The sequence below is a fragment of the Okeania sp. KiyG1 genome, assembly GCF_014132355.1.
Taxonomy (GTDB): domain Bacteria; phylum Cyanobacteriota; class Cyanobacteriia; order Cyanobacteriales; family Microcoleaceae; genus Okeania.
In genome coordinates, this window is record NZ_BLZO01000133.1 from 1 (window position 1) to 57,671 (window position 57,671).

The 57,671-nt window shown below is 35.6% G+C and carries 37 protein-coding genes and 2 pseudogenes (1 of these 39 running past the window's edge); 18 read left to right on the top strand and 21 right to left on the bottom strand.

The genetic code is table 11. The features are described 5' to 3' along the window. Positions 1-1,033 (bottom strand): FkbM family methyltransferase (locus SAGCYANO_RS31585; RefSeq protein WP_202223694.1); only part of this gene is annotated, 1,033 nt, incomplete at its 3' end. An 879-nt stretch (positions 1,034-1,912) separates the two neighbouring features. Here SAGCYANO_RS31585 and SAGCYANO_RS31590 point away from each other — a divergent pair. From SAGCYANO_RS31590 to SAGCYANO_RS31600, 3 genes are all read left to right on the top strand, one after another. Then, positions 1,913-2,932 (top strand): tetratricopeptide repeat protein, encoded by a 1,020-nt coding sequence (locus SAGCYANO_RS31590; protein ID WP_202223695.1) that lies wholly within the window; start codon positions 1,913-1,915, stop codon positions 2,930-2,932. 179 nt (positions 2,933-3,111) lie between these two features. Next, on the top strand, positions 3,112-3,270 hold the full coding sequence (locus tag SAGCYANO_RS31595; RefSeq protein ID WP_202223696.1) for a hypothetical protein: 159 nt from the start codon (positions 3,112-3,114) through the stop codon (positions 3,268-3,270). Then, positions 3,258-3,458, top strand: a complete 201-nt coding sequence (locus tag SAGCYANO_RS31600; RefSeq protein WP_202223697.1) for a hypothetical protein — start codon at positions 3,258-3,260, stop codon at positions 3,456-3,458. Before SAGCYANO_RS31595 ends, SAGCYANO_RS31600 begins: the two co-directional genes overlap by 13 nt. A 65-nt stretch (positions 3,459-3,523) precedes the next feature. Here the strand turns inward: SAGCYANO_RS31600 and SAGCYANO_RS31605 are convergent, their stop codons facing one another. Then, complete coding sequence (locus SAGCYANO_RS31605) at positions 3,524-4,660, bottom strand: glycosyltransferase (RefSeq protein ID WP_202223698.1); 1,137 nt, start codon at positions 4,658-4,660, stop codon at positions 3,524-3,526. 1,044 nt (positions 4,661-5,704) lie between these two features. Between SAGCYANO_RS31605 and SAGCYANO_RS50825 the strand changes: the two genes are divergently transcribed. The 3 genes from SAGCYANO_RS50825 to SAGCYANO_RS31620 all read left to right on the top strand — a co-directional run bounded on the left by SAGCYANO_RS50825 (position 5,705) and on the right by SAGCYANO_RS31620 (position 11,019). Next, complete coding sequence (locus SAGCYANO_RS50825; protein ID WP_375340029.1) at positions 5,705-5,881, top strand: transposase; 177 nt, start codon at positions 5,705-5,707, stop codon at positions 5,879-5,881. A gap of 1,126 nt (positions 5,882-7,007) precedes the next feature. Further along, positions 7,008-9,053 (top strand): tetratricopeptide repeat protein, encoded by a 2,046-nt coding sequence (locus SAGCYANO_RS31615; RefSeq protein ID WP_202223700.1) that lies wholly within the window; start codon positions 7,008-7,010, stop codon positions 9,051-9,053. Between the two features lie 1,714 nt (positions 9,054-10,767). Then, the gene (locus SAGCYANO_RS31620) at positions 10,768-11,019 is read left to right on the top strand and encodes a hypothetical protein (protein ID WP_202223701.1); all 252 of its coding nucleotides are present in this window, start codon (positions 10,768-10,770) and stop codon (positions 11,017-11,019) included. Between the two features lie 1,063 nt (positions 11,020-12,082). Here SAGCYANO_RS31620 and SAGCYANO_RS31625 read toward each other — a convergent pair. Beyond that, positions 12,083-13,051 carry an acetamidase/formamidase family protein gene (locus tag SAGCYANO_RS31625; protein WP_202223702.1) on the bottom strand — a complete coding sequence of 323 codons (969 nt, stop codon included), beginning with the start codon at positions 13,049-13,051 and terminating at the stop codon, positions 12,083-12,085. Between the two features lie 82 nt (positions 13,052-13,133). On the opposite strand from SAGCYANO_RS31625, the gene SAGCYANO_RS31630 reads away from it, so the two are divergent. Next, complete coding sequence (locus tag SAGCYANO_RS31630; RefSeq protein ID WP_202223703.1) at positions 13,134-13,994, top strand: AAA family ATPase; 861 nt, start codon at positions 13,134-13,136, stop codon at positions 13,992-13,994. A 2,071-nt stretch (positions 13,995-16,065) separates the two neighbouring features. Continuing rightward, positions 16,066-17,208: a homocitrate synthase gene (lysS, locus tag SAGCYANO_RS31635; RefSeq protein WP_202223704.1), complete on the top strand. Its 1,143-nt coding sequence runs from the start codon at positions 16,066-16,068 to the stop codon at positions 17,206-17,208. A gap of 628 nt (positions 17,209-17,836) precedes the next feature. Here the strand turns inward: lysS and SAGCYANO_RS31645 are convergent. From SAGCYANO_RS31645 to fmt, 5 genes are all read right to left on the bottom strand, one after another. Further along, entirely contained in the window at positions 17,837-18,577 is a 741-nt protein-coding gene (locus SAGCYANO_RS31645; protein ID WP_202223706.1) for a sulfite exporter TauE/SafE family protein, read from the bottom strand. A 942-nt stretch (positions 18,578-19,519) separates the two neighbouring features. After that, complete coding sequence (locus SAGCYANO_RS31650) at positions 19,520-19,990, bottom strand: cupin domain-containing protein (RefSeq protein ID WP_202223707.1); 471 nt, start codon at positions 19,988-19,990, stop codon at positions 19,520-19,522. 452 nt (positions 19,991-20,442) lie between these two features. Then, on the bottom strand, positions 20,443-21,513 hold the full coding sequence (locus tag SAGCYANO_RS31655; protein WP_202223708.1) for a mechanosensitive ion channel domain-containing protein: 1,071 nt from the start codon (positions 21,511-21,513) through the stop codon (positions 20,443-20,445). Then, positions 21,501-22,097: a mechanosensitive ion channel family protein gene (locus tag SAGCYANO_RS31660; protein WP_202223709.1), complete on the bottom strand. Its 597-nt coding sequence runs from the start codon at positions 22,095-22,097 to the stop codon at positions 21,501-21,503. Before SAGCYANO_RS31660 ends, SAGCYANO_RS31655 begins: the two co-directional genes overlap by 13 nt. Before the next feature lie 1,302 nt (positions 22,098-23,399). Continuing rightward, positions 23,400-24,398, bottom strand: a complete 999-nt coding sequence (gene fmt, locus SAGCYANO_RS31670) for a methionyl-tRNA formyltransferase (RefSeq protein WP_202223711.1) — start codon at positions 24,396-24,398, stop codon at positions 23,400-23,402. Between the two features lie 505 nt (positions 24,399-24,903). On the opposite strand from fmt, the gene recF reads away from it, so the two are divergent. Further along, entirely contained in the window at positions 24,904-26,076 is a 1,173-nt protein-coding gene (recF, locus tag SAGCYANO_RS31675) for a DNA replication/repair protein RecF (RefSeq protein ID WP_202223712.1), read from the top strand. 1,356 nt (positions 26,077-27,432) lie between these two features. Further along, the gene (locus tag SAGCYANO_RS31680; RefSeq protein WP_202223713.1) at positions 27,433-32,529 is read left to right on the top strand and encodes a response regulator; all 5,097 of its coding nucleotides are present in this window, start codon (positions 27,433-27,435) and stop codon (positions 32,527-32,529) included. Positions 32,530-32,807: 278 nt separating this feature from the next. Here SAGCYANO_RS31680 and SAGCYANO_RS31685 read toward each other — a convergent pair whose 3' ends face one another. Together SAGCYANO_RS31685 and cobA are read right to left on the bottom strand one after the other, a co-directional pair. Further along, entirely contained in the window at positions 32,808-33,413 is a 606-nt protein-coding gene (locus tag SAGCYANO_RS31685) for a molybdenum cofactor guanylyltransferase (RefSeq protein ID WP_202223714.1), read from the bottom strand. A gap of 800 nt (positions 33,414-34,213) precedes the next feature. Continuing rightward, on the bottom strand, positions 34,214-34,990 hold the full coding sequence (cobA, locus tag SAGCYANO_RS31690) for a uroporphyrinogen-III C-methyltransferase (protein WP_202223715.1): 777 nt from the start codon (positions 34,988-34,990) through the stop codon (positions 34,214-34,216). Positions 34,991-36,371: 1,381 nt separating this feature from the next. Here cobA and SAGCYANO_RS31695 point away from each other — a divergent pair. Next, positions 36,372-36,614 (top strand): hypothetical protein, encoded by a 243-nt coding sequence (locus SAGCYANO_RS31695; RefSeq protein WP_202223716.1) that lies wholly within the window; start codon positions 36,372-36,374, stop codon positions 36,612-36,614. A 184-nt stretch (positions 36,615-36,798) separates the two neighbouring features. Here SAGCYANO_RS31695 and SAGCYANO_RS31700 read toward each other — a convergent pair whose 3' ends face one another. The 7 genes and pseudogenes from SAGCYANO_RS31700 to SAGCYANO_RS31730 all read right to left on the bottom strand — a co-directional run bounded on the left by SAGCYANO_RS31700 (position 36,799) and on the right by SAGCYANO_RS31730 (position 45,702). Continuing rightward, positions 36,799-36,942: a hypothetical protein gene (locus tag SAGCYANO_RS31700; RefSeq protein ID WP_202223717.1), complete on the bottom strand. Its 144-nt coding sequence runs from the start codon at positions 36,940-36,942 to the stop codon at positions 36,799-36,801. Between the two features lie 17 nt (positions 36,943-36,959). After that, positions 36,960-37,187, bottom strand: a complete 228-nt coding sequence (locus tag SAGCYANO_RS31705) for a hypothetical protein (RefSeq protein WP_202223718.1) — start codon at positions 37,185-37,187, stop codon at positions 36,960-36,962. A gap of 1,281 nt (positions 37,188-38,468) precedes the next feature. Then, positions 38,469-40,298, bottom strand: a complete 1,830-nt coding sequence (gene feoB, locus SAGCYANO_RS31710) for a ferrous iron transport protein B (RefSeq protein WP_202223719.1) — start codon at positions 40,296-40,298, stop codon at positions 38,469-38,471. A 675-nt stretch (positions 40,299-40,973) separates the two neighbouring features. Beyond that, positions 40,974-41,989: pseudogene (locus tag SAGCYANO_RS31715) on the bottom strand (IS701 family transposase). 265 nt (positions 41,990-42,254) lie between these two features. Continuing rightward, entirely contained in the window at positions 42,255-43,181 is a 927-nt protein-coding gene (locus tag SAGCYANO_RS31720; protein ID WP_202223720.1) for a FeoA family protein, read from the bottom strand. Between the two features lie 323 nt (positions 43,182-43,504). After that, entirely contained in the window at positions 43,505-43,927 is a 423-nt protein-coding gene (locus SAGCYANO_RS31725) for a FeoA family protein (RefSeq protein WP_237396892.1), read from the bottom strand. 330 nt (positions 43,928-44,257) lie between these two features. Next, positions 44,258-45,702 (bottom strand): annotated as a pseudogene (locus SAGCYANO_RS31730) (alanine/glycine:cation symporter family protein). A gap of 418 nt (positions 45,703-46,120) precedes the next feature. On the opposite strand from SAGCYANO_RS31730, the gene SAGCYANO_RS31735 reads away from it, so the two are divergent. Then, on the top strand, positions 46,121-46,672 hold the full coding sequence (locus SAGCYANO_RS31735) for a hypothetical protein (protein WP_202223722.1): 552 nt from the start codon (positions 46,121-46,123) through the stop codon (positions 46,670-46,672). A 16-nt stretch (positions 46,673-46,688) separates the two neighbouring features. Beyond that, on the top strand, positions 46,689-47,291 hold the full coding sequence (locus SAGCYANO_RS31740; protein WP_202223723.1) for a hypothetical protein: 603 nt from the start codon (positions 46,689-46,691) through the stop codon (positions 47,289-47,291). 128 nt (positions 47,292-47,419) lie between these two features. Here the strand turns inward: SAGCYANO_RS31740 and SAGCYANO_RS31745 are convergent, their stop codons facing one another. Then, positions 47,420-49,051, bottom strand: a complete 1,632-nt coding sequence (locus tag SAGCYANO_RS31745; RefSeq protein ID WP_202223732.1) for a DUF3352 domain-containing protein — start codon at positions 49,049-49,051, stop codon at positions 47,420-47,422. Positions 49,052-49,755: 704 nt separating this feature from the next. On the opposite strand from SAGCYANO_RS31745, the gene SAGCYANO_RS31750 reads away from it, so the two are divergent. The 3 genes from SAGCYANO_RS31750 to SAGCYANO_RS48260 all read left to right on the top strand — a co-directional run bounded on the left by SAGCYANO_RS31750 (position 49,756) and on the right by SAGCYANO_RS48260 (position 51,554). After that, on the top strand, positions 49,756-49,989 hold the full coding sequence (locus tag SAGCYANO_RS31750; RefSeq protein ID WP_375340028.1) for a zinc ribbon domain-containing protein: 234 nt from the start codon (positions 49,756-49,758) through the stop codon (positions 49,987-49,989). Positions 49,990-50,007: 18 nt separating this feature from the next. Next, complete coding sequence (locus SAGCYANO_RS31755; RefSeq protein WP_202223733.1) at positions 50,008-50,931, top strand: TIGR01777 family oxidoreductase; 924 nt, start codon at positions 50,008-50,010, stop codon at positions 50,929-50,931. Between the two features lie 500 nt (positions 50,932-51,431). After that, positions 51,432-51,554 carry a hypothetical protein gene (locus SAGCYANO_RS48260; protein ID WP_255502447.1) on the top strand — a complete coding sequence of 41 codons (123 nt, stop codon included), beginning with the start codon at positions 51,432-51,434 and terminating at the stop codon, positions 51,552-51,554. A 183-nt stretch (positions 51,555-51,737) separates the two neighbouring features. On the opposite strand, the gene SAGCYANO_RS31760 is transcribed toward SAGCYANO_RS48260, so the two are convergent. From SAGCYANO_RS31760 to SAGCYANO_RS31770, 3 genes are all read right to left on the bottom strand, one after another. After that, positions 51,738-51,956, bottom strand: coding sequence for a hypothetical protein (locus tag SAGCYANO_RS31760; RefSeq protein ID WP_202223724.1), 219 nt, complete (start codon positions 51,954-51,956; stop codon positions 51,738-51,740). Positions 51,957-53,103: 1,147 nt separating this feature from the next. Then, positions 53,104-53,526: a M48 family metallopeptidase gene (locus SAGCYANO_RS31765; RefSeq protein WP_202223725.1), complete on the bottom strand. Its 423-nt coding sequence runs from the start codon at positions 53,524-53,526 to the stop codon at positions 53,104-53,106. Between the two features lie 304 nt (positions 53,527-53,830). Beyond that, complete coding sequence (locus SAGCYANO_RS31770; RefSeq protein WP_202223726.1) at positions 53,831-54,187, bottom strand: iron-sulfur cluster assembly accessory protein; 357 nt, start codon at positions 54,185-54,187, stop codon at positions 53,831-53,833. Positions 54,188-54,638: 451 nt separating this feature from the next. Between SAGCYANO_RS31770 and SAGCYANO_RS31775 the strand changes: the two genes are divergently transcribed. Together SAGCYANO_RS31775 and zds are read left to right on the top strand one after the other, a co-directional pair. Next, the gene (locus SAGCYANO_RS31775) at positions 54,639-56,276 is read left to right on the top strand and encodes a DUF6930 domain-containing protein (RefSeq protein ID WP_202223727.1); all 1,638 of its coding nucleotides are present in this window, start codon (positions 54,639-54,641) and stop codon (positions 56,274-56,276) included. Between the two features lie 1,013 nt (positions 56,277-57,289). After that, positions 57,290-57,671, top strand: partial view of a 9,9'-di-cis-zeta-carotene desaturase gene (gene zds, locus SAGCYANO_RS31780; protein WP_202223728.1) — the 5' end (the start) only. The gene runs 1,088 nt beyond the window's last position; only the first 382 of its 1,470 coding nucleotides appear in the window; its start codon is at positions 57,290-57,292; its stop codon lies off the right edge, out of view.

Here is a 57,671-nt window from a genome sequence, read left to right on the forward strand (position 1 = left end):
CTGAATGTGATTGTAAATGTAAACCAATAATAGTTTTGCCACGAGAGTGTAATTTTTCCCAAGCAACTTTTACTTTTTCCTCTATCTCTAGTGCAGGTTGAAACAAAGAACAAAAATATTCTTTAAAGGGCGCATAATAGCGAGTGTGATATAAAAATTCTCCATGAATATCTACATTTTTCAAAATTTCTGTATTACCGAGAATAAATTCATTATTATTCTCTGAAACTTCAGGTAAATCTTCAGAAATCTCTAGGTCTTGATGCCCAAATAATTCTTGCCCTATCCATTTTGGAGTCTCTACTAATAAGGAATTTTCTTGAGCATATATTTTCAAGAAACTATACTGAAAAATTTGATTACCAAATCCACCATTTTTGCCAAGAGTAGACATACTAATTACTTGTTTTCTCACATAAAAAGCATCTCCCCAAGAAGGGTGAAAAGGTGTTGCCTCCGCTATTTTACCAAAACCATTATCTGCTAAAAACTCATCAATTTTTTCTGCCAAAGCACAACCTTCATAGAGTTCTTCATAATTAACCTTAGTGTAAACTGCATCTATATATGTAAGTAAATTAGTTGCGCCTTGTAATGCCAAAAGTTCTGCCCCTTGAATATCTAGATTGAGAATATTAAAATCTCCTGGTGTTAGTCCTAATTCTGGTAGCAAAGTATCAAGAGTTTTTGACTCAACAGTTAGTTGATGTGTTTCTTTAATATTTGGATAAATATTTCGATAAAATTTCAAAGGCAAAATGGAACTACTCTTTCCCATAGAATTAACATATAATTTGACTTTTCCATTTTGATTACTAATGGCATAATTAACAGCTTGCACATCAACAGATTCTTCAGCAATATTTATTTTTAGCCTTTCAAATACTGTGGGGTTAGCTTCTATGAACAGAATTTTTGAGATATTTAACGCTTGATAAGTTTTAATATCTTTACCCTCATAAGCACCTACATGAATAATGCCTCTAGGAAAAATTTGGTTTTGAGAACAAAGGTTCTTTAAATCTAATTTCATGACTACTAATACTTAAATAATTTCAGTTCAGGAAAAAATAAATAGGTTCCTCTGCCACTATTGAAGAAAGCAGAAGGCAGAAAGCAGAAGGCAAAAAACAGAAGGAAAAATTGTATGCAGATAGTCTTCGACAAGCCACTTCGTGTCTACAAATTTCAAACAATTTTAAGCACTATGTAGATGGTGGGGTATTATACCATTTATCAAAAACTTTTCTACGTTTTCTTGAGTAGGGGAGTAGGGGAGTAGGGGAGTGGGGGAGAAGTAAACATAAGAACAATTAATATTAAATTAACTCAAATTAGCAAAAAGTGATTTAAATTGTTTTAATTACTTAATAACTGAAGAGCTGCACAAGTACAGCATTACTTTTGGGAATTGGTATTAAGCTCGCAAAAGAAAAGATAAAATCAATCTTTAACCAAAAATAGAACTATTTCCTAACTAAAGCAGTAAAACAGAGGTCTTTTCAGTTATCAGTTATCAGTTATCAGTTATCAGTTATCAGTACATCTGCAATAAGCAGGCTTGAAATCAGGAATATTCTCTTTTTTTATCCCCTGAAAAAGAGAAGCTTTAGACCACAAAATTTCGGTAAAATTAAGCCAATTTTTTGAGTTTATATTCTTTAGACATAGCATTTTCATTTGAGATGTAAAACAAGAATTAGTTATTTACTATAGCACTACAAAAATTGGGCGCGGACATTTTTCAATCCTAAAACCCTTTTACAGTTCCCTATTCCCTATTCCCTATTCCCTATTCCCTATTCCCTAGCGCTATATTGTCTGATATTTGTTTGATAAATAATCTTTGAATTTGCAACATACTTTAGCTTAATATAGTCAAGTTATAAAAAAACTTATACTTAACTTAACTGTGAATATAGTAGAAAAACACCAAAAAGCCACAGAATATTTGGCCCAAGGTAAAATTGATAGAGCGATCGCTCTGTGTCATCAAATTATAGAGGTAAAACCAGATTTTATTCCAGCTTATCAGACTGTGGGAAATGCTTTAGAAACTCAAGGTAATTTCAAAGCAGCAATTAATTGGTGTATTAAGGCATTACAAATTCAGCCAAATTTAGCTGAATTATACAAAATGATTGGTAATTTATACTCTCAACAAAAGCAATGGGATGAGGCGATCGCCAGTTACCAAAAAGCTATAAAATTACAACCAAATTTAACAGAAGTGTATGAACATTTGGGGGATATTTTTCAGCAGCGTTATCGGACTAATTTAAAAGCAGCATTGACTCATTATCGTCAAGCAATAGATTACTATCCTCAGAATGAAAGTAATTACCATAAATTCTTAGAGATTCAACCCTATCATCCAGAAATATGCCGTCGTTTAGCTAATATCTTATTTGAAAGAGATAAATTAGGCTCTGCAATTATTTTTTATCAAATTGCTCTAATAACTGAACCAGAAAATTCCGAAATTCATTTTAATTTAGGCAAAATATTGACAAAGCAAGGCGATATTGAGCAAGCAATTTATGAATATCAATTTGCCTTAGAAGTAGAGAAAAATAATCCAGAAATTTATCTAAACTTAGGAATAGTTCTCGCAAGAAAAGAAAGATGGTCAGAAGCGATCGCCTCTTACCGTCGTACTATTGAAATTAATCCTAACTCAGATTTAGCTTACAACTATTTAGGAGAAGCTTTAACAAAAGTAGGGGAATTAGAAGAAGCAATTTATGTTTTTGAGCAAGCAATAAATCTCAATTCCACCTCACCTTTATTTCATAAAAATTTAGGAGATGCTTTAGCAAGACAGGGAAAAATAGATGAAGCAAGTGTCGCTTATAGTCGTTTTATTGAATTAGAAGGAAGAAGTAAGAAGGAAGAAGGAAGAGGGGAAAATACTGCTTTGTCTGAATTTTAAGCTGAAGAAGAAAGAAAGAAGAAGAAAGAGGGAAAAATATTGCTTTGTCTGCATTTTACTTTTTATTGAATTAGAAGGAAGAAGGAAGAAGGAAGAAGGAAGAGGGAAGAGGGGAAAATACTGCTTTATCTGAATTTTAAGCTGAAGAAGAAAGAAAGAAGAAGAAAGAGGGAAAAATATTGCTTTGTCTGAATTTTAAGCTGAAGAAGAAAGAAGGAAGAAGAAAGAAGGAAGAAGGAAAAGGGAAGAGGGAAGAGGGGAAAATACTGCTTTATCTGAATTTTAAGCTGAAGAAGAAAGAAAGAAGAAGAAAGAGGGAAAAATATTGCTTTGTCTGAATTTTAAGCTGAAGAAGAAAGAAGGAAGAAGAAAGAAGGAAGAAGGAAAAGGGAAAAATATTACTTTGTCTGAATTTTACTTTGTCATAGCAAGAATATTTACAACTCTATATTTTTGGTTAACTAATTCTAGCAAGATGTATGAAATTTCAAAGGATACAATTTTTCTCAGCGTGACAATAAATTGACCCCACTCCCCTACTCCCCTACTCCCCTACTCCCCTACTCCCTACTCCCCTACTCCCCCACTACCCTATTTCCTATTTTCTTGATAATATTTTTGTGCAGTTTGCATCCAAGCTTTAATCTGAGATTCTAGCCATTTTTTTTCATCATTTAACTGATTAATTTTCATTTCTAAAACCGAATTTTTTTTCTCAATATTTTTAACCCAGTCCCTATATTCATCCACTTCAAATTTTAGGCGAGAATTTGCTTGTAAAATTTTTTGTATTCTAGTCCCTAACTCCTGCACGGAAATACTTAATTTTCCCGACTTGCTCCGCCAATTTTCCAGCAACTCGCATAACTTAAATGCCTCATCAAAATTTCCCTTTTCCAGATGATGATAAATTCGATAAAAACTCACCCATTTAACAGTTCGAGATAACACTTCACTTTCCCAATCATTTAATTCTGGGTCTGATAAATTTAAACTATCAATTAAATCGCTAGAAATTTGTAAATGTTCTTTCACCTGATAAAAATCATCAAAACTATGAGTTTTATTTCCTTCATGCCATCGATAATATCCCAAGATTTCTTTGACAAAATATAAATCAGCAACCAAAGCAATTCTCAACCATAATTCTAAATCCGCAGCATAAGCATAATTCTCGTTAAATTTCCCGCCAACTTTCTCTAAAACTTGTCTTCTCATTAATACAAACGGGCAACAAATAGGATTAGCTTCTCCCAAAATATTCGTCACCCATTCCTTGCCATTTACTAACTTATCCTTAGGATAATTTGCCCAATTCCAATTGAGATGATTATTATTAGCGTCAACCACCATAACAGATGAAGTAACTAAACCTATATTTTGGTATTTATCCAAAATTTTTACCTTTTGCTCTAAATTTTTTGGCAACATCACATCATCCTGAGCAAAGATAGTAATATATTCACCATCAGCATTTTCTAAACACTGATTCCAATTAGTAAAAAGTCCTAAGTTTTTGGAATTTTTCAAGTATCTAATTCTATTATCTTTCTGGAGATAATTTTTAATAATTTCTGGAGTATTATCGTTGGAACAATCATCAGAAATAATTAACTCAAAATCTGTAAATGTCTGTTGAAGGATACTATCTATTGCTTGAGTCAGAAATTCTCCAGAATTATAAGTAGGTAAACAAACGGTAACTTGAGGACAATGATTTATAAGCATTTAATCTAATATTAATTTTGAAGTAATACTAATACCGTTTCACGGAAGTCAAAAGTAAAAAATCAAAAGTCAAAACTAAGATTTTATAGAGCTACAAAACTTTGATGGTACAGTAATTTTAGGAAATTATTTAACATTTAAAGTTTGAAACTATTTGTGACATTTTTAAAGTGAATTGGCATAAGTTCGGTTTATATAACTCTACGCGCTAGGGAATAAGGAATAGGGAACAGGAAATAGTGAAATGTACAAGGTTTTTTCTTGCAGAAACGCTATTTCAAGCCTCTGCTTTAATAGGAGGTACTAATAACTGATAACTGAAATGACAGTGGAGTATTAAACCCACTACAGAAAAGATAATAAAAGTGATTGAAAAACCTTATTTTGATGTCTGTCAAACTCAAAATCAAGCCTTATATTTGTCACTAATAAATTAAAATAGTTACCAATATAGAAAAAATAGATAATAAATATTTCAAATTAATTTGATGAAACCATGTATTCTAATTCCTAAATTAAGTACTTAAGCAAAATTAATCATGCATTAACTTCTCACTATGCCAGAGTTAGAGATGAAATTATATACAAATAATTTGGCATGGGCACTTATTATTATTCCTGAATTATAAATTATCACAATTTAGAGCCAACTTTTTTCAATTGCCATGAAATATTTTGAGTTAGGGCAAATTAGAGTGTGACTAAGTTATTTTAATTATTCTTGTTCCTGCTGATAAGTGGAAACGTAAACTTACAAATATAGCAACTGTCATTAAGTAGGCACAGAAAATTAATTTCCTATTTTTGTCATCAAAATATATCCTTAGATAAAAGGAAGCAAAATGCTGATTTATATGAGATTCATGTTGAGAATTAAATATGGAGACTAAAAAACCTTTAGAAAGAATAAGTTTCCAAAGTAAATTTCCTCAAGTGAGAGACAGCAGCTCTATGTATGATGTAAAAATTAACTCAATTACGAAATACATCAGGGAGTAATTGACAGTAAAATTGTCATAAATTTTTGAAATAAGTTTAGTCAATATTTACCTAAATTCTTGCTCTGTAGTTATGGATAGAGCTTCCATCTATACGAGGGATAAAATGAGCGATAAATTATCAGAATGGAAAGAAAAAAAATTAGAGATATTTTGGTGTCCAACTTACTTACCCAAGCACAACTTAATCGAAATTCTTTGTAAATTTATTAACTATGAGTGAATTAAAGTTGATGAAACTTGAAAACTGTCCAAGCTTTCTTAAGTATCTCAAAAAAGTGCTAGACAAAGATTGTCAAAAATATGTAATTAATTTTGTGTAGGTACTTACTACTCTTGAGTTATGGAATATCTGTGTGTGTACCACTCCGTAGGAGAAACAACGGAATATGAATAATTAATCTTTTTCCTTTTCTCCTAGATAACTAAATGCCTTTTTCCTTTTTACTTCTGCTATAAAAGCAATACTGTTGATTAAATTTAACTGTGTAGGATTAAGTAGATGAATAAATTTAACTGATTTTATGTACTGAGTTCTGATTGATAAATAAATTTCCAGGTTAGTACAATCAACTCTTTTAATAAACAAGTAAACTCTATAGCTAACTCAGGTAGTCAATTTTTCTCCTCCACAAAAATAAAAAACTGCACCTATACTTAAATGGAATAGTAGAAACAACGGAATATCAATAATTAACCTTCTTCCTTCTCTGCTAGATAACTAATATCATCTCCAGATAATTAGTGATAAAAAAACTTTCTCTTTTTCCCCCTCTTTATTCTTTCTTCTTCTTTTTTATTTTTTTATTCTTGCTTCTTTCTTCCCTCCTGAGGACTGACTCCTCCATCATTATTCTGATTAGTAAATAAATTTCCCGGTTAGTACAATAAACTCTTGTAATAAGCAAGTAGACTCTATAGTTAACTCAGGTAGTCAATTTTTCTCCTCCACAGAAATAAAAAACTGCACCTATACTTAAATGGAATAGTAGAAACAACGGAATATCAATAATTAACCTTCTTCCTTCTCTGCTAGATAACTAATATCATCTCCAGATAATTAGTGATAAAAAAACTTTCTCTTTTTCCTCCTCTTTATTCTTTCTTCTTCTTTTTTATTTTTTTATTCTTGCTTCTTTCTTCCCTCCTGAGGACTGACTCCTCCATCATTATTCTGATTAGTAAATAAATTTCCCGGTTAGTACAATAAACTCTTGTAATAAGCAAGTAGACTCTATAGTTAACTCAGGTAGTCAATTTTTCTCCTCCACAGAAATAAAAAACTGCACCTGTACTTAAATGGAATCTGTTCCAATAAAAACTAATATATATAGATAAATAGGCAAAATATGCGTATTTCTAAAACAGCAGTCTTAACCCTTGCTGCTCTCAGTTCCCAAAATTTAACTGCTGAAGCAAAAGCTCATCCTAATATTAATTCCTACCCTCAGATAAACACACAAGAAACTAGCAATTTTACTGACTCTAATAATATTAGTATTTTCCCATCTACTAAATTAATTAGTCCTCCAGAAATTTTACTTAGTCAAGCTCCTAGCACTCCTAAAATTATAGCTGCTTTATCAACTCCGGATATACATCAAATGCGAGAGGTTTTAAATGAGAGTTGGCTGGGAAAAATAGCAGAATTTACTGCTAAAAATAATTCTCAATTCCAGCAGGTTACCTCTCAAATTGCTTTACAAACAGATGGAGAAGATGAAGCTAGTCTCAACCTCAATCCTACCATCACTATATTGAATACTTTATTATTAGTTGCAACTTTATTTCCCCCTGTAACTATTATCTTTTTTTGGTTAGTCAGAAGGCTGATAATTAAAGAATTGATTGGTGAGGTTAATCAGCGGTTAAAAAAGATCGGTGAATTAGAATTAAATTTGAATCAATCTCAAACATTAGTTACAGAACTAGAAAGTCATATAGTAGCTGCCAAAAAATCTATTGAATTGATTAATCAAGAAGCGAAAATTTCAAAATCTTCCGTTGAACAAATAGAAACTTTGAAGTCTCAGTTTTTGATGCAGCTACAAGTGATTATTTCTGAGACTCAAGAAGCAAAACATCAGGCCATTCAAGAAATTAATTCCTCTGTAAATGCAGAAACTAAATCTCTTGAAAATACTCATAAATCAAAATATTCTGATCGACAAACTACTACGGTTGCTGATGATTATTTGAAACAAGGGGAAAAACTTTTTTCTGAAGGTAAGTATAATCAAGCTTTAGCAATTTTTGAAAAAGCTATTTCTCTGAATTATGATTTAAGTGAAGCTTGGTTTAGTCGCGGTAATATCTTTGTAAAATTACAGCGCTATGCTGAAGCATTGACTTCTTATGACAAAGCTCTTTCTCTTGATTCTGATAAATTTCAATATTGGTTTAATCGTGGCAATGTTTTGGTGAGAATGCAAAGTTATGCTGAGGCATTAGCTTCTTATGATAAAGCTCTTTCTTTTCAGCCAGATCATGTAAATATTTGGCTAAATAAAGGTATTTTACTCAGGAAGTTACAACGATATAATGAAGCACTTATTGCTTATGAACAAGCTCTTTTAGTTCAGCCTAAAAATGTTGATGTTTTACATAACTTAGGCGCTCTACTTGGAAAACTACAGCGCGATGAAGAGGCACTCTCTGCTTTTGATAGTGCATTAAAAATTCAACCAAATAAATATGAAGTTTGGTATAATCGAGGCAATTTGTTAGGAAAATTACAATCTTTTGCTGAAGCAATTGATTCTTATAATCGAGCATTAGAAATTAAGCCAGAAAAATATGAAATTTGGTACAACAAGGGGGCTTTATTATGGCAATTAGAAAGATATGAGGAAGCAGTTAATTCCTACGATAGAGCAATTAAGTTGATGCCAGATGATTATGAAGTTTGGCATAATCGAGGGGTGGCTTTAAATTCTTTAGAAAGATATGAAGAAGCAGTTACTTCTTTTGAACAGGCCATTAAAGTTAAGCCCCAATGTTATCAAGCATTTATGGGTAAAGCAGAAGCATTATTGAAGTTGGAAAAGTATGAGGAAGTTCTTAGTTGTTGTAATTATGCTATTTCTATTCAAGATAATGGTTATGAAGCTTGGGTAAAAAAAGGTATTGTTTTAGAAAAACTCAAACGTTATCAAGAAGCTTTGGTTTGTTACGAGGGCGCTCTTGCTATTAATCCAGATGATTCAGAATCTCAGCATAAACGTAATATATTAATGTCAGAGTTACAAGGGGAAAAAGTTTTAATTGGAAAAAATCAACCATTATCACAAGGCAATTTAGATTTAAGTGATCGTCAAGATAAAGAACTTAGTAATAGCAAGAAAGTTCATCCTCTTGCTCTACTAAATGGCAAAAAAGTTAAGACCGATAACTAGATTATTATTTTATAGTAGAAGGAAGAAGAAAGAAGGAAAAATGGCGTTGCTGAGTGGTAATGATTTTTAGATTAAGTATCAACACAATACATAAGTTTTTCAATTTTACCGAAAAATTGTGGGTATGCGCCTCCCTTTTTAAGGGGATAAAAAAAATATTCCATATTTAAAGCCTCCTTATTCCAGAGGTACTGATAACTGATAACTGAAATTACCTTCAGCTACTTACCATTACATTTGAGCAACTGCTAGACAAGGATTTGGCCACGGATATACGGATGATTAATCTGCATTCTGTGAAGCTCAAAAAAAACGGCAAGGCTTTTCCCCTTGAATCGCCAAAAAGCGAGTGTGTAATTCCGAGGTCTCCTCGGAATGAAAGACACACTCAAGACAAATCATGATAGTATGTAATCATTGGGTTTAACTTGCCCCTACGCATGACTTTTTATTCAACGCAAAAACAGCATATCGTCACTGAATATATATAGAAGAGATACTCACACCATCAAAACAGAGAAAAATTATCATTCTGTGAAACTCTACGAACAGAAGTAACCATCGGAAAAAATTTCTACCATTAACAGATAAATATAGGTCAACACATCAATATAGGCGTTGCTGAGGGGCGGGATGAAACTTTTGGCAAAAGGTAAATCCCATGGGCGTGTTTTTTATACGGACTGTGTTCGAGAGCCTAAAATTCATCCCGCACTCCATGCAATACCATACATTTACTCATGTAGAAGCGATGTAGCTGCTGCACTTGCTCCGCCAACGCTATATTCACAAACAAAGAAAAATCCTCATTTTGTGAAGCTCAAAAAAAACGGCAAGGATTTTCCTCTTGCATCCCCAATAAAATCGTGATACAATTTAATCATTGGGAGTCACTCGCCCCTACGCATGACTTTTTATTCAACGCAAAAACAGCATTTCGCCACTGAATACATATAGAAGGGAAACTCACACCATCAAAGCAGAGAAAATTATCATCTTGTGAAGCACTAGGGAAAGAAGTGGCGACACCGAAAAATTTTCACCCCATCAACACATCTATATATTTACTCATGTAGAAGCGATGTAGCTGCCGCACTTGCTGTGCCAACGCTATTATTCACAAACCAAAGAAAAATTATCATTTTGTGAAGCTCAAAAAAAACGGCAAGGTATTTCCCCTTGCATCCCCAAAAAGCGAGTGTGTAATTCCGAGGTCTCCTCGGAATGAAAGACACACATCTGACAAATCGTGATATGATTTAACCATTGGGAGCTACTCGCACCTACGCATGACTTTTTATTCAACACAAAAACAGCATTTCGTTACTGAATACATATAGAGGGGAAACTCACACCATCAAAGCAGAGAAAATTATCACTTTGTGAAGCACTAGGAAAAGAAGTGGCGACACCGAAAATTTTTCACCCCCATCAACACATCTATATATTTACTCATGTAGAAGCGATGTAGCTACCGCACTTGCTGTGCCAACGCTATATTCACAAACCAAAGAAAAATCATCATCCTGTGAAGCTCAAAAAAAACGGCAAGGATTTTCCTCTTGCATCCCCAAAAAAATCGTGATATGATTTTACCGTTGGGAGTTGCTCGCCCCTACGCATGACTTTTTATTCAACACAAAAACAGCATTTCGTTACTGAATACATATAGAAGGAATACTCACACCATCAAAGTAGAGAAAGTTATCATCCTGTGAAGCACTCAGGTCAAGAAGTAACGATTGCCAAATTTGCCCGCCCCATCAACAGTATCGATATTATTCATGTAGAAGCGATCGCTATATTCACAACCAAAGAAAAATTATCATTTTGTGAAGCTCAAAAAAAACGGCAAGGTATTTCCTCTTGCATCCCCAAAAAAATAATGATACAATTTAACCGTTGGGGGTTGTTCGCCCCTATACATGACTTTTTATTCAACCCAAAAACAGCATTTCGTTACTGAATATATAGAAGAGATACTCACACCATCAAAGCAGAGAAAAATTATCATCCTGTGAAGCACTGAGAAAAGAAGTGGCGACACCGAAAAATTTTCACCCCATCAACACATCCATATATTCACTCATGTAGAAGCGATGCAGCTACCGCACTTGCTCCGCCAACCCTACGCTCAACAACTCAAAAGTCAAAACTCATCCATGAGTGAGTTTGAGTGTTGATAATTGCCCTAACCTATTTACCTAGTGCTATATATTCACAAACCCAGAAAATCCTCATTTTGTGAAGCTACTAAAAAAACGGCAAGGATTTTCCCCTTGCATCGCCAAAAAAATCATGATACGATTTAACCATTGGGTGTCGCTCGCCCCTACGCATGACTTTTTATTCAACCCAAAAACAGCATTTCGTCACTGAATACATATAGAAGGGATACTCAGACACCAAAGCAGAGAAAAGTTATCATCCTGTGAAGCACTACGAAAAGAAGTGGCGACACCGAAAAACTTTCACCCCATCAATACATCTATATATTCACTCATGTAGAAGCGATCGCTATATTCACAAACAAAGAAAAATTATCATCCTGTGAAGCTCTAAAAAAAACGGCAAGGATTTTCCTCTTGCATCCCCAAAAAAATCGTGATAGTATGTAATTATTGGGCTGCATTCGCCCCTACGCATGACTTTTTATTCAACCCAAAAACAGCATTTCGTCACTGAATACATATAGAAGGGATACTCAGACACCAAAGCAGAGAAAATTATCATCCTGTGAAGCTTCAAAAAATGGCAAGGTATTTCCCCTTGCATCCCTAAAAAAATCGTGATAGTATGTAATCATTGGGTGTAACTAGCCCCTACGCATGACTTTTTATTCAACCATTGAAAAACCTATATTTTGCGTTGATACTTAATCTAAAAATCATTACCACTTAGCAACGCCGGAAAAATCTTGCTTCTTTTTTATGCTATGTAAACACCTAGGCGGAATCTAATTTCAGCTATTAGCAGTCAGCTCTTCGGTGCGAAATGCGCTTGCATTCAGCTTTTTAAGATAATTTCTTCTAAATGATAGAAATTGTTGTGGGTAATATTGATTTTCGTAACATTCCATGAACTCCTTTATGAGGATTATTTACAACTTGAGTAATGTGAAAATTTACAGCAATAGAACACAGAATATAAGCATCTTCAGCACTCAACCCAACAAAATTTTCTAACCAACTAATCATTTGCTTTAAAGCCAATTCAAAAGCAGCATCTAGAGTATTGCCAAAACCAAAGGAAATAATATCAGTCGATGTTTCTGCCATAGGAAAAATTAATTGTAAATCTTTCCTAACCTTAATCTGAATAGTGCCATTCATGGAAGTTTCAATAGCCGTTACATTTATTTCTCCATCCCCCTGTGCAGAATGACCATCACCAATAGAAAATAAACCACCAGGCACAAAAACAGGTAAAAAAATTCGCGAACCAACCTGTAATTCTCGGCAGTCAATATTTCCCCCATAAATACCAGGAGGAATAGATGAACGTTGAGTATTTTCTGTAGCAACTCCGAGAATTCCAAAAAATGGTTGAAGTGGAATTTTTATCCCACTATTAGGAGGAAATTCAGCTATCTTTTTTTCTAAATCTAGTGGAATAAAGTTTAGTTTTGGTTCGGTAAATTGTTCGGGTAATGCACCCCATCCCGGACGAATAGAATTAAAACCCATCGGTAAACTAGGGTAAATATTTTCCAGAATAATTTCCAATACATCTCCTGGTTTAGCATCATTAATATATATTGGTCCAGTTAATAAATGAGGACCAACACCAACTTTTCTTTCTGCTGGTAAATTGTGACAAATTTCTAGAAATTCTGGAGTGAGAAATTCTCTAGGCGCTCTGTCGTAAAGATAATAACCCGTGTAAGTTTCTATATCTATGCGATCGCCAGAATTAATGATTAATGCTGGCTCTAGTTTATGGGAAAAACCTCCTAAATGAACAGTGTGACATCGAGCTTTTAAAATGTGCTTGCTCATCTTGTTTATTTTTTTTAAGATTTATCGTATATAATACCTATCTAAGTAAAATAATTTCAAATTTTCATAAACTTAACTTAAAATGATTCAAACTATAACTAAAACTAATCAAAGTTTTAAACAGTTACAGCCAGGAATTGGTATTGGTGTACCCCTACCTCAAGATTGGGTATCTATCAAGAATGAAGCTCTAGTAATTATTGTAGGTTTAACTGGTGTAGGGAAAAGCACAGTTATTAATACATTAATTGAATCTGGATTAGATTTTACTTTACTTCCAAATCGACGCACCCTAACAACAGAATTAATTATTCCTCATATTACAGCCACAAACGAGCAAAATGTTCAAACAATTTGTCGTATAGACCGCTTCAAATATACTCGTCAGTATCAAAAAAGTTTTCCCGGAGGTATGGGTCACATTTTAGCCCAGTTACAAGTTAATCCCTCTTTAATCAATCATCCATTAATTTTCGATGGTTTACGGGGAGAAAATGAAGTTACTTATGCTGCTAATACTTTGAAAAAAGCTAAATTTATAATTTTGGATGCCTCATTATCAGTTCGTTTAAAACGTCTTTTAACTAGAAGTGATGCTTTCGATAGAATCACAAAATATATAGATGATGAAGTAGTTAATCCCAAAAAGATTATGGGTTTTTCTGACTTTGGCATACCCGAAGCATCCAATTTATTTACCTTTGATGAAGAGCAGGAAATTTTAACTCTACTGGAAAGAGGAGTATATAACTCTGTAGATGTTTGTGAACGATTAAACATTCTGGTTGAGGAGAGCAAAAATTACAATTCGGAAGCAACAAAAACAACTTTACAGGCAATTGCTCCTGAGAGAACTTTGCTTTTAGATACTACTAAGTTTTCACCTCAACAAATTACTCAAAAAATTCTTGCTTACTTATTACTTAAAAATTCGAGGGTTTAAGTTTCCTACTATTTTAGGGGTAAGCATTTCCTGCGGAATGCTGCGCAAACAGCTATTAGCTGTCAGCTCTCAGCAAAAAAAAAGGGTGTTTTAATGAATATAGACTGTTTCAGCTAGCTTTTATAGTAAGTATAAATCCTGACTCAATTAGTAAAGCTTTTATCTAAAATAAAAAGCAATAGCTGATTGCTGATAGCTGACAGCTGAATGCTTACTTTTAGGGAGTAGGGAGTAGGGAATAGAAAAGAAGAAAAATGACTGTACCTCAGTAATTTGAGAAACACTATAACTTACTCAAATAACTAGACATCTGGTGAAAAATAAATAGGGTTTGCTGATTAAATCTAAAAGCATTGACATATAAAGGTTGAGCGCATTTTTTAGTTAAAAAAAGTCAAAGCTTAATGGTCGTAATGGTTCAAAAAATTAGCATTTTAGGCGGCTTTGTCGCGCAGAATAATCAAGGGATTATTCTTCCTCCTACCTCCTCTACAATTCCCATTTCTCCTGTCTCCTGTCTCCTGTCTCCTGTCTCCTACCCTTATCCACAAGACTTTTTCAGCAAACCCTAAATAAACCTTTTGATTAGGGTGTGCTGATTAAATCTCAAAGCACTTCTAAATAAAGGTAAGTGCCTTTTTATAATCGAAAAAAGTGTGCCTGTTTCAATCCTAAACCCTCAAAAAGTGAGTATTTTGGGGTGAGTATGACAGAAAAATCAAAGAACAATTATTTCTTCTACTTTCTCTGTCTTCCCCTCCTGGGAGGTGAAGTAGGGGAGTGGGGGAGTTAAACCACCCCTAACCCCTCCGCTGGAGGGGAAGCAAACATAAGAATAATTAACATTAACTTAGCTTAAATTAGCGAAAAAGTGATTTTACTTGTACCGATCAGTTGACAACTGAAGTACTGCTCAAGTATAGCAATAATGCATGGGAATTGGTATAAGGAGATGGAAGGAATGCATAAGGGAAAAAGGTTAAAAAATACTCCCCACCTCTCCGCCTCCTCATCTTTTTTTAAATAGATATCAAATGGGTTATATACCACGCGAACGAGTTGGTGTTTGATATAAACTGATGATGAAGCAAAGAAGGGGAAATGTTTTTTCTACTGTTTCCCGTTCCCTTTTCCCGACTATGTGTCAAAAATATTTTCTAGGTTTGAAAAGTGAGCGTTATGAGAAGTATAAAAATTCAGGCGTTGCTGAATGCTAATGATTTTTAGATTAAGTATCAACGCAAAACATAAGTTTTTCAATTTTCCCTTCAGCTACTTACCATTACATTTCAACAACTCAACAACGCCCAAATTCAGATAGCAATCAGAAATCATTTGTCAAAAATCTAAGGATATATAAAAACTCTGAAACTTTTACCGAATAATTAAGGTTTAAAGCCTCTCTTTTCAAGGATAAAAAAATTTCTCTACCGCGTAAATCCTCTCCTTGAAAAGAAGAGATAATTGTTAATTATTAATTATTGAACCCTATTCCCTTTTCCCGACTATGTGTCAAAAATATTTTCTATGTTTGAAAAATGAGCGTTATGAGAAGTATAAAAATTCAGATAGCAATCAGAAATCATTTGTCAAAAATATCAGGATATTTAACGAAGTCAGAAGTTATTTTTGTGACGGAAATTTTGAGCAACTCTCTAAAAAAAAATCGCCTTAAGAGGCGGGGTTTTAGACCCATATTATTTTGATAAAAACTCTGAAACTTTTACCGAATAATTAAGGTTTAAAGCCTCTCCTTTCAAGGATAAACAATTTTTCCTATCGCGTCAATTCTCTCCTTGAAAAGAAGAGATAATTGTTAATTATTAATTCTTAATTCTTAATTCTTAATTATTAATTATTGAACCCTATTCCCTAAAATCCACAATATCTCACAACTCAAATAAGATTGCTTTGCTATAGATTTTAACAATAACTTAAATGTTCTTAAATATTATTAAATATCTTTAATATATAGCATTTTTTTGTGATATTAATTGTAATTAACCATACTAACCATAATTCCTGTAATATGTTTAGCTGAAAATTATAGAATTATGCCTAAACTAAAAAAATGCTATTAAGTAAATTAGCCATAGTTGATTCTACTCTGCGAGAAGGAGAACAATTTTTTAAATCTAACTTTTCTACGAGTGATAAAATTGAAATAGCTAGAGGATTAGATCAATTCGGAGTAGAATACATAGAAGTTACTTCTCCGAGAGCTTCTCCTCAATCTTATAAAGATTGTCAAAAATTAGTTCAATTAGGTTTACAAGCTAAAGTTGTCACCCACATTCGTTGTCATCTAGAAGATGCAAAAATAGCCCTAGATACAGGTGTAGATGGCATTAATCTGTTCATCAGTACTTCACAAATTTTACGTCAATTTGGTCATCGTAAAAGTATAGAAGAAATTATTGATATAGCTACAGAAGTTATCACTTTTATTCATCAAAAAAATCCTCAAGCAGAATTGCGTTTTTCTACTGAAGATTCATTCCGTAGCTCTCTTTCAGATTTACTACGAGTCTATTTAGCAATTAATAAATTAGGAATAGTCGATCGCTTTGGAGTAGCTGATACAGTAGGAATAGCAACTCCCCATCAGGTTTATCAACTAATTCAAAAGATAAGACAATGCTTTTCTGAGGATATAGAATTTCACGGTCATAATGATACAGGTTGTGCCATTGCTAATAGTTTTACTGCTTTTGAAGCGGGGGCAACTCATATTGATACAACTGTTTTAGGGATTGGTGAACGTAATGGAATTACTCCTTTAGCTGGATTAATTGCTCGTCTTTATACCCTCGATCCACAAACTTTAAATAATAAATATTCTCTGTCTTATCTCCATCAATTAAACCAATTAGTAGCGGAAAAAATTGAACTTTCTATTCCTTTTAATCATTGTATTGTAGGAGAAGCTGCATTTAATCATAAAGCTGGAGTTCACACTAAAGCAATTCTCAATAATTCTAGAACTTATGAAGCAATAAATCCCACTGACTTTGATTTGAGTCGGTCAATTTTAATTAATCATAAACTTACAGGTAAAAATAGTATTAATCATCGTGCTATTCAACTCGGTTTGAATTTAAACAACTTCCAAATTCAAGCTATTACTCAAACAATTAAAAATTTAGCCGACCGACAACAACTGACTCTAGAAAATGTAGATGAAATTTTGTTTTCATCCCAAAACAATATATAAGCATTTCCTCCGGAATGCTGCGCAAACAGCAGTCAGCAGTCAGCAGTCAGCTATCAGCTATCAGCTATCAGTTATTAACTAATTATCTTATGCTAAATTCAAAAAAGGTCGCTACAGTATTAACCTCAACACTCCTAGTAACAGACTAAAGCACTGTAACAGTATTTTTTGAAAATAGTATTAGAAGGAGAATTCAAAATTATGTTTATCAAAATAATAATGTTTTTGGAGGTTTGCTCAAATCCCCGTTACAAAAACAACTTCTGACTTCTGACTTCGTTAAGCAGCATTCCGCAGGAAAGAAGAAGGTAACAAGCTAATCTTAGTAAGTCCTTTACTTTCAAAAGCTGTTTGCGCAGCATGACAAACGGAAATGCGAGCTAGCTGAGTGCTTACACAAATATTGATTAAATTTTTCCTTGGTGAAAAGAGGTATAATATCTCGTCTGGATAAGAGGGCGAACAAAAAAACTTTCTCCTTCTAATACTCTTTCTTCTTCTTTCTTCCCTCCTGACTCAGTCTTTCCCCTCCCAGGAGGGGTTAGGGGTGGGTTGACTCCTAAGTAATTAAGATTAATATCATACCCGCGCTTTACCAACGCCAATTTTTTTAGCATCAGTGCCAAATCTACCACAATATTAATATATTCCTTTGTTCCCAGAGAATAAAGACACCACTAAAAAGCACAAAAATAATTACCAACTGACGGAACAATTGAGGGCTAATTTTTTCTAATACTAAATTACCCAACCAATTACCCGGAAAAGCAGCTATTCCTATAAGTATCCCATATCCCAGCAAAGGCAAAGTTAAAGTACCAAAAATGGCATAGGCGATCGCTTTAACAATATGAACTATCATCCGGTTCACTGCTTGAGTGCCCAATAGTTCCTCTTTTTCCAAGCCAAAATTAAGGTAAAAAGGTGCAAGTATCGGTCCCATACTACCAATAATACCTGACAAAAAGGAATAAATAAAACCTGCTGGTAGAAAATACCAAGCACGAACAGTAAAAGATTGCTCTTGATTCTTAATAATTAAATTTATCCCAGAAATAACTAGAAATAATCCTACTAAAAAACTCAGCCATCCTACAGAAATTTGGGTCAACATAAAAGCCCCCAAACAAGCACCAACAATAGCACCCGGTAGTTCCCAAAAAATTACTGTCCAGCTAATTTTTTGCCGATAAGTAAAAGCACGTTCAGCATTACCAATAATTGCTCCAGTTGTAATAATTGGTGGGATGGCTAAAGCTCCTAAAAAAAAACCAATGACTGGCATTAAGAGAAATGAACTACCGCCACCTGCTAGGGTACTGACAAACCACCCAATAATACTTGCTAATGTTAACCACAAATAGTTCATATTCTTTGAAAATTTATAATATTTTACTACTAATTATTTCTGCTTTATTTTTTGATTTATAAGTTTGACCATTCTACCAATATTAAAGCGACATTGAAGAAGGGTTTTTAATAAAATTGTAGAACCTCAAAATCAACTTAAGGAATTATAATGGGATGACTGTTTGATTAATTAGTTATATAACTCCGTTCTGCTCGAACGTTATACGCGCTACATACAGCGAAGCGAAACGAAAAATAATCCCTTCCCTTCTGCCTTTATAAATATTCAACAGCAGATCATAGTAGGTAAATTTTACCGAAGTCAAAAAATTTTAAGGATTTGAAAATTTCTGATATTCCGATAAAGTTTGATTTTAATATTCTGAACCTGACTCCTAAAATGCCATCAATTAATTTGCAATTTTGCCATTCATATCTAAGATTTTTGCGGAACTATTTCCACACTTTAAAAGCCTTAGATCGGCGCTCAATTAAAATTTATATTATGGAGAGAGTCCTCTTTCCACATTCTCTGAATATAGGAATCTTGTTTTAGTTGCTGCTAAAAATATATTTTAATTTATGGAACACCAGTTCTAGGAATAGGAATCTAAGTTTTAGAGTTTTTATATATCCTTCCTTAAATTTTTTACCGAATAATATCATGTCCGCGCTTTATCGTTTGTGTAAACCCAAGGGTAAATATCTATAGAAAATTTAAGTTTTTTCAGACTTTTAAGTCTTCTATTCTAGATAAATAAAGCCTTCTTGCCTCTTCCTTCTTCCTTACCAATCATTTGGAATTTCTATAGAAAAATCTAAGGCTTTAAATTTTTCATCTCATATCAATAATCTTCTCCAGAAGCTACTAATAAAAATTTAGTAGTAGTTTCTAGAGAAGGAATTACTAACAAAATTCATTGATTCAAAACTTAATTAACATTGCTACTTAAGGAAGTGGCTATTCATAATATAACCCTTCTATCGGCACACCATCCTCATGTTTGTTTTCCTTTGATTTTCCTGGTAATGACTTACCATCAATACCAATACGATTAACTGGAATTTTTTCCTTTTCTGCACCTACTCTCATCATAACCAGAGGTTCGTCTCCACAACTTTGAAACTTGTAAAAACCACCTCTAGGAATTAATATACCTTGGTTTTTGCTGAAAACTCCAACTTCACCATCTTTGCCAAAGAACCTAGCTTTTCCAGCTAAAATTACAAAAGTATGGTCCTCTCCAGGATGAGAGTGTAGAACATTTTCTCCCCCTTGAGCGTAACATTTAATTCTCACGCTCATTAAATCAGTTTTGGCGAGGGTATAGTCACTTCTTCCCTTGCTCAAAAGTTGAGTTTTGAGTTGAAAAACTTGAAGTTCTGGACTTTCGTTAGAAATTTTTTCTGTTAATTCTTGATTAGCAACCATAGCAGGTATTTTTTTTTACAGAAAACACTAAACATAAACAATAGTATATTAACCGAATTCTCTAATAATATTCATTATAAAAATATTAATTTTTACTACGTCCAATTCATCAATTCTAGTCCAAGTAATACCAAATCCGGCTATCAAAAGCACGTTTTTCAAATCTCTCTCTAACCTTTCTGCCTTCTGCTCTCTCCCTTCTTCCTTACTTTCATAAATAAAGGTTATTTATAGACCAGATTTAGTTATAATTAGCACTCAAAAAAACAACTCTATTCTCATCCAACTTGATTGTATTAAAGTAAGCATTCAGCCGTCAGCCATCAGCTAATAGCTGTTTGCGCAGCATTCCGCAGGAAATGCTTACGTATTAACTATTCAAATTTAAGTCCAAAACTGATTTTCTGAAGAAGGGGCAAACGCCGCACATAATTTTTTCCACATTGGGCATTTCATCTGTAAAAATAAGCCTGTCTTAATCGCCTAACAATTTCTCCATGAACTTCACTACGGATACGGTTACCACGCTGACATTGTTCCAATTTCACATTATCGATAAAAAACTTTACAGCCAAATCTATAGTCCCTTCTCCACTGCGTCCTATTGTCACATTATTCATCCAAATTTTGGGATGTTGCCAAGTAGCATAAATTTGAAATCTATCCTCCATCCATTTCCATAACTCTTCACCATAGTCATCCAACTTAGTTTCTAAGAAACTATTATTAGCATTAACAATTTGCTGTAAGAATTTATCCATTCTCATCTTTAAAAAAGCAATTTTTCTTTCCAACTCAACCTTTAAAACTTCATTATCTTCCTCAATTAAATCTGGATCTTTCTGCCAAATTTTATACCAAATTCTTAGCAAGCTAATCAGAGTATTTTCATCCATATTTTCTGATTCTTTCAAAGAAAATAACCTTTTTCCTCTTGTTTTTTCTGAAATTATTTCAAAGCCTATTGTTCTAAGTATTTCCATATAGTAACCCTGAATTTCTCTGACTTCTCCTCCATCAAGTCCTTCCTTTTCTAGAAACTGAATTTTGCTAATCAAATCTTTCATTGCTTGTTTGATTTCTGCGAGCTGAATTTTTAATTTTTGCTCTGCTATGAGACGCTGATGACCAAATTCTTTCTTTGATAAAAGATTATCCTGTACATCTAACAATCGATCTTTCACCCTGTAAAAATTTTCTATAGCCACCAACTTTTTATCTATATCTCCTAAAGTATCTGGATGACTCAACACAACTTCTTCAATAATTTTAATGGCTTGATTTGGGTCGCAGTCACCTCTGATTGGTACAATAATTGTATAGTAATAATTCGGATTCGGACGACTAAAATTAATCAGCTTTTCACTTTCTAAAGTAGCGTTAGGAAGAAATAAATCGCAATGACTTTCAATCAAATATAAGGTGGTCAACCTAATTCCCACAGATTTAATTACAGCCGTCGAGCCATCCTTTAAAGCAACAACATCACCAAATTGAAATGGCGTATCTATCAATAATACCAAACCACTAAAAAGTTAGATAAAATATCTTTCAATGCAAAACCGAGTACAAATGTCACACCGCCAAATCCTACCCATAACCCAGTTAAATCTATTCCTAATGTTTGTAGAAATAAAAAGCCTCCTATCAAGAATATAATGATTGGTAGAGTATTCTTAACGATAGGAACTAATACATCATCCCACTCTGCCTCTGTTTTTTCTGCGTACTGACTGAGGTAGTAAGAAACTACCTGAGTAAATAATTCACTTACTAAAAAAGTGCTGACAGCAATAATTGCTGCAGTCAATAATCGTTCAATAAGAGCTAAATATTGTAAAGATTCTAAATTATAAATTGCTATTTTGATAAAAATCAGGATAAAAATTATTGGCAGAGGAGTTTGTAAAATGTTTAGAGTTAAAATTCCTATTTCATTATTTAACTTCCGAAATAAAAACCTAGCCCCATAGAAGACAACTATATATAAAATAAACCCTAAAATAGTCCAAATTAGTAAATCTCCTAGAACATTACTTAACTCCTCTTTAATCAAGAGTAGAAAATTGATGCTTGGAGAGTCTAATACTTGTAAAACTTTCAACATAGTCTAAATTAATTCCTATTCATTTTTTCAGTTGAAACGAAACTTTGAAGAAGGCAGAAGGCAGAAGGCAGAAGGCAGAAGGGAAAATTGCTTATGGGGTCCACACCCAAAACAAATTTAAGCACCCCCATTGACGCTGGGGTATTAAACCCGCAAAAGAAAAGATAATTTAAATTGATAAGTTTAACAGCCAATGACCAGAACATCAGGTCTGATATAGAATCCGGGTAATTAGTGATCGTATTGGTGACATCTCCCACACGCTCGCTGACGCTATAGTGTGGGCTTCTCGTTTCGCAGCCCCGGTATCCCGTCGGGCTCCACAAGCTTTAAAGACGGAATGCCCTACCGCCCTATTTTTGATATTTATCGCTGCATTTAAGTCGCACTAAGAATTCAGGAGTCAGGAGTCAGGAGGCACGGAGTCAGGAGGCACGGAGTCAAGAAAGGATTTGAACTATTAAATTTTTAAATTCGTATTCAAACAGAACATCTGTATTCTGAGGAAGTAATTTTACAATTACTGTATAAGCGGATTATATATCAAGCCTCCCCTTTCAAGGGGATAAAAAAGAAAATTAAGTATTTTTTTGTATCCTACTTTAGTAGGAGGTACTGATAACTGATAGATAACTGATAGATAACTGATAACCAATAACTGAAATTACCGAAAAATTCAAGTATAAAGCCTCTCCATTCATGGAGAAAAAAGCGGTCGAGGGATGGCGAGGTCCCCTCGCCATATCCAATCGACCAAGACAGCGGTCGTTTGCGGAGCAGTCCGTTAGGATGGGATGGCGTTAGCGAAGCGGCTCTGATCAGAGCGGGTCCCCTCGCCATATCCATGAGACCAAGACAGCGGTCGTAGCGCAGCTTCCCGTAGGGTGGGATGGCTCCAAAACCTGCGCCATATCCATGAGACCAAGATAAGAAAAAAATCCTTTGATCCAACCCTCTTAAATTATAACCCACATTCCGCACCACAAAATGTAGCAACAGAAGAAGGAGTCAGGAGACAGCTATACTGGAGACAGAATTTTAGAAGAAAATCATAACTGCCGTGATTGAGTAATCAATTAAGTAAGTATTTATGCGTAAATTTTTTACTCGGAAGATCGATCGACGAAAAAAGTAATTGAGATGATTTGCATAGTATAAATACTTACCAAACTACTGATTTATATACTACTTTTAATGAGACGCTCTTGAAGTGCGGAATGTGGGTTATAAGAAAAGGTAATTCTAAATTCTAAATTCTAAATTCTAAATTCTAAATTCTAAATTCTAAATTCTTGACCCATCCTAACTGCCAATCATCTCCCCCGTGGCCAAACGAGTACCATTAGCAAAATCCCAACCAGAAACCGCCTTCTTTCCTGACAACTGAACCTGCCACAATAACAACCAACCAGCGCCAGTTTGTACCACTGGTCCCAAACCCTTAATAACTTTCACTACTTCCCCCACACTCCCAGAAACCTCAGACTCAGAAGACCAAACCTTCTCTAACTTCTGCAACTCAGGTGGCAACCCCGACCAATATTCAGCACCTACTGGCACAGTTGCCATTACCTTCAAAGACTGACCCCGAAAACTGGTGACACAGTTAGGAAAAAACCCCCTTATTTGGTTGTGAATTTCCAAAGCACTCCTGGACCAGTCAATTTGATAATCAGAATTTTGAATCAGCGGAGCATAAGTTGCCAAAGAATCATCTTGAGCAATAGGTTCAATATCCCCTTTCTCCAACTTCAACAAAGTTTCCCATAATAAATTAGCCCCATCCTTTGCCAAAACTTCCACCACAGATGCAGCATTATCCAATAAACCAATAGGAGTAATACTCTTCAACAGCATTGGACCAGTATCCATCCCCACATCCATCAACATCGTGGTATTACCTGTTTCCTTTTCACCATGATAAATAGACCACTGAATAGGAGCAGCACCGCGATACTTAGGCAAAATCGAACCATGAACATTGACACAACCCAACTTAGGCATATCTAAAATTTCCGCAGACAAAATCTGTCCATAAGCAACTACCACAAATACATCTACTTGTGCTTGTCGTAATAAATTGAGAGTTTCAGTATGTTTTTTAACTCGACGGGGTTGCCAAACAGGGATACTGTGAGAAACTGCTAATGACTTAACTGGAGATGGGATAAGTTTATTGCCACGTCCCCGTCGCTTATCAGGTTGAGTGACAACTGCCACAACTTCAATTTCTGGCCGAGTTAATAATTTTTCCAGAGTAGGAACAGCAAATTGGGGTGTGCCAAAGAATATTATTTTCATAGAATTATAATAAGTCAAAAGTCAAAAGTCAAAAGTCAAAAGTAAGATTTTATATACTTACAAAACGAAGTTATAAGTTATAAGTTATAAGTTATTAAGTAAGATTTTATAGAGCTACAAAACGAATGGTATAAAAACATTCTCTATCTTCAACATTACCAAATCTTGATAAATTTTTTCCCTCCTGACTCCTGAGTCCTGTTCATTATATGGATAATGGATAATGGATAATTGATAATTACCTCTGGTTAAAACCGTTACGGAATTGAATATAAGGAATATTTTCTTTTCTCTTGGTCGATTGGATATGGTTAGGAAACCCATCCATCCCACCCTACGGGAAGCTGCGCTTTTTCCTTCGGAATGCTCCGCAAACATGTCGCGTAGCGTTAACGTAGTTATGCGCCAGCAAAACGACCGCTTTTTCCCCTTAAAAGGGGAGGCTTTAGACCTGAATTATTTAATTATTAATTATTAATTATTAATTATTAATTATTCGGTGAATATGTACCTCAGACATTTACATTTACGACAGTTTCGGAACTATCTAGACCAGAAAGTTAATTTTGATGCTGCCAAAACAATTTTAGTGGGAGATAATGCCCAAGGTAAATCTAATCTACTGGAGTCAGTAGAGTTACTTTCTACTCTCAAATCTCATCGTGTTAGTCGCGATCGCGATTTAATCCTAGATGGCAAACCAGCGGGACAAATACAAGCTAACTTAGAAAGACAAGTTGGAAATATTGAACTGACTTTAACTGTACGGAGTCAAGGTAGACGTACTGTAGCAATTAATGGTGAAACTTTACGTCGCCATTTAGACTTTTTAAGCATTCTGAATGTGGTTCAGTTTTCCAGTCTAGATTTAGATTTAGTCCGGGGTGGACCTGAAGTACGCCGTCACTGGTTAGACCGACTCTTGGTACAACTCGAACCTGTCTATGCTCACATTCTGCAACAGTACAATCAAGTTTTACGCCAACGGAATGCTTTATTAAAGCAGATGCGCCAACAGAAAATGGCAGCAGAAACTACTGGTTCCATAAATTCTATTTCTACTCAAGAATTAGCTTTGTGGGATGCTCAGTTGGCAACTACTGGAGCGAGGGTAATTCGCCGAAGACAGCGTGTTTTACAGAGGTTAGCTCCGTTAGCGAGTGAGTGGCATCGGGCGATCGCTGGAAATATGGAAATTTTGCAGATGGAATATTTGGCGAATGTGATGGTTGATAGCAAGGAATTGATTATTCAAGATAGTTTGGAGGGTGTGCGTCAGGCTTTTTTAGAAAAAATCAAGGCACGGGCGATCGCCGAACAATATCAAGGTACTACAGTAGTAGGTCCTCATCGAGATGATGTAGCTTTTATCATTAATGAGACTCCAGCACGACAATATGCTTCTCAAGGACAGCAACGTACTTTGGTGTTAGCGTTAAAGTTGGCGGAGTTGCAACTTATTGAGCAGGTAGTAAAGGAACCACCGTTGCTTTTATTGGATGATGTGTTGGCAGAATTAGATTTGCATAGACAAAATCAGTTGTTAGAAGCAATTACTGACCGTTTTCAAACTTTGATTACAACTACTCATTTGGGGTGTTTTGATGGTCAGTGGTTACAAGATACTCAAATTCTTTCGGTGCGATCGGGACAAATTAGTTATTTCTTGGATTTTTGATTATGTCAAACGAGGGAACAGGGAAGAGTTCATTAATTGATAATTGATAATGGATAATTGATAATTACCTCGGGTTTTAACCGCTACGGAATTGAATATAAGGAAATATTATTTCTTTATTTCCCCGATCAAGGGGAGGCTTCAAGGCGCGAATTATTTAATTATTAATTATTAATTATTAATTATTCGGTAATACCAAATTGATAAATGTTTGCTACAAATAGTTAGGGTATTTATTATAATTTCCGTTTGTCATGCTCCGCAAACATAATTTAGAATTTAGGATGCAGAATGGATATATTTAATACCATTTTTGATGTTGTGAATTACATTTTTAGTGAAAAATACTTTATCTGAAAGTCTTTTATGATGCTGATTATTCGTAACATTCTTTTTTTTAAATGGTATAAGAAGGCTTAATATCATGTCCGGATAATCAGTTGTTCAACAATTAATAATTATATCATGTCCGGATAATTAGTTATAAAAAACTTTCTCCTTCAACTCCAGTTCTTCTTCTTTCTTCCCCTCCACCGGAGGGGCGAGGGGTGGGTTGACTCCTGAGGACTCCGTAGTTATTTATTTATCACTGTTCAACCGGACATGATATTACCTCTCCTTGAAAACGGATAGGATTGACTAATAATGAAAATTTTTTCTTGTTTCTCCTTTGATATAGAATCCGGTTGAATAGTTATTGTATAGTTGGGAGTGGGGGACCCACCCTAACCCCTCCCAGGAGGGGAATTGGGGGAGTGGAGGAGTAGGGGAGATTAAATATTGAAGTAATCAGGACTTACGCACTGACACTAAATCCAGTGAGGGCGAATGCCATTTGCGTTCCGCAAAGCTCCGAATGGCGCCCCTACTTATGGGGTTTTCAAGGTTAATTTGCGTAAGTCCTGTTAATTATAGAATTATCAACATATACTATATAACCGGATTCTATATGAGAGAGAGGTATTTTACCTTAATTATTCGGTAAATAAAGGTTTTTGCCTTTTGAGAATCGAAAAGAGTGCACTTGTTTCAATTCACTTACCCTCAAAAAGTGAGAATTTTGGGGTGAGGGGGGCAGAAAAATCTCCCGAACAATTATTCCTACTACTTTCTCTGTCTCCCCACCCTCCCCGCGTCTCCCACACAAGGACACGGAGAAGGGGAGACACGGAGACACGAAGAGAGGGAGATAAGGTGTCACCGCGTCACCGTGTCACCGTGTCAAATCTTACACCCTCCCCACACTTTGCTTTTTTCAGCAAACCATAGTTAGTCCCTACTGTGGTCTGCCCAAATGAAAACCGCTTTTTATTCACCTAAAATATATAAATAAGTTTAGTATATAGGAAATAAAAAATGGATAATAATCAAAAGTCTGTACATACTTGGTGGAAAAGTCGTATTGCCGTTTGCTATTTGGTAATTACAAGTATCTTATTAATAAGTATCAACCTAGTAGCAGAAATAGTCTTAATTCAACAAAACTTGAAATGGCAGTTAGAGAAACTAGAAAAAAAAGCTGAAAATGAAGTCCAATTTTTAAGTACTCTCAGTGGAGAAGCAATTGTCAAGTCAAATTTCAGCACCTTACAAAAATTTATGGGGCGTACAATTCATGATAGCAATTTTATTTACAGTGTTGTCATAGATCGACAAGGAATTCCCCTAGAAGCTCAAATCGATCTAGAAGACCCGACGATCGCCAAGCAGCTTAAAATACATAACTTGAAAGAAAATAATATTCTCAATATTATTAATCACTTTAAAGAAAAAGATAATATATACGAAGTAAGTTCTCCAATTATTAATAATGGTGAACATCTTGGAGAAACAAGATTAGGTTTTTCAGTCAAACAAATGAGAGCAGAATTATCTCAAAATGTTATCAAAAATTTAGCTATTTCTATGACTATGAGTTCAGTGCTAGTGACTGTAATAATAATTTTGTTTCAGCGACAGGTAGGCGTTCCATTACAAAAATTAACTGAGTTTGCTACAACACTGACCAAAAGAAAATTAAACGAAAATAATCATACCCAAGGTAACGATCAAATAGGCATTATCCAGGGTAGTATGCATCAAATGGCCACTCAAATTCAAGAAAATTTGTTAGATTTACAACAGCAGATCGTAGAAAGGGAAAAGACAGAAACTGCACTGCTAGAAAGAGAAGAAAAATATCGCTATGTAGTTGATAATATCGCAGAAGTAATTTTTCAAACAGATGCTACAGGTAAATGGATATTTCTCAATAAAGCTTGGGAAAATATGACAGGTTTTACAGTAGAAGAAAGTCTAGGAAAGAACTTTTCAGATTTTATACATCCATCCGATCGCCTCCAAACTATAAACAAGTTTCAAAGTTATATAAATGGTCAAGATAGTAAAAATGAAAATCAAAATGAAAATATAGAATCCCGCTACCTAACTCAAGAAGGCGGGTTTTGTTGGACTGAAGCATTTGTCCAAACTCATTTCGATGCAGATGGTAATTTAACCGGAACATCGGGAACTCTTAATAATATTACCCAACGCAAACAAGTTGAGGAAGCTTTAAAACTTAGTCAGTTTTCCTTAGACAAAGCTGCGAATGCAATTTATTTAATGGGTGATGATGCCAAATTTTTCTATGTAAATGAAGCTGCCAGTCGTACTTTAGGTTATTCCAAAGCAGAACTTCTACAGATGAGGGTTTTGGATATTGATACCATCATCTCATCTGAGGAAAAGTGGAAGCAACATTGGCAAGACTTGAAAAAATTTCGTTCTTTCAGACTAGAAAGTTTTCACAGAACTAAAGAAGGTAAAATTATTCCAGTAGATGTGACTGTGAATTATTTAGAATTTAATGGTAAAGAGTATAATTGTACTTTTGTTCGGGATATTAGCGAACGTAAACAAATAGAAAAAGAAATCCGAGAAGGAGAAGTAGCTATTCGTTCTCTGTACAAAGTCGCTTCAGCACCAAAGCTTAACTTTGAACAACGAACAAAAGGACTTCTAGCTATGGGAAGACGACGTTTTGAACTTGAAATTGGTATTCTAGGATATATTAACGGCGATCGCTACAAAGTCATTGCCTTACAAAAGCCAAAGCACATTGATTTTTCAGTTCAGGTAGGAGATGAGTTTGATTTAGACAAAACTTTTTGTGGAATAGTCTTTCGTGCGGAAAAACTTATATGCTTTGAAGCAGCTCAGGAATCAAAATGGCATTCTCACCCTGCCTACACTGACTTTGGTTTAGAGGCATATATGGGTACTCCTGTAGAAGTGGGAAGAGTGCCTTATGGTGTACTTGCCTTTAGTAGTTTCAATCAACGGACGACACCTTTCAAAGAAAGCGATCGCCAACTTTTAAAACTAATGGCTCAATGGGTAGGTAATGAATTAGAACGTCAGCAAGCTCAAATAGCTCTAGAAAAACAAGTCCAACGAGGAGTGTTGCTGAGGCAAATTAGCCAAGAAATTCGCCAGAGTTTAGATATTCATACAATCTTTCAGACTACAGTTAACCAAGTGGGTCGTGCTTTTAAAGTAAATCGCTGCATGATTCATACCTACATTAATATAGCTCTACCAGAAATTCCCTATATGGCAGAATATTTGGAGACTGGGTATCCATCTTTACTAAATTTGAAAGTTCCAGTTATCGGGAACCCTCATGTGCAACAAATTTTATCCCAAGACCGAGCTGTCTCTACTCCTAATGTATATACTGATCCGTTGCTCAAATCAATGTTAGATTTATGTCAGCAGATAAATCTCAAATCAATGTTGGCAGTACGAACTTCTTATCAAGGAAAAGCTAATGGTATTATAGGATTACATCAATGTGACTCTTATCGTGAATGGACAACAGAAGAAATAGAATTATTGGAAGCAATAGCCGAACAAGTAGGTATAGCGATCGCTCAAGCTAATCTTTTAGAGGAAGAAGTTTTGCGAAAAGAGGAGTTGACTCTAAAAAATTGTGCTTTGGAAAAAGCGACAAAAGCAGCAGAAGCAGCAGCTCAAGCAAAAAGTCAATTTCTAGCCACAATGAGTCACGAAATTCGGACACCGATGAATGCTGTAATTGGTATGACAGGTTTACTCCTAGATACAGAGCTGCAACCTCAGCAAAGAGATTTTGCTGAAACTATTCGCATGAGTGGAGATAGTTTACTGACTCTAATTAATGATATCCTTGATTTCTCAAAAATTGATGCTGATAAATTAGAACTAGAAGAACAAGCATTTGATTTACAACAATGTATTGAGGAATCTTTGAATTTGTTAGCTTTGAGAGGGCAAGAGAAAAATCTGGAGTTGGCTTACATGGTTGAACAAATGACACCCCTGAAAATTGTCGGAGATGTGACTCGTTTACGACAAATTCTAGTAAATTTGCTCGGTAATGCCATTAAATTCACTAATGCTGGAGAAGTTACGATTCATGTACAGGCAACTCCCAGGGACAGCAGTAACGATAACGACATTTATGAGATTCAATTTGCCGTGCGAGATACTGGTATCGGCATTGCTCCAGAGCAAATGGACCGCTTATTTAAGTCTTTTAGTCAGGTTAATTCCTCTATTAATCGTAATTATGGTGGTTCTGGTCTAGGTTTGGCAATTAGTAAAAAGTTAAGTGAATTAATGGGGGGTAAAATGTGGGTAGAAAGTACAGTAGGAGAAGGCTCAACCTTCTACTTTACGATAGCTGCTAGACCTGCGATCGACTCAACTAACGTTAATGAAGAAGCAAAGCAATATTTAGCAGAAAAACGATTACTCATAGTAGATGATAATACAACTAATCGAAAAATGCTAGCTTTACAAGGACAGTCTTGGGGAATGTTAACTTGGGCAGTTGCTTCTGGTAGCGAGGCGGTTGATTTAATTCACCAAGGCATGAAGTTCGATCTAGCTATATTGGATATTGATATGCCTGAAGTGGACGGCTTGACTCTAGCGATAACTATCCGCAAACAAACTTTAGGTCAAAATTTACCTCTGATTATGTTAGGTTCATTAGAACAACAGAAGCTGTTAGCAGAATTTTCAGATGTTAATTTTGCCGCATTTATTAATAAACCAATTAGAATATCTTCACTTTATAATACGATCATTAATATTATTACAGGCAAAAAAGTCAGTATAGAAAATTTAGCTGTTGCACCGAAGGCTAAAATTAAGCCAGTACAAAACTTGCGAATATTACTGGCAGAAGATAATGTAGTCAACCAAAAAGTCGCCTTACTGCAGCTACAGCAGTTAGGATATCGAGCAGATGTGGTGGCAAATGGCATAGAGGTTTTAGAGGCTTTGCAACGTCAACCTTATGATGTAGTATTGATGGACTTGCAAATGCCAGAAATGGATGGGTTGGAAGCGACTCGTATTCTACATCAGCAATATTCTCCTGAATTATGCCCACGCATTATTGCTGTTACTGCTAACGCTATGTTAGAAGACCGCAATGAATGTTTGGAGGCTGGCATGAGTTATTTTATCTCTAAACCCATCCAAATTCAAGAGTTAGTCCATGTACTACAGCAAGTTAATCGAATTGATGCAGATATATCAATATGGCAAAATAATTTTGATACTAATATTATTCAAAATAATCAACATTTAAGTAATAGTATTATTAGAGATAATTCGATAAAAAAGGCCAATTCAATGCAAGATATTACAATGTTAGAGTCAATTAGAAAGATGGGAGGCGATGAACTTTTAAATGAAATTATTGGAGATTATCTTAATTATGCTCCTGGTAGGTTAGCAGCAATTCGAGAAGCAATTACTGCTAATGATGCTAAAGCATTAAGAAGGGCAGCTCATGTTTTGCGCTCTAGTAGTGGTAATCTGGGAGGAGTTATTATGGGCGATATATGTAATCAGTTGGAAAATTTGGGACGGGCAGATACTACCATAGGAGCAGCAGAAATTTTTTCTAAACTTGAAAATGAGTACGAACAATTTAAACAATATTTAATTAATTTTAAATTTAGTAATAATATTGATTCGTCAACTTCTCAAGAAACTGCTGTGGCTGAAGATATCTCTGCTGATACTTTCAGTAATTCTATTAATAATATTAATCACTCAGTTTTAGATTTAACAGTTTTAGATTCCATTCGTCAAGCGGAAGGCACAAACGCAAATAATGTTATAGCTAAAATGATTGAGGATTATTTAGAAAATGCTGCTCATTATATGCAACAAATTTTCAATGCAATTGCTATTAATTCAACAGAAAAATTGAAACAGTATACTCAACGTTTGGGTGTTTTTAGTTATCAAATTGGAGCTATAAATATTCCTAGTTTATGCGATAAATTAGGAAATTTACCCGGTTCTGAACTGATAACTGAAGGAATGGATTTGGTATTAGAACTTGATAGTGAATATGAAAAAGTAATAGCAGCTTTGAAACAGGAGTTATTGACCTATGTAAATACTTAAAATTTTTACATAAAAATTGTGGTTTAAAGCTTCCTATTTTAAGGGGATAAAAATAAAAATTTTCCTTTGAGTCAATCCTCTTTCTTTAAAGGAGAGATAATTGTTAATTATTAATAACTAATTATTAATTGTTGAATGTATTTCATAGTGCATCTCCATTTTTACCGAAAAATTTAGGTATAAAGCCTCTCCATTTATGGAGAAAAAAGAAAAAAAATCCTTTGATCCAATCCTCTTATTTACAAGAAGAGGTAATTCTAAATTCTAAATTCTAAATTCTAAATTCTTGAATGTAAATCTGAAGGAGTATTACAGTTAAATAACATTTTTTCTGTCTGAGTATCAATGGATATTTGTTGAATTGGAATTCGAGTTAGTAATTTTTGAAAGGAGCGATCGCCAAGGTCAATATATTTTTGTAATTCAATTTTTATCTGTTGCCGATAGAAGCCACATAATGGTTCCCACCCTTGAGGTGTTTTCGGAACAAAAGCTAAAATTTCAGGGTAAAGTTGGTTCAACTGAGTTGCCCAAGTTTGAATAATATCTAAGTTCAACAGAGGTAAATCACACCCTAATAGTAAAATCCAATCACTATTAATTTGAGCTAATCCTTGATGAAAAGCAACTAAAGGTCCTTCAGTTTTAATCTCTGTTAACCATTCACATTCTGTAGGTAAAATATGCTGATATTTTTCTGGCCAAGGAGTAATAAGATAAACTTTTTCCGTACATTCACTAGCTACTTGATAAACTCTTTTTAGCATAGGTATATTTTGCCAAGGAATTAGGGCTTTATCTTTACCCATACGAGAACTTTTACCACCTGCAAGAATGAGTGCTACTAGATGATTTTTCTGGAGTGAAACTGAAGATGTATTCATGAGGTATTTGACTTCTTTAGTTAAAATAAATAGGGTTTGCGCTCAAAAGTCTTTTAGTAGGGGTAGGAGACAGGAGATAAGAGACAGGAGACAGGAGATAGGAGACAGGAGACAGGAGACAACCCACCCTCGCCCCTCCTCCCAGGAGGGGAAGGGAAGACAGGAAGAACGGGGGATGAGCGAGGAGGTAGGAGTAAAAATTGTTCCAAGATTGTTCTGTCATACTATGCGCCTAAAATACGCTCCATGCATGAGCGTCAACAGCTGAAAACCAGGCACTGCAATTCGACCTCAAAAAGCCTAAAGTCTTTATATGTCAATGCTTTTAGATTATATCGGTAATATCATGTCCGGATAATTAGTTATAAAAACTTTCTCCTTCAACTCCAGTTCTTCTTCTTCTTCCCTCCACCGGAGGGGAGGGGCGAGGGGTGGGTTGACTCCTGAGGAGGTCCTTCCCCTCCCCTCCACGGTCGGGGTTAGGGGTGGGTTGGGAGGGGAGGGGCGAGGGGTGGGTTGACTCCTGAGGACTCCGTAGTTATTTATTTATCACTGTTCAACCGGACATGATATAAGCCCTAAATATAAATCTTCAAAAATCAAAAATCAAAGCAATTATTTTCTATGAAATTGTCAATTATTTATCCCTGTTCCCTATTCCCTAAAATAAGATGCCTAATATTATGTCCGCTTAATTAGCCTCCGCGTTAACGCAGTTTTGCGCCAGCAAACGAAAAACTTTCTTCTCCTTATCCTACTGATATATTCTTTTTTTCACCACTTCTCTTTACTCCTGACACCTAACTCCTGACACCTGACACCTGACTCCTCCCTAAGATTTGATGTAAATTAACCACATCACCAATAACCGCAATAGCTGGTGCTTTAAACCCAGTTACTTCAATTTGCTCTACAATAGTTTCGAGAGTAGCAATTAATTCTTTTTGGTCGGGACGAGTTCCCCACTGAATTAAAGCAATGGGTGTTTCTGGAGAACATCCGGCAGCTATAAGTTCTGTGATAATATTATGTAAGTTATGAACTCCCATATAAATCACAATAGTTTCTGAACCCTGGGCGATCGCTTGCCAGTTTATATTTGCTCGATATTTACCTGTTGCTTCGTGACCTGTGACAAAGGTAACTGAGGAACTATAATTTCTGTGGGTCAGGGGAATACTAGCATAAGCAGGTGCAGCAATACCAGAAGTGACCCCCGGAACAACTTCTACAGGTACTCCTGCTTCTATTAAATCTTCCATCTCTTCTCCACCACGACCAAACACAAAGGGGTCGCCTCCTTTCAAACGTACCACCACTGCATGAGTTTGAGCTTTTTGAATAAGTAGTTGAGTTGTTTGTGTTTGTGGTAGAGAGTGGCGACCGCGACGTTTGCCTGCATTGATTTTTTCTGCATTAGAGTTAATCATTGCTAGGATAGGAGCGCTAACTAGAGCATCATAGATAACAACATCTGCTTGTTCTAATAGTACTTTGCCTTTAAGTGTCAGTAGTCCCGGATCTCCCGGTCCTGCTCCTACTAAATAAACTTTGCCTATACATTTTGACTGATTCATATTTATTATTTTAGCTAAATCGCTCTTGAGCCTCACGCCATAATCTGTGATTTGGCATCAGATGAATCGGCGGTAAATTAATGGGAGGAGATGTCCCATTAATTTACAAATTTTTATGTTATCATCGAATTATGCTGCTTTGAGCTAATCGCCGCCAGTAATAAACCATGAAAATTTAATAGGATATGGGGTTGTTGGCCCGAATTCCTAGTCAACCGTGGGAAAACGTAAAATCTTATTCCGGAACTAGGTGAGCAGTTTTTGATGTGCAAAAAGAGCGGTGGGGCATCTCGTTCTTAAAGCACGCGCTTGTCCGACGGGATACCGGGACTGTGAAACGAGAAGCCCACACCATACCGTCAGGTTAGTGTGGGAGTATGTCACATAATTATGCAATATAGTTAATTGACTATTCCCCTGACTGAAGCCAAGGAGATTCTTAGTTTATACTACGCCACAGGATAAATCCTTGTTGCTTCGTTTGTTCGAGCGCTGACCAAAGATACACTCTCTGGGGAAAATTTCCGTGATGCCCCTACACAGTCGGCGGTAGTCTAAACCTAACCTTCTGCTTACTTTTCTCATAATATTTGCAGCCCCATTACAGTCTGCATTAATCAACCAATTATTACCACTTTTACATAAACCACGCTTTATTCTTTTGAAAAGTAATGTATGTAAGCTTTTAGGGTTTAGTAAGTGAGAGAAAAATCTTTATATTAGTTAGACTTATCAAATTTTATTAAATATATTTGGAATTTAAACTGAATTTTGCAAAAAAAGTTTAAATGAGCTATTTAGGGGAAAAATAGGGATAATTTAGGTGCGGTCGCGTTCTCATTGGCCATTCCCTTAAAGTATTGATATGTAATAAATACATGGCGGTTGCAGGGAAAGAAATTTTCGTGTATTTTTGAAGTAAGTGATTCGCTCTGCGTAGGTGCTTGATAAAATGAAAAAGGGTATTAGTGAGCGGGAGTGCGATCGCGCTAGCGTAACGTAGTTTTATCGCGTAGCAGAAGGTAGTTTTATAGCGCTTCCTATAATTACGTTTTTTGTTGAAAAACTTGCAGCGTAGCTTTTAATTGAGCTTTATAAAAATTTAATACTTTTGACATAGTTATCAGTTTGACTGCAAATTAATGTCTGTAAGGTTTTTAGGGTTTAATGAACGGTACTTATAAATTAAGCGTATAAAATATTGTTAAATATATTTGGAATTTCAACTAAACTTTGCAAAAAAAGTTGAAATTAGCTATATGAGGGGAAAAATAGAGGTAAAAAGGGTTGTTCATGGCGGATAAAAAATTTGATTAACTTCGATAGGATTAATTCCATACTTAAATCTTGCGTGTGTATTTACTTTAGTGGAGGTAAGTTTATGGCTTGGCATTTACCTATTGCAGGAGCAGCTGGTCTAGTTGTTGGGTTAATCAAAACTTGTGCAGATCTAGAAGAGGGTAAAAGTCTAGGAGACTCTTTAATGGGAGGCTTAGATGTTGGTTTGAAAGCCTCAACAACTGTAGCAACTCTGGGGTTGGTTTCTCCAGATGCTGGTATTGATATCGGTGGCCCTGATGGGGTTTGCTACGATCCTGACGGATCTTGTCGAAAGGATGTATAACTGCTAAGGAGTATGCTACTCCAGTAGGGTGCGTTTGACTGCGTGATATGTTTGCGGAGCATTCCGTCAGGAAAAATGAAATGTAACGCACCTTACTTAATTACTATCCAAAAATACTTTTAAATTCACCAACTTTCAAAAATAGGAAGTACTGATAACTGTTAACTGTTACCTAATAACTGTTTTAAGTAGTTACTGACTTACTTGTATTTGATTGTTGTTGAGAATATAAACCTGCTTTTAAGTTAGCTTTATGTTCTGTTTCTGCTGCTACTTCTGCCTTTGCTTCTGCCACAATATCCCCGAATACTTCTACAGTTTCTGCCAAAGCACCCCTTTAGTTTTTTAAATCAAAGAAACTCCTGTTTTAATAGTTACTTGAGCTACAGGTTTTAACAGGGATAAAATAATCGGAGTTAACACAATTGTTCCTACACCTACTGCAATTGGAACTTTATTTTGAATGACAGTTTGTTTAATTTGTTGCGGTAAGTTATGAGTTGTTTGTTGCCAGGTTTGATTAACTGCAACGGGTAAATTGTTATTAAGTGATTCTGGTGAACTTTGATTCATTTGTTCTACCATATTAGAGCAATTTGATAACTGTTTGCTAGAAATAGTTAGGCTATTTCTTAGGAGTAAGGAGTCATAATGAATGACTTCAATACCAGTTTTTAGGTCGGAAATTCTCTTTTTTTGTCAAAAGGATATCTTCTCTAAAGTCTTTATATTGCACTTATTATTCGTAACATTCTTTTTTCAAAATGGTATTATGCCCTTCTGATTTCTAAACTATTATTGTCATAAGAAAATATGCTCAAAAGTAATTAATTTTTAATTAAATTTTGCTCAGTTTTTCACTAAGGGTTGAGGATTAAATAAACTCTAGAAGTTTACGAATGGATCTATATATGAAGTTATACCAAATTCAAAAAAGATAGTTACAGTAGAATGATTACAAAACAGTTAGTAAATTTCCTGCCGACGTAGAGGGTAAAAAACAATTTATTATAGTTATCAGACTATTTTTAGTCAATCATGGAACAGTTTAACTTTCAGAAAAAATAAATATTATAAATTATTACCTCCTGACTCCTGACTCCTAAGAACAAAGCCATTGTAGAAATATTTTATGAAATTGATATTAAAAGTTAAAAGTCAAAAGTAAGAATTTATAGGTTCAAAACTTTAATGCTACTATAATTCCAGGAAATTATTAACCATCTAAAAATTTGAAACTATTTGTGACACTTTTAAAGTTAATTGGTATTACTTTAGAATTGTGAGGTTCTAAAAGAGGCAAAAACCACAAGCTTAGTAGTAGGAGTTTGGTGACCAAACCCCTACAATATTAGACATCTGGTGATAATCAAAAATAAAATTAATTATCCCACAGAAATTATCAATTATTTCCCCTATTCCCTACTCCCTCTTTCCCGAAGATGTCTATTGAAAAGTTTTAGTTATAGCGCTGTGCGCAGGCAACAGCTCATCTGGCAACAGCTCATCTGGCAACAGGGAACCCACCCCTAACCCCTCCGGTGGAGGGGAATAAAAAAACGATAATATAAGACTTTTAGCTATTTGGCACCTCCTGCAATTTGTAAATATACCAGCGCTCATTGCTATAAATCAATTTAAGATATAAAATCAACAGGAATTACGCAGTACCGCTACATATAGTGTATGATTTGGTCATTATTGCGGATGTCACCACTATAATTAGTGCCGTTGCGTAAGTCCTGATCAATAATTTCATCTCCCTACTGCCTATTCCCTACTTCCTATTCCCTACTTCCTATTCCCTGACTTCTGCAAGAAGTCTAATCAAATCCTCATCCCTTTATATTTACTTTAAAAACCTAAAGCTAAAGCTCCTTGGTAGAAAATCAAACTAGAAACCCAAGCTAAAACTAATGGAAATACTAAAGAAAGTAAGGAAAATTTCCATGATTTTGCCTCTTTAACTATAGTTGCTAAAGTAGATAAACATGGGGTATAAAGTAAACAAAAAATACAGAAACTGTATCCTTGAATAAAAGTAACTGTCTCAGCAATATTACTACTAACATTTTGTTCGCTCATACTGTAAATAACAGCTAAAGAACCAATGACAATTTCCTTAGCAATAAAGCCAAAAAATAGGGATAATGTTAAGTAAGGATTAATCCCAATTGGGTCCATAATTGGACTCATGAATTGACCAATTTTACCGCCAATTGTATCTAATCCTGTTGCACCTGGTGGTAAACTTGTAAGTACCCAAACTGCAATACAACCAACAGTAATAAAGCCTGATGCTCTGACTAAAAATTCTCTGACTTCTCCCCAACTTCTCAGGAAAACTTGTTTTAATGTAGGTAAACGATAAGGAGGTAGTTCTAAAATGAAAGGTTCTTCATTTTTATATATCCCTTGAAATAATGCTGCGGTGATAATAGCAACCAGAAAACTGAGGATATATAGAGAGAATAAAACTATCGCTCCATTGCCATTAGGAAATACTGCAGCAATAATAAATACAAATACCTGCAGTCGTGCCGAACATAAACCAAAAGGAATAATTAACATCGTTAATAACCGCAAAGCAGGCGATCGCATTACCCTAGTTCCCATTAATGCTGGTACATTACAACCAAACCCCATTATATGCAGTACAAAACTACGTCCATCTAAACCTAATTTTGCCATAAAGGCATCCATTAAATAGGCGGAACGTGATAGATAACCACTATCTTCTAGCACTGCCATAATAATAAAAAATACGATAATTAATGGCACAAAAGAAGCAACAGTAGTTACCCCTGCCCAAACTCCATTAAGGAGAAAGTCTTGAATTATCTGTGGAAAAAGTTGAGCTATAGGTTCAACAATTGATGACTGTACCCATTCAACAACTATTTCGAGCAGGTCTATTGAAGGAAGTCCGATGTTCCAAACTGCCCAAAAAACTAGAAACATTCCAAGGAAAAATAAGGGTAAACCCCACACCGGATGAAGGAGTATTTTGTCAACTTGAGCTGTGAAGTTTTTTGCCATTTGAGAAGGCATAACTACAGCACCATTTAAGACTGTATCTATATCACTCAGAGAAATATCTGACTGTGCTTCTATCCAAGATGTATTTAATTTGACAGAATTTTCTACCTTTTTTAACTGTTCAGAAATTGCCATATATGCATTCATATAGCCTTTGCCATATTTAGCACTAATTAGAAACACTGGCATTTCTAATCGTTTCGATAATTCTTCTGTATCTATTTGAATTCCATATTGTTTTGCTTCATCTGACATATTCAACATCAAAACTGCTGGTAAACCCAAAGCTTTTATCTGTAATGGCAGTCGAATTTGACGGTCAATTTGTGCAGCATTGATAATAACTAATACTAAGTCAATGGCATAACTTTCTAGGAATGTTTGAACAACTTTTTCGTCTTCTGAAAAACCGTTAAAGTTATAAATTCCTGGTAGGTCTACAAATTCAGTTGTTTCGTCATTTATTTTGACGTTAGCTTGCAAGAGATCGACTGTTACTCCAGGCCAGTTTCCCACATGAGCAGAAACCCCAGTAATACGATTAAAAAATGTGGATTTTCCAGTATTTGGCATCCCAATTAAAGCTACTCTTTTTGTAGTTTGGGATTTTGATATTGTTGTAGTTGTAGTAGTGTGACAAGTCATTTCAGTTATCAGTTATCAGTTATCAGTTATCAGTACCTCTGCAATAAGGAGGCTTGAAATCTGGAATATTCTCTTTCTCTTGGTCGGTTAGATTAGATATGGCTCCGAAACCTTGCCATCCCTAGACCGCTTTTTATTCCCTCAAATTTTATCCCCTCAAAAGGGGAGGCTATTGACAATAATTTTTCCGTCATTTGTTACTGGATTATTTATTTTAAAGTTAGCGAGATATTTTATGGCTTTATTATACACATAAATTCTGAAAATTAGGGATTATTTTTAGAAGTCTTTAAGTTTTTTTGGAGATTTTTCCAGAATATTTGGAGGGTTTATCTAGAGCAAAAAAAGCATAAAATTAAAGCGATAGATAAACATTGAAAAGCTGAATTATTATACTTATAAGTCAGCTCTCAAGCCTAAAAACTTCCCTCTTCTACTTTTCTTTTCTATAGAATGCTGCACAAATGAAAATATAGCAATTAATTCAGGATTAAAAATCCAGAAATAGACCACAAAGCTTAACGAAGTCAGAAGTTGTTTTTGTAATATAGAATCCGGTTATATAGTCAGGACTTACGCAAAGACACTATATATAGCGTATGCTCAATAGAGCGATCGCCTAAAAATTATAGCGATCGCCCAGCTTGGCTAATTCTATTCCTATTTATACTCATGTTAAACAACTGTCATTTTAATTGTCGGATATTTGAGTTCACAAACTAGATATTTAGATGACAATTGATGTTTCAGTTGGTAAATAGTTTTCCCCATAACATTTGCCATTTTTTTCAAATGATTCCACACCAACATGGCACAAGCAATATGATTTTTTTGAATTTTTGCCCGACGACATTGGCAAAATTCAAGCCCTGTTAGTTGTTTAATTCTGGCGTGAAATTCCTCAATTGTCCACCTGGTTTGAATTTCAAACTCAACGTCATCTGTACTTTGATAATTGAGGTCATTCGTGGCAATATATTCTGTTCTGTTTGTAGAAACAGTAGCCCAGAATAATCTAACTTTTTTATCTCTAGGAAAACCTTTAATCTTAATAATCTTTCCTGATGCTAGTTCCAACTCATTCCATTTTAATCCTTCCAGTTTTTGATATTTTTTTACACCCCCACTATCGTCTACTAAACGATTGCTTTTCAAAGGGCAATAGTAAATTTTATCTAAATTATCTATTAAACTCATTAGTCTTTGAGTTGCATAACAGCTATCCATTAATACTATTTTTACTGGTTTTTTCTTCTTTTAGACCACATCAACCATCATTTATTGTACATTATCTATTTTACTCTTTTCATCGCTTTCTGGATTATAAATACGATAATCTACTATCCAGAATCGCTCTAACTGAGGATTAAAATATAAGCAATTCACTATTCCTATTCCACTCACTACCCTATGTTCATTACCACTCTCTCTGACGACGAACAAATTCAATTTTATGGGAATATTTTTTATTAATAACTGTATCATCAAAAATTAAATAACCATCTTCAGAAGTGACAATCTCTTCCCTGACATTTTGCCACAAAATTTCTGTACCTAAATCAACATTTTTTTGTAGGACGATTAATTTGATCGTGGCTAATTTTTTCCAGATGCTCGGCCAGATTTGTCAGAGTATAATTTTTCTGACTACTTATTAAATACTGACAATATTTTATATAATTAAAGTTCATCTTAAAGTATTGACAAGTATATGGATACTAATCTAGTATACCAAGTAATTTACAGTAATTTGGGGTACATTTTTAAGGTTTTTATATTTTGCTATTCAAGCGATCGCCAAATAGATCGGCCTTTAAGGACTAACACTATATGTAGTGTCTTTGCGTAAGTCCTGATAGTATACGTTTATAACTATGCTTCCATCTCCCCTACTCCCCTACTCCCCTACTCCTCTACTCCCCTACTCCCCTACTCCCCTGATGCCGAAATTTAGTATCACTTTGGCTCTATCTCTAGGCTACCGTCTGCATAGAGTAAAATAACAAACTCAGTCCATTCTGTTCTATTAGTAGCATTAGGCGTAACTAAATTGGGCAGTGGTGTACTGCTCAAATGGTTTTTTGCTATTTGATTAAAAGCTTCGTAAGAAATAATTTCTCCATTTTTATCTACCTTAACTAGATAAATTGCTGTTTGTTTTACTGGTTTGTCCCAGTTTTTATCAATATCAGTATAGAGTTTTTCTTGTAATCTAGAAATTTCTTTTTTATCGGTAATTTTTTCACCTATTGATTCTACATTTTCAACGGCAGAATTAGTTGTTGTTTCTACTGGATTAATGGTATTTTCAATAGTAGCTTGATTTGTCGTTTCAAGGGAATCAGATTTATCATTTACAGTATCCGAATTTCCAGCTACTTTTGGTGCAGATAAAGTTGTATCTATCGTCTCTAAATTTTCATTTTCTGTTAATTGTGAAGTCGAATTAGAAACAATATTAGCAGTAGTTTTTTCTCGAACGCCTCCATCAATATTTCCATTATTCAGAAGTTGATAAATTTCAGCAATAACAACTATAAAAATGGCAGTTAATGTCAGTAATGAGAGAGCTTTAACTTCTTTAGTTAACTTAATTACAGACTTGGGGAGTATCTCATAATCTTCTGATGAATTTGTTTCCTCATCCCCATCTGTTTTAATCACGATCATTTCTGCTTCATGGGACCGGATAGCTATTTCTGTACTTAAACCGACTCGAATGTGCAAAGGCCCACTAAAGCTTCCCTCTCGCAAGACTTGCACTGGTCTATCAGAAACTACCCCCATTGCTGCGAGTCTCTCAACAATTCCTTGATCGCGACCAATATTTAATACTCGATCGACTATTGCCATTTGCCCTGTTTTCAAATCAGCTACATTCATTTTGATTACCTTTGATGTATTTTGATGTATTATTTATATATTGTGTAGGTATTGTGGTAATTACTGTCTTGTATTCTGCTTATAATCTCAAGCTTACAGCGAGTCATATCATCCGCTTATTATTTGACCGAGTTTTCCCTTCTACTCTCTGCCTTTTATATCATGTCCGGATAAGAGCGTGATCAAAAAAACTTTCTCTTTCTTCTTCTTTCTTTCCTCCTGACTCCTGAGTTCCCCTCCCAGGAGGGGTTAGGGGTGGGTTGACTCCTGACTCCTGAGTCGTTTATTTATAACTATTCAACCGGACATGATATTACTTATTGCTAATGAATGATTTTGGCAGAGACAATAATATTGCTAGCAGGGTTAAGTCCCAAACCAATATTCTGATTTCCTACTGCAACAATTACCGAACCACTAGAACTATTACTAATTACCTCTAGCTCAACTCCTACAAATAACCCCATTTTTTTCAAGCGGCGAGCCATTTCACCTATAGCATTGATATTAACAATATGTAAGCGATCGCCTCGTTTTGCTTGTGTGAGTGGAAAGTTAGTTTCTACTGCTTGTTGATAATTTTCTTTAAGAGTTTGATAGCTGTTTTCCTCTTTCAGCTCAATATAGTTGCTGTCTCCCAGAAATGTAAATTCCCATGCTTTCTCTTTTTTCTCTACATTATGTTTTGACCTATCTTCATATTTTTTATCCATTAACTTATGTAAATAATTGACATTTATTTTCATTTAGTATAGTAACGATAGCAGAGTAGTTTGTCAAGTTTAATATTTTTAATATTTGACATTATTCAAAACTGGAAATAGAGTAAATCAAGAGCAATCAATTATATTATTTCTCTCACCTACCTGCTATTAAGAAAGTATTAATTTTCAATACTTTTACTAAATACTAAAAATAATACTTTTATGATGGGGGGATGGGGAGATGGGGAGATGGTAGTCAAACATAGCATTACGATTCAGAAATGGTATAATCAGACGCACGCATACGAAATTATACACCATTTCTAGAGGTTAACGGTCGTTAACCCCTACTTTAATTGTTACTCAAAATTCTCACCCAATAACTTTTGATGGAGATTCATCGAACATTTCTCCTGCTTGTAAACGCTTCATATAACTTACTTGGTCTGTTGCAACTTTACCACAGAGAAAATAAGCGCCAAGCAAACTTGGAAAAGCAAGAGTTATTTTCATAGCATCACTAAACTCAATAACTGCTTCTGGGTTAGTAACCGTACCGACAAAAATACCTACTAAGAACAAGATTTTATAGATAATCACACCTCGGTTTCCAAATAAATATTGCCAGCAAACTTGACCATAGTAACTACTAGAAATCATGGTAGAAAAAGCAAACAAAAATATACAAACTGTCAAAACAGCAGGAAACCACTCAATCACAGTAGTAAAAGCTGCTAAAGTTAGTTCTGAACCGTTGAAAGCAGCAAATTCAGGATTATTGTAAACACCAGTAATAATCACTACTAAAGCGGTCATATTACAGATAATGACAGTATCAATAAATGGTTCTAGCATTGCTACAATACCTTCTCGGACAGGTTCATCTGTCTTTGCCGTAGCATGAGCGATCGCTGCTAAACCCAATCCTGCTTCATTAGAAAAAGCTGCACGGCGAAACCCTTGTATTAGCGATCCCACAAAACCTCCTGCCATAGCTTGGGGAGCAAAAGCGCTATGAATTATAGTAGAAAATGCGTGAGGAATAGCAGTAAAATTAGCTAAAATCACCCATGAACCTGCCAGAAAGTAAACGCCACACATTGTCGGTACAATGGCAGCAGCTACTCCAGCAATACGTTGAATACCACCTACTATTACTAACCCCACTATCAATACTAAAATTAATCCATAAACCCAGCTTCGTTCAGCAAAAAAAAGGTATCACATTAGCAACAACTACTTGAGACTGGTTAGACTGAAATATACTGGAACTGCCCAAAACAGCTAAGATATTGAACAGTGCAAACATTCCACCTAAAAATTGACCTAATTTTTTTTTGTCCTAAATCGGCTAAACCCATTGATATATAATACATTGGCCCTCCAATGCTTGTACCATCTGGGTTAACTACACGATATTTTTGTGCCAGAGTACATTCAACAAACTTTGTACTCATGCCTAACAATCCTGCGATCGTCATCCAAAAAGCTGCGCCTGGTCCTCCAAAACTAATAGCAATAGCAACTCCAGCAATATTTCCTAGCCCCACAGTTCCGGATAAAGCAGTTGCCATGGCTTGAAAATGGGAGACTTCACCTTCATCATTAGGGTCATCGTATTTTCCCAAAATAATGTCTATCGAGTGTTTAAAAGCTCGAATATTAATAAATTGCATTCGGAGAGTAAAAAAGAGACCGCCACCAATTAGCCAAAGTACAATAAGTGGTATCCCTTGGTCGCCACCAATACGATAAAAAATGATAGCATCTATATTTTTTAATATTTGAGAAAAAGTAACAGAAATCCAATCTAACATTTGGTTAGTAGTTCATAGTAATATTTAATACTATATTATACCAAGTAGTATATTTTTTGATTATATTTATTCAAAAAACCAAATAATATTTATTTTTGTCAATTTAAACCGTAAAAAACAAAGAATTTTAAAATCGTTTTTAGTCGAATATTAACGGAAATTCAAATCTATTTTTACACGTTAAAAATATTCTTACTAGAAACATGATTGATAACATAGAGAAACACTATAAAATCCATATTTTTTTTACGTTCTCCAAGGTTAGTAATACCATTTCACTTAAAAAATGTCACAATGAGAATGTTAATTATTCGTTTGACAATTTCTCTATAGGTATTTTAGGTATTCATTATCAAACCTCGGCTTAATTCACAAAACATATTGTTATAATATTGCTTGAACTTCCTGAACAGGTTCCATGAGTGAAAATTTAGATCCAGATTTGCCTGAAAAGAAAATCCTTCCTTATTCTCAAACTTCGGAGAGTAAACTCATTTCTCTCCCTAATACAAAAAATTCTGATTTAGATTTGATCAATCAGGTTTTAGCCGAGCGAACTCGTAAAGCAGAAACAATTCAAGAAGTTGAAAATATTGTCAAGCTTCTGCCTTATATAGATAAACTAAAGGAAAATCAGCTTAAACAAAACTTAGCTCTTGCTCAAATTGAAGAATATCAAAAGCAAGCTGATTTTAATAGAAAAATTGCAACACGTAAAGAGTTAACCAAAATTGTTGCTAGTATCACTGGAATAGGAGTCGGTTTATATTTAATGTCAAGCGCTCCTTTATTCGGTCCACTTTTGATTATTCTTGGACTAGCAAGTCCGCTTCAGTATTCACTAAGAGAGGTGGCCAATCTATGGGACAGTATGGTTAACTCTACAAAAAATTCAGCATTAAGTTTATTATCACCAGACCAAACAGCTAGCGATCAGACAGATAATTCGGATCAAATTTCAAATTTATAAAGGAGGCAAAGCTTGTATGTCAGAATCTAGTAAAAACGATGTTTTAGAAAAGTATAAATTTGATAAGTATTATAAGTTTATCACAGCAATTGCTCTCTCAGGAATCTTATTGATTTTGATTTTAATTTTAGTATATGTTGCGATTCCTCTGACTACACAACAAGTTTTGATAGCTATTATAGGAATGGTTTTATTAGCAACATTAGATGCTTTTAAACGATGCTTTGAATATCCGGACTTATATCAAGCTACTACTATTATTGACAACAGACAGATTGAAAACAATACAGTCTATAACACATCTTATGGAAAACAAAATCTCGCAGAAGCAGCGGCTGAAATTCAGGAATTGCTAGAGCAGCTTTCTCAGACTTATCCAACAACAACAGAGAAAGAGCAAATAGAATTAGCTGTGGAAGCTGTAGATGAAATCCAGCATAATCCTACTCTCAAATCTAGATTAATAACTGCATTAAAAGCAGGAGCAATGGAAGCACTTAAAGAATCAATTAACCACCCGGTAGCTAATATAATAGTTAATTTATTAGCTACAGAATATTCACAAGAATGGCAGAAAAGCACTACAGAGAGCGTGGAAGATAAGACTATTGAGAAGTAATACAAAATCTGGTTTTACTGACAATTTACTTCATCTATTTTGATAATTTGGGTGCGTTACGCTATCGCTAACAGCACCCTACTAACTACTTTTGACTTTTGACTTTTGACTTTTGACTTCTAACTCTACTACTTCTGCAACACCCACAACATTTCCATCTCATTTGTCAACTCATCCGACCAACTCGCCGTCACCCCAATACCACGAATTGAACTCAAAACAACCTTCACATCCCGTGGCATAATCACATTCACAAACGGATAACGATTCGCCCAAACCATCATCTGCTCCACATTCAAATAAAAATACCCCTGATTCGACCTTGGTAAAGACCCCACGACTTCCTCAAAACTCTCACTCCCAATTAAACCATTATCAGGCATAGTCGTCATCACCTCTATCAACGGTTCGCCAAGCGCCACAAACAAAGAATCATCATCCAACCACCCATACCCCAAAAAACTACCAATACCAATCATCTGCCACTCAGTTACCGATATCTCTCCCACCTGTCTTTCCTTCAACGACACACCAGGTTGTTCCACCGCTATTCTATTTAACTTTCTCAACATTCCATTAGCTGCAAAGCGATCGCTAGTCTCCAAAATCATCCCTCCACCAACCCCAGTCTGTGCCAATATTCCTTCATTAGACCGAATCAAACCTATAGCAAACTCCCCATCCATCCAACCAAACACTTCTCGATCCACATCCAAATCAACATCTTTCAACGTCTTCCTCACCATCTCCAACAGATCCTGCAAATCTTCACTACCTTGGGCCTGCACCACAAACTGCGACCAAGCTGAACTAATATTCTTCCCATTAATCGACATCATCGTCTCCGCTGGAAACCGTTGCAAAACCTCAACCGATGCCGTTTCAGTCTGCTCTGGAGACAAGGGAGAATTCAACTTAGTCACTGTCCGCAACCGCAAACCAGCATCATCCACCCCTATTCCCATCACCACAGAATCTATTTTTTCCAACTGCCCTAAACTGGCAGTAGATAACTTTTCATTCTCCGGCAAGTCATCAGTAAATGCCTTGATCAACTCACTATAATTAGGAATAAAAATAGTAGCGAGGGCATTCTCCACCCCCGCACTCTGCTGTAAACTCTCAGCAGCATCTTCTTGCATCGCCAAAGAAGCTTGACCCTGAAACGTATCAATAGCATCTTCCACTGCTGCTGCAAGGGGAGCGATCGCCAAATAATCTCCCAAAATTGCCAAATTAAAAGTTTTCCCACTCTCATCAGTAACTTCCCGAATAGTCACCCCCTGATATTTCCTCTCAATAACTTGATTTTCCTCATCCCCTTTTAATTTATTGGCAAATTTCCAAAGCTCCAACTTATTTTTAATTCCTACCAACATCAAAAGATTCACCGAATCGACATCTTGCTCTGACTCAGCGGAAACAAAAGCCAACATTACTCCTCCCAACCAAGGTTGAATGTCTTTTTGCCAATCAATATTAGCTTCTGCTAAATTTTTCTGCTGAAATTCTGCATAACTCTGGCTAATTAATTTTCTGGTTTCGGGAGTACCAAATTGTTGTAATTTATTTAAAGCTTGTTGATTAGGATGAATAAAACTGGCCATAATTGCCGACTCAGGTACTATTTGGGCGCTGTTCAGAGGGTTGGAGACTTTCGCGGCCACATTTCTCAAGTAAAAATAGGTAGCAATACTGCCTGCTGCAATTATGGCTGCGCCAGCAATTAAAAAGTGTGATTTTTCATATAATTTTTTTATGACTTAATATTAATATTTAGCAGGTAAGTGCAATAGTAGGGGCGGGTTCCGCGTTAAGTTAATAGTTTTACCCACAACGGGCGTGAACCCGCCCCCGCGCCATTAACGAAGTCAGAACTCAGAACTCAGAACTCAGAAGTTATTTTTGTAACGGGGATTTGAGCAAAGCTCCAAAAACATTTCGCCTGAAAAGGCGGGGTTGCGCAACCCAATTATTTTGATAATCTAATGCATAAAATTAGCTGTGTCAGTCCAGTAGGTAGACAAAATTCTCTTTAATATTTACTACCAGTTTATATTTTCTGTTTCCTGGTACTTGACCCAACCTACTAAGCTAAAAATCATTTAGATTCTATATTTCCTGCTCCCTGTTCCCTGTTCCCTTTGACAAATGGTTTAAATGCAAAACAACTTATATGATGTCTTATATGATGTCTTAAAAAGATAAATTTAGCTAAATCGCCGAGAAGCCTCACGCCATAATCTATGATTTGGCGACCAGATGAATCGGCGGTAAATTAATGGGACGTCGATTCCCATTCATTAATTTACAAATATTATCCTCAAGTTTTGGTCTTTAAAAAAACTTGTGCTATTATGTTTTCTAATCAATAAGAGGACAATTTCTAACTATATTGACTGTCAAAAAAGCCGTTAGCGCAGCTCCTCCTCCGGAGGCAAACGCTGGGCAGAAAACTATAGCTGTGAACCCTCAAAAACAGAGCCAAGATTGCTCAAATTGTGGTGAAAAAGTCTTGAAAGAATTATCCCAAAGAACTTATTCTTGCCCGCACTGCGACATCGTAATAGACCGGGATGTAAACGCGGCGATAAATATAAAAAATAGGGCGGTAGGGCATTCCGTCCTTAAAGCTCGTGGAGCCCGATGCAATAGCAGGGCAGCGAAACGAGAAGCCCACACCATAGCGTCAGCTTAGTGTGGGAGTATGTCACTGATGAAAGTAGCTATTACAGGAGCAACAGGCTTTGTTGGCAGTCGCTTGGTAGAGCGTCTACATTCGGAAGGGGAACAAATATTAGTTTTGACCCGCAACCCAGAAAAAGCTAAACGAATTTTTCCTGACTCAGCCTACCCTAATTTAGAGGTAGTTGCTTACCAACCAAAACAGTCTGGTCCTTGGCAAAAGTTTATAGATGGCTGCGATGGTGTGGTTAATCTGGCCGGAGCTGGTATTGCTGATGAGCGTTGGAATGCTAGTCGGAAGCAAGAAATTATGGACAGTCGCAAGGTAACTACGGAAAAATTGGTGGAGGCGATCGCTCAGGCTAATTCTAAACCATCGGTATTGGTGAGTGGGTCGGCTATTGGCTATTATGGCACGAGTGAAACGGCAACTTTTGATGAAACTAGCTCTAGTGGAAATGATTTTCTGTCGGAAGTTTGTCGAGGTTGGGAAAATGCGGCCCAACCTGTAAAGGATTTAGGGGTCAGGTTGGTTATTTTACGGATTGGTATTGTACTGGGCATGGGGGGTACTTTCTCAAAAATGCTAACTCCGTTTCAGTTCTTCGCTGGTGGGCCAATTGGTAGTGGTAAGCAATGGTTCTCTTGGATACATATTGATGATTTGGTTGGTCTGATTTTACATTCTCTGCGCCACTCAGAGATAGAGGGCAATTTTAATGGTACTTCTCCTAATCCTGTAAGAATGGGAGAATTTTGTCAAGATTTAGGATTAGCTTTAAATCGACCTTCTTGGTTTCCTGTGCCTGATTTTGCCATTGAATTGTTATTGGGAGATGGTGCAGTGGTGGTATTGGAAGGTCAAAAGGTCTTACCAAAACTGACTCAAGCTTCTGGGTTTGAGTATCAATATCCAAATGTTCAGTCGGCTCTGAAAAATATTTTAGCCCCTTGATATTAAATCCGGTTGAATTATATTGTTGGGAGTGGGGGAGTGGGGGAGTGGGGGAGTAGGGGAGTAGGGGAGTAGGGGAGTAGGGGAGTGGGGGAGCAGGGGAAATTCAATATTGAAGTATCAACAGATATTATATAACCAGATTCTATGTGCAATTAACCGGATTTGATATGACATACTCCCAACTGTACACTTAGGCGACACTAGGGGATTCTTCAACTCAAAAAAAAGTTACGGTTTATACAGAGGCGATGCCCTCCCCATGTTTATTTTCTATATATAATATCAAATCCAGTAGCATCGCTGTTATTCAGTATTAAAGAATTGTAGGGGCGAATGGCCATTCGCCCCTACGCATTGTATGACAATCGACGGAATTATACTACTCCGATTTATCGGGAACCGTAGCCAACGGATTTTACCGAAAAATTGGGTTTAAAGCCTCGCCCTTGTAGGGCGACTTTTTATTTTTATGTTAAGTGAATTGAATATATGCTATAGTGTTATTAGTTGCCGGGGGGCACTCGGAAACTCTAAACGGACGTGGAGGCAAGCGTCAGACTACTGCCAAAGTAGCAGCAGCCTGTGAGACGTCAACCCACCGAGGAGCTAAGGCTCGGTAGGAATCCCCGTGCCTTTAGGCCGGGGAGGATGTCAAATAACATGGATGGCTATCATCCTGAGGTTCCCTTACAGGAGAGCGCGGGACTTCCCACTACGAGAGTTAAAAAAAATCAAGCTGCCTTAATTAAACTTCAAGGCAGCTCTATCAAATAATTTTTAAGCCTAATAGGTAGTTAAAATCTTTATTTCTGAGCAGTTGCGGATTCTTTGATTAATTCTTTATTTTGTTCCAAGTTATCTGGATCTACATAATGACATACTGCGTCATCTAGGCAAATTAAAGCCCAACCAGACTCATCTATGCTCATCAGTTTATAATCTCCTTGCTGTACAAAAAATCCTTTGTGATTACGAGTTTCTGGCTTTAAATTAACTTCTTTGTTGTTGTTATTAATTGTCATTGTATTTCAACTCCTTTGTATTATCTAAAAATTAGGTTTTACTCTCTGAATAGAGATTTTTACTAACGCCTAAACAAGTGGTTAAGTTTTCCCTGACTTGCTTGTTTATATATAGGTACAATCTCACACTCTAAAAATCTTGTTCTGAATTTATTTGTGCTTTAACTACCTATTTATTTTTTTTGTTTAGTGTCTGTTGTTGTTTGGCTGTCAGCAATTTTTTGTAGGTCACAATATGCTATTGACTAAAAAATTTTATCTGTGTTTTAGGATTTTACAGATAATTTCCCCTTATCCTCATTTCTGCAGGCAACTTGATAATTTGATTGACTTCTCCCCGCGATAAATCGACGGGGATTCTAAAAGGATACTGCGCAATGGCTTAAAACCGCATTGCTTGGTGTCTTTTTAGCTGACCAGAATTTTAACTTCTGGGGACGAGTCAAAACGCCCCTAGACACTCGACTTAAATCAAAATTAAGTGTCGTGCTTACTTATAGAAGAAGTGCAAGGCTTTTCCCAAGAAAGAAAAAGATAGGATGGATTAAAATCCATCAAGTCGCATTTCATCCATCGCTTCAAAGACGATGGCTTTCATGTTCCGGTGTTAATTTGGTAATGCAAAAATTCGCATTCTTCAAGTTTTTGCTAGGTTATTTAAAGGTAGTTCCTAGACCTAGATACTCTTAGGTATTTTCTCAATTTACAGCGATTCAGTAATCTCTTAAAGTTCTAAAAATCATAACATGATTTTTCAGGGTAGATCATAAAGTTTTTATATGAATTATTAAGTTTTTTTAACATATATATTTTAACTTCTTGAATAAGTGAGGAGTAGTTTAACTAGGAAAAGGGAAAAAAGATTTAATGTTGAGAATTTATGGGAGTTCTATATCTTTGAAAAATAGCTTTTAATGTTTTGCTTCATCTATACAGCTATCAGTTTAACTCAAAACTATTTATTTCAAAATATAGCAATTCCCAAGAAACGTGAAGTAGAAAATTCCTTTATTTTAGGGAGTAGGGAGTAGCGGTGCGACCCCGCGTCGGCGTAAGACGCCAGGGAACGCGCACCAAGAGAGGGAATAAATAAAGAATAAAAACAACAGTCCAGTATGAGAACTGCCATAGTAATTATTTAATTTATTTAAACATCGAATAACCAACTCTTAACCCGACTTAAACTAGGCCAATCAGCTCTTCTATCAAAACCATCCTGAATATTACCTTTAATTTCCTCAAGCCAATCTGAGTCAGCCATAATCATTTGTTGTGCCCTTTCTACATGAGTTCTTACACCCTTTTCTCCCATTTCCAGCATTGCTAAAGCTAAATTAATTCTCCCTTGTGGATCGTCTGGATTAAGTTTAACTCCTGTCTTCGCTGCTTTATAAGCTGATTTAGGTTTTTTCTCTAATAGATATAACCAGGATAAACTTATCCAACTACTACTACTTTTAGGAGCACGATTTGTGATATCTTTAAATACTGGAATTAAAGTTTGGGCTTCTTCTCCAGCTTTATATCTTTCTAATCCTTCTTTATATAATTCTTCGGGTGTCTGAGTCATAATATTCGATATTTTCTACTTGAAAAATTAAAGATAATATAGTAACTAAGCTTAAGATTGTACATTATTTAAAGAATTATATAAAGAACCAATTCTTGTCCGGACTGTGGCATAGTAATATACCGCGATGTGTTTGCGTTTGCGCAGCATCCCGTAGGGAAGCATGACCTAGGAAACGTGGCGATAGATATCAAACATAGGGCGACAGGGCATTCCGTCTTTAAAGCACGCGCTTGCTCGACGGAATACCGGGGCTGCGAAACGAGAAACACACACTATAGCCCTAGCTTAGTGTGGGAGTATGTCACGCAGAAAAGGAACTACCACAGCCACAGGTTTGAGTTGCATTGGGATTACTAAATTGAAACCCACCCCCAATTAAAGCATTACTATAGTCGAGTACTAAACCGTAGAGATATAGAATACTCTTACGATCGCAAACTACCTTAAATCCATCATAATCAAAAACTTCATCATCTTCTCTAATAGTATTAGGGTCTGCAAAATCCATCGTGTAGGACATTCCAGAACATCCACCTTGACGCACCCCTACTCTGAGGCACAGGTCTTTCCCTTCTTTCTCTCTTAGAGAATTAACCTGAGCTAAAGCAGCTTCGCTCATCATAATACCTTTTTGCTGAGACTGAGTAGCTTGTGTCATTTTTATTTCTAGCTCCTTGTACTATTGCTCTAAAATAGTAATTCCTTACTATTTATATATTCTATTTCATATTTCTATTTCTAGATAAAGATTGTAACTATACTTTTTGAATAGCATCCTCAGTCAAAAATAATCATTTTTTTAAATATGGCCTTATTGTGGTTTAATACCTTAATATATGGGTATCAAAAACTTAAAGACTGTCGTTAATAATGTTAAAATTATTAAAATTATAGATAGATAATTCTATAGTAACTCTATATATTTTTATTTTAATTATGATTAATTGCTCAATTGCTCCGGGCAGTCAATAAGATAGTAGAGAATCAAATTCCCGTCACATTAGCAAAGCTGTATAGAGAAAAATGTATATCAAAATACATTAATAATATGGCTTAATGCAACAAGGAAAGAATATTCACCAATTGCTTCACTTTCACAGGCTTAGTCTATGGCAGCTCTCAATCCTTCAACAATTCGTAGGTTACAAAAATTACAACAAGTTCCAAGTGTGTGGGAAGGCGATCGTCGCCCTATATACTCAGACTCAAGCTCTAACCCTGAGTTAGAGGAAGAGACAACAAATGAATGTATTATCTGGGTCGATGGCTCCCATGGAATGGTACGAGCAATGGACATGGTGACATCAGATATTGGCCCAGAAGCAATTGTTCGGACACTGCTGCGAGCAATGGAAAATCCTCAAAGTCCAGCTCCGGCAATTAGACCCCAAAAAATAGTAGTCAAAGACCGAGAAATTCAATTTTTTCTGAGGGGAGTATTACAAGACCTAGGAATTACAATCGATTATGTCCCAGATTTACCTCTAATTGATGAAATATTTCAAGGACTACAGGAAGTAGCGGAAAATCGTCCTCCTAACTTACCTCCTGACTATGCGGAAGCTTTAGTTGAAAAAGCATATCAAGTTTGGGACGATGCACCATGGGAAATATTAGGAGAGCATCAAATTATTTCCATAGAACTCAATCAATGGGATCTCAAAAATCTTTATGTCTGTGTCTTAGGTAAGTTGGGTATGGACTATGGCATCTTACTATATCGTTCTTTAGATTCTCTCAAAAGGTTTCGGCAACGAGTAGCTTATGAAAAATCTTATGAAAATTTAGAAGAAGCTTTTTTGGGACAAGATTGTTTGTTTATTACTTACGACAACCTTCAAGAAGAAGGCGAGGAAGGGGATGAGAGTGAGGATATTGACCTCCAAAATTTATCTGCATCAGAAATTCAGCCCAATTTTGGTAATCTACATCCTCTAGAAGGTTTAAGGTCTGTTCTATATGAGGAGGAAGCAGCTACAACATTAGTGGCGATAGAAGCACTCCATCGTTTTTTACGCTCCTACCGCAAAAAGATGATGGGCGATAAGTTTCCTAGCATTAATAGTCGCTACCGTATCCCTATACCAGAATCTGAAGAAGTAATTTCAGTAAAAGTGGCCACAATGCCTGAAGTGGCAGAAGAATTATATGAAATGGCTGCTGAGGCGGATATTGAAGGAGATGAAGAACTAGAAATTGAAATGCCCATGCTGAAGAATGATTTGGTCCCGGCCAATTCTCTCTTAAGTTTAGGAGTTATACCTTGGGAGACAGTGACATATCTACGAGACAATACCAAACTATACCAGGCAGCGGAAGAAGAGATTAAATCATCAGGAGAGGGTCTACCAATAGTTTTGATTCAAACTTCTCTGCCAAAAGCAACTAAATTGATAGATGATTTACAAGAGGCTCAAGGACTTCATGGTATTGGGTTTAATATAGGAGAAGACCCTATGGAAGAAACAAGCTACGATTTGGGCATATTTAAAACTCATGATGGTGTGCTTCATTTATTTGGTGAATTTGTGCAGAATGACCCAGCACACAAGAAAGCTAAACAAAAATGGGACAAGCGTTGCCAGGCTACTGATGGTTGGTGTGGTTTAATTATTGCCAGGGGTATTACAGGCGCTTCTCGTGGTCAACCAGATTTTAAGGATATGATGGCTTTGTTTGAGGTCCGCTTTCTCTCAACTAAAGAGTTGGGGATAGGGCCATTACAATTAATGCCTGTATCTTTTTAAATGAGGAGACAGGAGACAGGAGACAGGAGACAGGAGTAAGGAGACAGGAGACAGGAGACAGGAGTAAGGAGACAGGAGACAGGAGACAGGAGTAAGAATTGTCAGAATGATTTTTCTGCCCAACTATGCGCCTAAAATACGCTCCTTTTTGAGCATAAAGAGCTGAAAACCATGCACTTTTTAAAGGCCACAAAAAGGCACTTGTCTTTATGTGTCAATGCTTTTACATTTAATCAGCAGAGCAATAATTAGAGTTTGCTGAAAAAGTCTTATGGGTGAGGTTAGGAGACAGGAGACAACCCACCCCTAACCCCGACCGTGGAGGGGAAGACAGGAGACAGGAGAAATGGGAATTATAGAGGAGATAGTAGGAAGAATCGTCCCTAGATTTTTCTGCCCTACTCTTGAGCAAAATCCTAATTTTTTGAACCATTACCACCTAAAACTTCGCACTTTTTGATACTTAAAAGGCTACTTACCTTTATCTGTAAAGACTTTTAGATTTAATCAGCAGAGCAATAATTATTTACTCGGAATTTGATCGACTAAAAAAGTAATTGAGATGATTTGCATAGTATCAATACCTACCAAGCTACGGATTCATACACTACTTTTTATGTTACAGATTGAAGTGCGGAATGTGGGTTTTAGGCTGATAGCTGATAGCTAGTTATTGCTGTGCTGATTAACTATCAAAACATTGACGTATAAAGGTTTCATCCTTATTATTTTGAAAAAAAGTACCAGCTTTTCGGTCAAGAAAGCTCAAAAAGTTAACATTTTGTGCAGACAAGGGCAGAAAAATTAAGAGATAATTCTTCCAACTACATCCTCTGTAATTCCCATTTATCCTGACTCGGTCCTCCTGACTTCCCCTCCTGGGAGGGGTGAGGGTGGGTTGACTCCGACCCTCACCCATAAGACTTATTGAGCAAAACCTAGTTAAGTCAAAAGTGAAAATTTGGAGGTAAAATTATTAAGAATTGTAAAAAAAATGAATAAGGAAGTAAATAATGCGAGTCGCGATCGCAGGTGCAGGATTAGCAGGCATGGCCACAGCCGTAGAGTTGGCCGATGCTGGACATCAAGTAGAAATATTTGAATCTCGCCCCTTTGTTGGGGGAAAAGTTGGTAGTTGGGTAGATGCAGACGGAAATCATGTAGAGATGGGTTTGCACGTTTTCTTTGGTTGCTACTACCAATTGTTTGAGTTAATGAAAAAAGTGGGAGCTTTTGAGAATCTCCGTCTCAAAGAACATACTCACAATTTTATCAATAAGGGGGGTAAAACAGGTTCCCTAGATTTTCGCTTCTTGACTGGAGCGCCCTTTAATGGGTTAAAGGCTTTCTTTACCACATCTCAGTTATCTGTGCAAGATAAGTTACAAAATGCGA

What these genes read in the sequence shown, in the direction of transcription:
- SAGCYANO_RS31735 (WP_202223722.1), top strand. Translation starts at nt 46,121, where the DNA reads ATGAGTGAAAATTTAGATCCAGATTTGCCTGAAAAGAAAATCCTTCCT.
- SAGCYANO_RS31720 (WP_202223720.1), bottom strand. Translation starts at nt 43,181, where the DNA reads ATGAATGTAGCTGATTTGAAAACAGGGCAAATGGCAATAGTCGATCGA.
- SAGCYANO_RS31760 (WP_202223724.1), bottom strand. Translation starts at nt 51,956, where the DNA reads ATGACAATTAATAACAACAACAAAGAAGTTAATTTAAAGCCAGAAACT.
- SAGCYANO_RS31660 (WP_202223709.1), bottom strand. Translation starts at nt 22,097, where the DNA reads ATGTTGAAAGTTTTACAAGTATTAGACTCTCCAAGCATCAATTTTCTA.
- feoB (WP_202223719.1), bottom strand. Translation starts at nt 40,298, where the DNA reads ATGACTTGTCACACTACTACAACTACAACAATATCAAAATCCCAAACT.
- cobA (WP_202223715.1), bottom strand. Translation starts at nt 34,990, where the DNA reads ATGAATCAGTCAAAATGTATAGGCAAAGTTTATTTAGTAGGAGCAGGA.
- SAGCYANO_RS31625 (WP_202223702.1), bottom strand. Translation starts at nt 13,051, where the DNA reads ATGAGCAAGCACATTTTAAAAGCTCGATGTCACACTGTTCATTTAGGA.
- SAGCYANO_RS31615 (WP_202223700.1), top strand. Translation starts at nt 7,008, where the DNA reads ATGCGTATTTCTAAAACAGCAGTCTTAACCCTTGCTGCTCTCAGTTCC.
- SAGCYANO_RS31695 (WP_202223716.1), top strand. Translation starts at nt 36,372, where the DNA reads ATGGCTTGGCATTTACCTATTGCAGGAGCAGCTGGTCTAGTTGTTGGG.
- SAGCYANO_RS31685 (WP_202223714.1), bottom strand. Translation starts at nt 33,413, where the DNA reads ATGAATACATCTTCAGTTTCACTCCAGAAAAATCATCTAGTAGCACTC.
- SAGCYANO_RS31740 (WP_202223723.1), top strand. Translation starts at nt 46,689, where the DNA reads ATGTCAGAATCTAGTAAAAACGATGTTTTAGAAAAGTATAAATTTGAT.
- lysS (WP_202223704.1), top strand. Translation starts at nt 16,066, where the DNA reads ATGCTATTAAGTAAATTAGCCATAGTTGATTCTACTCTGCGAGAAGGA.
- fmt (WP_202223711.1), bottom strand. Translation starts at nt 24,398, where the DNA reads ATGAAAATAATATTCTTTGGCACACCCCAATTTGCTGTTCCTACTCTG.
- SAGCYANO_RS31650 (WP_202223707.1), bottom strand. Translation starts at nt 19,990, where the DNA reads ATGGTTGCTAATCAAGAATTAACAGAAAAAATTTCTAACGAAAGTCCA.
- SAGCYANO_RS31775 (WP_202223727.1), top strand. Translation starts at nt 54,639, where the DNA reads ATGGCAGCTCTCAATCCTTCAACAATTCGTAGGTTACAAAAATTACAA.
- SAGCYANO_RS31630 (WP_202223703.1), top strand. Translation starts at nt 13,134, where the DNA reads ATGATTCAAACTATAACTAAAACTAATCAAAGTTTTAAACAGTTACAG.
- SAGCYANO_RS31605 (WP_202223698.1), bottom strand. Translation starts at nt 4,660, where the DNA reads ATGCTTATAAATCATTGTCCTCAAGTTACCGTTTGTTTACCTACTTAT.
- SAGCYANO_RS31765 (WP_202223725.1), bottom strand. Translation starts at nt 53,526, where the DNA reads ATGACTCAGACACCCGAAGAATTATATAAAGAAGGATTAGAAAGATAT.
- SAGCYANO_RS31680 (WP_202223713.1), top strand. Translation starts at nt 27,433, where the DNA reads ATGGATAATAATCAAAAGTCTGTACATACTTGGTGGAAAAGTCGTATT.
- SAGCYANO_RS31770 (WP_202223726.1), bottom strand. Translation starts at nt 54,187, where the DNA reads ATGACACAAGCTACTCAGTCTCAGCAAAAAGGTATTATGATGAGCGAA.
- SAGCYANO_RS31755 (WP_202223733.1), top strand. Translation starts at nt 50,008, where the DNA reads ATGAAAGTAGCTATTACAGGAGCAACAGGCTTTGTTGGCAGTCGCTTG.
- SAGCYANO_RS31725 (WP_237396892.1), bottom strand. Translation starts at nt 43,927, where the DNA reads ATGAAAATAAATGTCAATTATTTACATAAGTTAATGGATAAAAAATAT.
- SAGCYANO_RS31645 (WP_202223706.1), bottom strand. Translation starts at nt 18,577, where the DNA reads ATGAACTATTTGTGGTTAACATTAGCAAGTATTATTGGGTGGTTTGTC.
- SAGCYANO_RS31705 (WP_202223718.1), bottom strand. Translation starts at nt 37,187, where the DNA reads ATGAATCAAAGTTCACCAGAATCACTTAATAACAATTTACCCGTTGCA.
- recF (WP_202223712.1), top strand. Translation starts at nt 24,904, where the DNA reads ATGTACCTCAGACATTTACATTTACGACAGTTTCGGAACTATCTAGAC.